A 57,671-nucleotide genomic window follows, 5' to 3' on the forward strand; every position below is an offset into this window, starting at 1 on the left:
ACGCCGGATAATGATGATAATCCGGGCAACCGTGCAACGTTACGGGTGCCTCTGGTGGTGCACTGGCCGAATACGCCGGCGCAGACCATCGATCGTCTGACCGATCAGCAGGATGTGATGACGACGTTGATGCAACGTCTGCTGCACGTGCGCACCAATCCGGCCAATTATTCACAGGGTGAAGATCTGTTTGCTGCTCAACGCAGTCACAACTGGGTCGCCAGTAGTGAAGAGGGCAAACTGGTGGTGACTACGCCAACCGTGACGCTGGTGCTGAATAACAACGGCAGTTATAGCGCCTACGATGCTCAGGGTAACAAACTGAAGGATCACAAACCGCAGCTGGCATTACTGCTACAGGTATTGACGGAAGAGAAGCGCTTTACCGCAAACTGATTAATTATGAGGCAGTTAAAACCTGCGCATATTGCAATCGTGAGCGGAACCAGTAGACTACTTCTCCACGTTCGGCACGTAGCGCAGCCTGGTAGCGCACGGTCATGGGGTGTCCGGGGTCGGAGGTTCAAATCCTCTCGTGCCGACCAAAATCCTATAAAAAAGCAGCCCTTAAGGTTGCTTTTTTGCTTTCTGAAGGCCGCTATCCTCTATCACGCTGCGCCAGCCATTCGTCACGCGTCAGTTCCCAGGTGCCCGCCGGTAACTCGCCCTCAACAAAAGTTTTGCGATAGGTATCCACTAACCGCATGCCAGTGCGTTCCGAGATGCGACGAGAAGCCAGATTATCCATCGCCTTGGGCACACGCAGACGCGTCTGATCGAGATGGATAAACCAGAATTCGGTGACTGCTGCGCAGGCTTCACTCATCAATCCCTGCTTCTGCCATTCGGGCACCAACCAGAATCCCCGGTTATCTTCCGGCCCCAGACGCAGTGAGATTAAACCAATCAGACTGTTGGGATCAGATCGATGGCGAAGGCTCCAGTGCCACGCCTGCCCTGCTTTCATTGCAGGCAGCGCCATACCCTCAATATATTGACGGGCGCCATCAGCGGGATAAGGCCAGGGCACAGAACCGATCAGATGCCGCACGATTTCCCAGCGCGGGAAAACCTGCTGTACCTGAATCGCATCTTCGCTTCGCAGCGGTTGCAGCAGTAAACGGGGCGTTTCCAGACGCGGTATTTCCATAACAACCTCCTTGGTTAACCCATTCAGTATTATCGTAAAACGGCCTGAGTGGGAAATCTTCTCGGAAATAATCAGTCAGTTACCGAAAGCAATCAAAGCGGAGCGGGATCACATTTTTCGTCAAATATGACAGCATTTCATCTGATTGAAACAAAACTGTCATACAGTTTAATTACTCTTATCCTTCCTGTTTTTCGATGGACACTTATTATGGTCATCAAAGCTAAAAACCTGCAGGACGCGGAAGAACTCCTGCATTCAGGTATCAGTAAAGTTGAACTGGCTTACGATATCGGCAGCGACGATTTTTTCCGCCTGGCTTCGCGGTGGTGTGACCGCGGTGCGCGTATAACCAAAGGCAACGAGCACTTTGTGGTACAGATCAAAGGCATGTCAATTCCGCCTAATCACTAAACGTGGGTGAGCCGTTTTGGCTTGCTCTTTTCACGGCTGACGGGTAAAAATAGCGTTTTAACCGTCAGCCGTGATGCTTAATGTTTGCTTCTGAAATTCCCCTGGCACTGACCCCCTCTCCGTTTATTACCGCTGCGGCTATGACAAGCTCTCCGCTCCCTATTGCGTGGTGTGAATTTAATCAGCAGGCATGGCACAGCGATCTGCATCAACACTGGCAGCTCCCGCTACCACTGGCGTTACACAATGCCGTCACCAAGCGTAAAGCTGAGCATTTAGCCAGTCGCTGGCTGGCGCAGCAGATGCTGGCGCGCTTCGCGATGCCTGACTTTATCCTGCATAATGCGCCCGATCGCTCGCCTGTATGGCCGGTGGGGATTCAGGCCTCACTTTCGCATTCGCAGCAAATGGCCGTCATCGCGGCAACGCAGGCGCCCCTATGTATAGGCGTTGATGTCGAGCAATTGATGGCAGAACAGACCGCAGAGGAAACGGCGGAGATGCTGATGAGCCGTGCAGAGCGTCAACGGTTAACCGCCGCTGCACTGCCGTTTGCAGCGGCGGCTACTTTGCTGTTTTCACTGAAAGAGAGTGTCTATAAAGCGTTGTGGCCACAGTTGCATCAGCCGATGGATTTTCTGCACGCGGAGTTGCTGGAGTGGGATTTGACGCAAGGCCGCGCCACGCTCACGTTGACGCAGGACTTTTCACGCGAGTTTAACGCCGGTACTCGCCTGCAGGCGCACTTCTGGCGACGCGGCGACCGCGTTATCACGCTGATCGCTCATCCCCTGAATAACCCATAAAAAAACCGGCTCAGAATCAATCTAAGCCGGTGACAACACAAGACGACAGAAGTGTTCCAGGGAGACAGAGACGAGGAATCTCTGTTGAAACTCACCTTACTCGCCTGGCAACACCTTGCCCAATAAGGCTTTTTGCTAAGCTTTCCCGGCAGATGTTAATGGCCGGTGTCGGTGCGCTTCACCGCATCCAGCGTAGCCATCTCACGTTCGTTACCGGTGAGTTCACTCAGCTGGCCTTCGCGCATCTCCAGCAAGCGGTCGGCGTGAATGAAGTAGTGATCATCATGGCTAATAGCAAACACGGTTTTGCCCGACGCCTGCAGCCAGGGCAGCAGTTCGCGGTAGAAGATGCGGCGGAAATGCGGGTCCTGATCGGCAGCCCACTCATCCAGCAGCAAGATGTCGCGTTCCTCTGCCGCTGCCAGCAGCAACGCCAGTCGCTTGCTTTGCCCTTTAGAGAGCTGCAGATTCAGCACCTTATTGCCTTGCAGCTTCAGTTTATCCTGCATCTTCAGGCGTTCCAGCCACTGCTGCACCAGCCCAGGATTCGCTGGCTGACCGCCGTGACCGATCAGGCGATCAAACAAATGCACATCGGTAAACACCGCTGAGAAGTGTTTGCGGTAAGCATCGAGGTTATGCCAGTCAACCACTTTGCCATCCAGCAGCAAACTGCCCGATTGAGGCTGATAAAGCCCGGTCAGCAACATCGCCAGCGTTGACTTGCCACTGCCGTTGCCCCCAATCAGGAACACTAACTCACCGCGACGCAGCGTCAGATTAATCGGGCCAACCTGGAAACCGTGATCGCCATAATGGAAGCAGACATCGCGCAGTTCCAATGTTTGCCAGTTACTCACCTGTGGCAGCACTTTGAACTGTGCATCGTAAGGCGCGAGATCGAAGGTGTTGATTTTACGGAAGGCGACCTGCGCACTGAGCAAGGTCGGCAAGGCACCCACCGCCGCCAGTAACGGCGTGCGCAGGAACAGCAGCGTCAGTGAATAGGTGGCGGCCACCGCCGTGTTCGCCCAACCCAGACCGTTAGCCATAAAGAACACAATGCCAATCGCGCCCAGCATCATGATATTTGACCAGTTAACCGCGCTGAGATGGAAGGTATCGGCACGAACGATATGATGACGATAGCTTGTGGCGTTTTCCTGATAGACGTTGTCGTAAATCAGTTGAGCGCGCTCGCGGTTAAGCTGTAGCTCTTTGCGTCCTTCAATAATGGTCTGGAAATCACGATAGAGATCGTCTTCGATTTCACGCAGCTTCGCCATGTGTTGATAAACGCGTGACACCAGCAGCCAGCCGCCGACCAGCGTGATCACTAACCACAGCGAGGTGATCAGCAGCATTTTAGGTGACAGCCACGCCAGATAGAGCGCGGAACCCAGGGTAATAATGATGCCCTGAATCAGTTCCGGCAGGCGGACAAAGGCGATGGTGATGGCACGCACATCACTGGTGAGTCCCGCCAGCAGTTGCGCGTTACCTATCTGCTCAATGCGTTCGACGCGAGTATCGAGGATACGTTTGATGAATTCGCCGCGCAGGCGCCAGACAAAGTGATGACCAAGCTGAGTCAACGCCAGTTGCGATCCCAGCGTCACGGCCATCAGCAGAAACAGCTGCCCCAGAAAACTCGGCAGCACAGAAATCGAGGTATTTACCGCGACGATCAGCTCGTTATTGATATAGGCGATTAAGCCGATGCCGAGCGCGGCGCTTAACAGCGTAAGCAGAATGACGCCAATAAAAGGCCAGCGATACTGGCGATAAACCACATGCAGCAATGCCATTAACAGATTCCGGAGGTCAACCAAGCAGCCTGCAGTTTAATGGCGCTCCGGATGATAGCAAGATTAATTCTCATTCACCGCGCCGTTAGTGGGCGCGGCGGAAAGTGAGATTAAAGCGAAAGGCGCCCGCTGCCGGGTGAATACCGGGTTTGAGCGGCAGAATGCCGTGATAACGCAGGCGTGAGGGGCCGCCCCACACCACGATATCACCGTGCTCCAGCAGCACCCGCTGCGTGGCATCACCGCGCTCAAAACCACCAAACTGGAACACCGCTGGCAGGCCTAATGACACCGAAACAATCGGCTGACGCAGATCCTTCTCGTCTTTATCCTGATGCAGCGTGAGTTTGGCACCGGGTTCGTAGCGGTTGATTAAGCAGGCATCCGGGTTAAAGCCGGGGAATCCCGCTTCCTGCGCAGTTTGTTGCGCCAGCGTGCGAAACAGCGCAGGCATCGGCGGCCATTTGTGCCCACTGGCATTATCCTGCTCCGTGTATTGGTAGCCGCGCGAGTCCGTCGACCAGCCTAAATCGCCACAGTTGGTCATCGCCACCGACATGCGATGCCCGCCCGGCGTGATGCGGTGAGCAAAGGGATTTTGCCCGGCAATCTCCTGTATCGCCGCCAGCAATGCGTCCGCTTTATCGCGCGCGCGGCGCCGTAAAATCACCGCGCCTTCCGCTAACGGTTCCTGCCAGGGTGCTTCTTCACTAAACAGATCCAACATCTGCGCCTCCTGCCGTTATTTGCTTTCCTGATCGATCAGGAAGGATTTGAACTGGGGTGACATCCAGTGCGTAAAGCCGTCACCCTGCTTGCTGATCAGATAAACCGCCAAATGTTCCTTGATTGCCAACGCTTGTGCCCGTTCGCTGCCCAGCACCATCAACCCGGTATCCCAGCCATCGGCTTCCAGCGCGGTAGTCGCAATCACGGTGGCCGACACCAGTTTATGTTCGATGGGGCGTCCGGTCGCGGGATCGATCACGTGCGAAATGCGTTTGCCGTCCAGTTCATAATAGTTGCGATAGCTGCCTGAGGTGCTGATTCCGTGCCCCTGTAAGTCAACGCGCGCTTCGACGGCGTTTTCACGATCGGTGGGTTTCTGGATCGCCACACGCCAGGGTTGATTGCTGGCATTCTGCCCACGGGTTAGTACTGCGCCCCCCACCGACACCAGATAGTCGGTAATGCCCTGCTGCTCCATCAATCGTGCCAGATGATCGGTGGCATATCCCTCCCCCATGGTCGAAAGATCGACATCCAGCGCGGGCAGATCTTTCTGCAACCACTGCCCCTCCACGCTCTGGATCACATGCAAATGTTGTAAGCCGGTTTGCACTTTCGCTGCGTCAATCTGCGCCTGGCTCGGGGTGTGCGCAGGCTGTTTCGTGGGCCCGAACCCCCACAAATTGACCAGCGGGCCGACGGTGATATCCATCGCACCCTCGGTTTTATGACCGATGCGCAGGGCTTCAACCACGATATCCGCCATATCCGCGCTCACCGGCTGCGGCTGATCACCCTGATACTGGTTGAAGCGCGACAAAACTGAATCCTGCTTCCAGGTGGAGAGTTCATGATCATCACGATCAAGCTGCTGCTGAATAGCCTGCTGCAAAGCGGCCTGCCGTTGGGGCTCGACGCCCGCCAGGCTGACGCGCCACTGGGTGCCCATGGTTTTCCCTTCCAGCACCAGTGCGCTACGGGAGGCCTGCTGGTCGCAGCCGAACAACGCGCTGGTCATAACACCAATTAGCAGAATATTCTTAATACTCATCACTTCCTCATCTGTAACTCATTAATTCATCCTGTTTCAAAGCATAAACCGCTTGTAAAACAGGCTAAAGCTGCTTGATGTTCATACCTGACTTGCACAGGATTGAGCGTTCAAGCCCCCCAACCGCACAGGAGCGACAGATGATTTTTATGATTCTCGCTGTATCCGCCGTTCTGTTCATCTTCGGGACTTTCCGCTGCTGGCAACACTATCGCCATCGCCTGATTCAGCATTACCCCTCGCGCAAACGTTAAATTTTTGCACCATGGATTAATGATATGCACCGCTTCAGCGCTGCCGGAGTGTAGCAAATCAGATTGAGGCCGCGTGGCGCTGAGAGCGGTGACCTGGCATGAATTCTGCACCGTTGAGACTGAGTTGAACATCAGCGAGGTGCAAAATGAATAAGACAAAAACCCAACAAACCTGGCAACACTGGTTGCGCTTCTCCGCGTTTACGCTGGCAGGCGTCGCAATGGAAGGCAGCACACCCACGCCCCATACGTCGGTAGTGCCCGCGCCAAAAGCCAAAAAATGGCGCACTGTATCGTAATCTCATTTCTCCGCTCGCCCAGGCCCGGATAGTCATCCGGGCGTCTTCCTGCCTTACAGTGAAACAGAGACTCTTCTGCCGCTATCGGTCAGCCGTTAAAAAAGAAAATCCCTGAGAAGTTGCCAGCATAAAGGCAGTTTGAGGCTGCACAGATGATGTTGCTGGTCGACGGTGCCATTGTGCGAATACAGAGGAGGAAACAGGCAAAGGAGATCGTGGAGGTATGACTAAGTGCGTTAATGCAACAGATGCAGTAGCGGCGACCCGAAGCCCGCCGAGGGCGCACCATGGCGCGCCCTACCAAGCTGCAACTTAGAACTGGTAAACCAGGCCCAGTGCCACAATGTCGTCGGTGTTGATACCGGCCGCATTGGTGAAGTTGTTGTCGTCCAGCATGTTGATCTGGTAATCAACATAGGTCGACATATTTTTGTTGAAGTAGTAAGTCGCACCCACATCAACATATTTTTTCAGGTTCTGATCGCCGTAGTTCTGCACGTTGCCGCGAGAAGAAACGAACGCAAGGGATGGGCGCAGACCGAAGTCGAACTGGTACTGTGCCACCAATTCCCAGTTATCCGCAGTATCCGCGTAACCGTAAGAAGTTGCGCTGCTGGAACCGAAACGCGTTGCGTTGTACGAACGGGTGTACATCGCGGCCAGATACACGTTGTTGGCGTCATATTTCAGGCCACCGGTGTAAGCAGAAGCTTTATCACCACGACCCAGGATAGCGCCGGTGTTCTGGTTATTAGTACGGTCAGACTGGAACATCGCTGCACCGATACCGAAACCGGATCCGATGTCATAAGTGGTGCTCAGGCCGTAACCATCACCGTTCTCACCCAGCACATCACGGCCGCTAGAGGATTCAGTTGGGTTGTCATTTTTGCCCTGATACTGGACTGCAAAGTTCCAGCCATCCACCAGGCCAAAGAAGTTGGTGTTGCGGTAGGTCGCCATGCCGTTACCGCGCTGGAACATGTAGTTGTCCGCGCCGTAGGTATCGCCACCGAACTCTGGCAATACGTCAGTCCAGCCCGAAACATCATAGATCACGCCATAGTTACGACCGTAGTCGAATGAACCGGCATCACCGAATTTCAGCCCCGCAAAACCGACACGCGTAAAGCTGTTGGCGGTGCCTTCGTTTTCAGAGGTGTTAAGGGCAGCCTGGTATTCCCACTGGCCGTAACCGGTCAGTTGGTCTGTGACCTGAGTTTCACCTTTGAAACCGAAACGCAGGTAAGACTGATCACCGTCTGAACCTGAGTTGTCGGAGAAATAGTGCAGACCATCGACTTTACCGTAGAGGTCTAATTTGTTGCCATCTTTGTTGTAAATTTCAGCTGCGCTTGCTGAACCTGCAACCAGCAATGCAGGGATCATCAGGGAGAGAACGCGACGTTTCATTTTATTACCCTCTTTAATGTGCCTTTATTTATGCCACTGCAAACTGAACGATTAAAAATTCAGCCGGCAAGCCATTGTTATTTTATACGGGGCAATAATCTATCACGAAAATGATACTAAATTTCCAAAAGTGTTTCATTGTATTTAATAGTTATTTCCAAATGTAAATATCGTGGAACTAATAATCAGCACGGATCAACAAAGAATACAGCACATATTGGTAATCGATTATTTATACATTTAATAACAACAACTTAAATTGACACACCCTGCCGCACTGAATGATAAAACTAAAGTCACTTCAGCGCATACAATTACTCCCGCTATCATCATTTATTTCATTATTCCCTTCATTCACCCCGAATGAGTTGTTTTACCCTAATTCCCGCCGGACATGTTTGTCCGGCATTTTTTTTGCCAAAATCACTCATCCCCGCGTAATTTTAAGTAAAGTTAGTTGATTGAGTTAAATTAACACAATCTCTCGGGCGCATTATTAGCTATTTTTCGCACTTTTTGTTCAATCGATAGCCATCATTCTGCAATGTTAATTTCTGTGCGTAATGAAGAATACTGGAATATGCTCTGGCTCAGACTCTCTCCTATTAGCCTACATGAGTCTCCTCTTATTCAATTGGTTAAGGCAAAGTGCAGCGCTGATTTATTACCGATGATGATTTTATATTCGTCCTTTTCCATCATGAAATTTCAATTCGCGACCGATTGATCGCGGCAGGAAGGCCGTGAAAGTGCCAGGAAAGTTCTGGAAAAGCGTCACGCCACGCCAAAACTCGGTAATATGCCTGTTTCTGGCGCTCATCTTTTCTGAACTCATCGGTTCTGAACTGCGGTGAGACGTCAGCTTTAATGCTAAACTTCGTCGCTTTGACGGCTATTGAAAAAGACTTTTATGACAGCACTGGACGCCGCACAGCACAATCATTTGCATCAGCGTGTCAACATGGGTACACGCATCGTCTTTCTGATCGCCGGACTTTGCATGTCGGCATGGGCGCCACTGGTTCCCTTTGCCAGCCAGCGTCTGGCACTGAGCGGCGCATCGTTAGGTGGGCTGCTGCTGTGCCTTGGTGTGGGATCGCTCGCAGCGATGCCGATTACCGGTGCGCTGATTGCCCGCGTGGGCGGCCGTCGGGTGATGTTATGTTCCACGTTAGTGGTGCTGACGATCCTGCCACTGCTCACTCTGCTAAATGTGATGTGGTTGATGGCTGCGGCACTGATGATCTTCGGTGCCGGGTTAGGCATGCTGGATGTCGCCATGAATGTGCAGGCCGTTGAAGTGGAGAAAGCAGCACGCAAGCCGATGATGTCGGGTTTCCATGGTTTCTTCAGCCTGGGCGGGATTATTGGTGCCGGTAGCGTCAGTTTATTGCTGGCCAGTGGTCTCTCGCCCCTGCATGCTGTCGCGGTGGTAATGGTGTTAATCGTGGTGCTGCTGGTGATCAGCCTGCCAACGTTAATGACTGAACGGTTGCATCAGCCCGATCAACCCTGGCTGGTGATCCCACGCGGTTGGGTCGCTTTCCTGGGGTTACTGTGCTTCATTCTGTTTTTGGCAGAAGGCGCGGTGCTTGACTGGAGCGCACTGCTGTTACTGCAAAACACAGAGATGGACGTAGCACATGCGGGATTGGGCTATGCCATCTTCTCCGTGGCGATGACAATTGGCCGTCTCACCGGCGATAAAGTCATTCAACGTTTTGGTCGCTATCCCGTCATGGTCACGGGTGCGTTAGCCGCTGCAGCGGGTATGACGCTGGCGGTGTTACTGCCGTGGCCACAGGTTGCACTGCTGGCTTTCCTGCTGGTGGGATTCGGCTTAGCCAACACCGTGCCAATGCTGTTTAATGCGGCCGGGAATCAACACGATATGCCGTCGAATCTGGCGATTTCTGCCATGACAACATTAGGCTATGCAGGTATTCTTTCAGGTCCGGCTCTAATCGGATTTATTTCCCAGTGGCTCAGTTTGAGTGGCGCATTTTTATTGATCGCCCTGCTGCTGCTGGCCGTTGCCGCCAGTGCTCGCCTGGTGGCGCGCTAATCGCAGGATCCTGAGACACTATGCTGCCTTATAAATTTCCGCTGACCTCGGGTAACGTCACCCGTTTCTTCGTGGTGTTCAACCTGGTGCTGTTTCTGGCCCTGGGAGCTATGGTGCACAACAGTGTTAACGCCTGGCTTACTGAGAAGCGTTACGCGATGACCGATTTAGCGCGTGCCGTACAAAAACGCATCGACGCTTCGCGTTTCGCGACCTGGCAGATTTATGAAAATCTCGCCACCAGTGCGGCCGGATCTGCACCCAACACCAATCTTCTGGAAACCCGCCTGCGCCCGGATGTTTACTACCTGGAAAAGACGCGCCGTAAAACGGAGGCGCTGATCTTTGGCTCCCACGACAGCAGCACGCTGGATATGACGATGCGCATGTCCAACTACCTCGATACGCTGTGGGGCGCAGAGAATCCCACCTGGTCGATGTATTTCCTCAATGGCCAGGACAACAGCCTGATCATGATCTCGACGCTGCCATTAAAAGATATGGCAACGCGTTATAAAGAGAGCGCCATCAATACGCTGGTCGACAGCCGCCGTGCCGAGATGCTGCAACAGGCCAATGCGCTGGACGAACGTGAAAGCTTCTCACCGCTGCGCCATTTCGCCTGGCAGAACGATCACTACTTTACCCTGCGCACCACCTTCAACCAGCCTGGTCACCTCGCCACGGTGGTCGCTTTTGATCTGCCGATCAACGATTTGATCCCGCACAGCATGCCGCTGGAAAATTTCCAGTTGATTCAGGATGCCACGCAATCTTCCAGCACCAGCAGCGACGATGCCACTAGCGAAACGACATCTGTTTCACTGGCGAATCCTAATCTCGTCATTGCGGCGTCACTGCCCAGCACTTCGTTACAGTTAGTATATCGCGTGCCGCTCACCAGCCTCGCTTTGGATACCCTGCATAATCTGATGTGGCCGCTGTTGATCAATCTGGTGCTGTTACTGCTCTCGATTGCCGGCATTACTTTATTGCGTCAGCAGTCATTGCGCCCGAACGAGAACCAAAGCGCCGAGTTAGATTCGCTGCGCATGCTGAATGAAGAGATTGTTGCGAGCCTGCCGGTGGGTTTGCTGGTGTATGACTTCGCTACCAATCGCACGCTGTTGAGCAACAAGATTGCTGAGCATCTGTTACCCCATCTGAACCTGCAGAAAATCATCAATATGTCCGATCAGCATCAGGGCGTGCTGCAGGCCACCATCAACAACGAGGTGTACGAGATCCGCCACGCCCGTAGCGTGCTGTCACCGCATACTCAGCTGTTTATGATGCGCGATCAGGACCGTGAATTGCTGGTGAATAAAAAACTGCAGAAGGCACAGCAGGTGTTGGATCGTAATCATCAGATGCGTCAGCAGCTGATGCAAAATCTCGGTCACGCCCTCAACCGTCCGCTGGAGAGTATGGTGGCGCAACTGGTGCAACTCAGCCAGCGTGATGAAGACGAAAGCGTGCTGGATTTGCTTGATGAAAGTCAGGGCCTGTCTCGTTTGGTCGATGACATTGTATTGCTGAACCGCCTGGAAGCACACGACTGGTCGCCGGATGCTAGCGTGTTCAATTTGCAGGAGTTGCTGGATGACATCGCGCTGGAGAGCCTACCGCTGATGCGCCGTAAAGGGTTGGCGCTGGTGGTCAACAACCATCTGGCCAACGACGAGATGCGCTTTGGCGATCGCCGTGCACTGCGCAAAGTCCTGACCACCCTGATGCACTATGCGCTCACCACCACGCAGTGGGGCAAAATTACGCTGGAGATTAAGGCCAGCGAGAACAAACCTAACTCAGTGCTGCTGCAACTGGTGGATACCGGCTCAGGCCTGAGTGTCGATGAGCTGGCCAATGTTGATTTCCCGTATCTGGGCGAAACCACCCAGGATCGTTACGGTCAGGCCTCTGGCATGGCATTTTTCCTCTGCAAGCAGCTGTGCAAGCAAATGGGTGGCCAGCTGGAGATCATCGCCAAACCCGATATCGGCACACGCTATAATATTCAACTGCCCCTCGCGCTGGAACTACAAGGCGAGCAGGAAGAGAAGCTGCTGGAAGGTGTAACCGCACTGGTCGATATCGCCGTCGAGGATGTGCACAAAATTGTTTGCCGCCAGTTAGAAAACTGGGGAGCGAATTGCCTGACCTCTGACGAACGTTTATCCGGTCAGGATCATGATGTGCTGATCACTGACGATCCCGCCCGCCTCAATGGCTGGGCTCTGCTATTAGCCGGTGACGAAATGGGTCACCACGCATTGAACGATCAGCAATACCGGGTCAATTTCAATCTCAGCAATGCGCTGCTTGACGCACTGCTGGCACTGATTGAAAAGCAAATGGCTCATGATTTGATGGAGGAAAGTAGTGAAGATGAGGCTGCCACGCCGCTGTTGAGCGGAGGCTATTTCCAGCTGTTTACCGAGACAGTACCGCCTGATGTGAAGAGACTGTATACTGAGGCAGCGGAGAAGGATTATCCCTCGCTTGCTCAGACTGCACATCGCCTGAAAGGCGTGTTCGCCATGCTAAATCTGGTTCCAGGTAAACAGCTTTGTGAAGAGTTAGAAAATCACATAAAACTATGTGAAGATTTAACCATTATAAATACCACCAGTGAAATTGACGCATACGTCAACCAACTGCTGCAGCAAGGTAACCCATAAGATGAATAACCTGAATGTAATTATTGCCGATGACCATCCGATTGTTCTGTTCGGTATCCGTAAGTCTCTGGAACAGATCGAATGGGTCAACGTTGTAGGTGAGTTTGAAGACTCAACAGCACTGATTAACAGCTTGTCCAAACTGGATGCTAACGTTCTGATTACCGATCTCTCTATGCCAGGCGAGAAATACGGTGATGGCATCACACTGATTAAGTACATCAAACGTCACTATCCGGATCTCTCAATTATCGTTTTGACCATGAACAATAACCCAGCGATCCTGAGCGCCGTATTGGATCTGGATATCGAAGGGATTGTACTGAAGCAAGGTGCACCGACCGATCTGCCAAAAGCGCTGGCAGCCCTGCAGAAAGGCAAAAAATATACGCCTGAAAGCGTGGCGAAACTGCTGGAGAAAATCAGTGCTGGCGGTTACGGAGACAAACGTCTGTCGCCGAAAGAGAGTGAAGTTCTGCGCCTGTTTGCCGAAGGTTTCCTGGTAACGGAAATCGCTAAAAAACTGAACCGCAGTATCAAAACCATCAGCAGCCAGAAGAAATCGGCGATGATGAAGCTCGGGGTGGAAAATGATATCGCCCTGCTGAATTACCTCTCTTCCGTGAGCGCGACTCAGGTTGAAAGAGATTAAGATGTAAAAAAGGCGCACTTCGGTGCGCCTGTTCTTCTGTACTACCCTTTCCTGCTTTTTCTTACCCGCTCGGCATAGATTGCCAACGTCGATTTCAACACATCAAGCGTAACAGGCTTGGATAGGCAATTATCCATCCCGGCATCCATACAGCGCTGCTTCTCTTCTGCCAACGCATTGGCCGTCACCCCAATCACCGGGAAGGCATGGCCCAACTGACGCAGGCGCTGCGTCAGGCGATAACCATCCATATTCGGCATATTGACGTCACTCAGCACAATATCAATGTGATTACGGCTTAGCACATTCAGCGCATCGACCCCATCCTGTGCAGTTTTGGTTTGATAGCCCAGTGTGCCGAGTTGCTCGGAGAGCAACATACGGTTAATCGGGTGATCATCAACAATCAGTACCATAATGTCATCGTAACGGTTGGCCTCTTGCGGTGCGGCCAACTGCAACGGCGTGCTGGTTTCGCTATCAATATTGAGGCGATAGATGCGGCCAAGTAATGAAGGCAGATCGTGCAGCATCGCACTGCTCTGCACCCACTGACCCGGCGCGGTTTCCTGCGGCATGTCGATGTGCTGACCGCAGATGTGAATCTGCGCGCGCACGGCCTGTGACACCGTATCCTGATGGTCGCTAATAATCACATCGTCGCTACCGGCATTACCCTGATAATGCGCGATCGCAATACCCTGTTGCTGCAACAGACGCAGCAGGAAGACCGCGAGATAATCATTTCTCATATCCAGCCAGATGGCTTTTTCCTGCAAACCATCCAGAAGCGGCGGCGCAGGCTGTTGTCCAGCGTAAATGGGGATACGGATGATAAACTGGCTACCCATGCCCGGCTCAGAGTCGACCTCAATATCACCGTCCATCATGTTGATCAGCTTTTCACAGATTGCCAGACCCAGCCCGGTGCCCTGGAAGTTGCGCTGCACGCCAGAGCCCACCTGGAAGAAGGGATCGAACAGACGCGTCACTTCTTTCGCTGGAATACCGACGCCGGTATCGCGCACGCGGAAGGCTAAATACCCATCTTTGACATAAGCATGCAGAATAATACAGCCGGTATGGGTGAACTTGATCGCGTTATTCAGCAGGTTAGAAATGACCTGCTGCAGACGCATTGGATCGCCATCCATCGTCAGCGGCACATCATTTTCGATCATCACATATAACGTTAGACGTTTACGCACCACCAGCGACAGATAGTTGCTGGCGATGTGATTGACCACCTCACGCGGCGAGAACGGGCGCGGCTCAATCTTCAGCTGCTCCGACTCAATTTTCGAGAAGTCGAGAATATCACTGATGATTTTAAGCAGCAGGCTCGATGAGTTGTTCATCGCCGTAACCAGCGATTCCACACCTTTTGGCAACGACTTGGTTTGCAGCAGGTCGAGGTTACCGATGATGCCGTACAGCGGGGTGCGCAGTTCGTGACTGACGGTGGCAAGGAACATGGATTTGGACTGGCTGGCCTGCTCTGCCGCATGCGCCATCTCCTGCAACGACTGCTCCATGCGCACACGCGCTGAAACGTCCACCAGCACGCAAATTGCGACGTTTTCATTGCGATAGCGTGAATGCACAAAGCTGATTTGCAGGTTGGTATTGGTACCGGTGAGCACATCGACAAAGTTGACCTGCTGGCCCCCGATGATCTCATTGAGGCGCTGACGATCTTCCTGCGTCAGCAGCGTCAGATAGTTGTGAGCCAGTTCGTTACTCAGAATATTGGTGCCGTCGCTGGTGCGCAAAATACAGATGCCGACCGGCGCCGAAGCGACAATTTTGCGGTTGAACTGCTCGTGCTCTTCCAGCCGATGTGCGTTATCTTCCGCTGGCAGGAACATACGGCGTTCGAATATCCATGCCAGCGTGAACAGGATCAATGCGCTGAAGATATTCAGCAACAGCGCGTTAATCAGCATCAGCTTGAGCTGATCCACCAGCACGTCAGTAGAGAGTGACCACACCACGTTAAGATTGGACGGCGGCAGCGGTTTCTTCAGGACTAACTGGCGATAGCTATCAAGATAACCAAACCAGGTGCTGTCATCCGGCAGATCGTCAAAAGAGTAGCCGGGGCCACCGCGACGCGAACTCAGCAACGGACGGTAGTTCTCATCAGTAATGGTGGCAACCAGCGGCAAACCGCCCGGCTGAATAAACTCATCAAGACGGATATTTTGTTCCACGCCCAGCAACGCCTGTAGCTTGTTGGCCACATACACCGGCATCACCATGTAGAAATTACCGACACCAGGCTGGCTGCTCGGCGTAATCCAGTACATCGGATTACGCCGCTCTTCTTCATTGCCGCTGCGATAGTGCAGCACCCGCTCGCGCAGGGCTTTCAGGCTGCGTTCACGATCGACTGAATTGTTGTTACCAATGGCGAAATCGGCCAGACACTGATTTTCACCCCCAATAAAGAACACACGGTTGAGTTCGTAAGCGGAGGTGAAGTTACTTTTCCAGTAGTTGATGAAGTAACCCAGCGAATCGAGCGAGTTACGCCAGGTGTTACTCATTGAAGTGCAATCACCATCAGAAAACAGCGGCGTGAACTGTGGCAAGGTACTTTTACCAGCAGGCAGGCCATTCAGCACGTCCAAACCGTTGCTACTGTTACTTAAGCGGTTTTCGGTGATGTATTTCAGTTCACGCATGACGTCGGCCGAGTGGCGTACATACCATTCCGCCTGGCCATAATTGGTGTCAAATTCCTGGCGAACCGCGTTCTCTTTTTCGTGCAGTACGTTGATGATGAAGAAGGTGGTCAGCAACGCACCCAACGTCCAAAGCAGCAGCGCCAGCGCACGGAACAGATAGCGCGAGATGCGAAGCGTAGTGCGAAAGGAGACGAGATATTTCAAAAGAGACTCACTGGCGGTAAGGGGTTGTCAGGAAGTTGAAAAACCCTCATACACTAGCTTTATCGGCCCGAAAAAGCCAGTTGGTGCGCGACTTTGGGAGTAAAACTCAGATAAAAAAACGGCAGGTCGGTTGCCCTGACCTGCCGCTGTTGTTCACCGCTGCGGATTACTCTTCTTCATCCGCTTCAGGTGCATCGTCGTCGTTGTCCACTTCCGGCGCGATATCGTCTTCGCCTTCCGCGACGCTGCCGTCGATGGCGTCGAGTTCTTCTTCTTCCACCGGCTCAGCAACACGTTGCAGACCCACAACGTTTTCGTCTTCCGCGGTACGAATCAGAATCACGCCCTGGGTGTTACGGCCGACCACACTGACTTCCGATACGCGTGTACGCACCAGCGTACCGGCATCGGTAATCATCATGATCTGATCGCCATCCACCACCTGCACCGCACCGATGACCGGTCCGTTACGTTCGGTGACTTTAATCGAGATCACACCCTGGGTTGCACGCGACTTGGTTGGGTATTCGCTATTCGCTGTACGTTTACCGTAACCATTTTGCGTCACAGTGAGGATGGCACCCTCTTCACGTGGCACGATCAGTGAAACCACTTTATCGCTTTCAGCCAGCTTGATACCACGAACACCAGAGGCCGAACGGCCCATGGCGCGAACCGCAGTCTCAGAGAAGCGCACCACTTTACCCGCAGCAGAGAACAGCATGGCCTCATCGCTACCGTTGGTCAGTGCAACACCGATCAATTCATCATCTTCACGCAGGTTAATGGCGATAATACCGGCGCTACGTGGACGGCTGAATTCCTGCAGGGCAGTTTTCTTCACGGTACCGTCAGCGGTCGCCATAAAGATATTGAAGCCTTCGGTGTATTCACGCACCGGCAGAATAGCGGTGATACGTTCGTTGGCTTCCAGCGGCAGCAGATTAACAATTGGGCGACCACGTGCGCCACGGCTCGCTTCTGGCAGCTGGTAAACTTTCATCCAGTAGAGACGGCCACGGCTGGAGAAGCACAGAATGGTATCATGGGTGTTGGCTACCAGCAGACGATCAATAAAGTCTTCTTCTTTAATACGTGCTGCGGATTTGCCTTTGCCACCACGACGCTGCGCTTCATAGTCAGTCAGCGGCTGATATTTGACATAACCCTGATGCGACAGCGTGACCACCACATCTTCCTGATTAATCAGATCTTCAATGTTGATGTCGGCGCTGTTGGCGGTAATTTCAGTACGACGTTCATCACCAAACTGGTCACGCATTGCCACCAGCTCTTCGCGGATGACTTCCATCAGACGCTCGGCGCTCTGCAGGATGTGGATCAGTTCTGCGATCTGGTCCAGCAGCTCTTTGTATTCGTCGAGCAGCTTTTCGTGCTCAAGGCCGGTCAGTTTCTGCAGACGCAGATCCAGAATTGCCTGAGCTTGCTGTTCAGTCAGGTAGTACTGACCGTCACGAATACCGAACTGCGCTTCCAGCCATTCTGGACGTGCTGCGTCATCGCCCGCACGCTCCAGCATGGTGGCTACGTTGCCCAGATTCCATGGCTGTGCCAACAGGCCCGCTTTCGCTTCAGCTGGCGTTGGTGCGCGACGAATCAGTTCGATAATCGGATCGATGTTGGCCAGCGCAATGGCCAGACCTTCAAGGATGTGTGCACGGTCACGCGCTTTGCGCAGTTCGAAAATGGTACGGCGCGTCACCACTTCACGGCGGTGGCGCACGAAGGCTTCAATGATGCCTTTCAGCGTCATGATCTTCGGCTGGCCCTGATGGAGTGCCACCATGTTGATGCCGAAGGAGACTTGCAGTTGCGTCAGGGAATAGAGGTTGTTGAGCACCACTTCACCGACCGCATCGCGTTTGATCTCAATAACGATACGCATACCGTCTTTATCGGATTCATCACGCAGGCCGCTAATGCCTTCCACACGCTTCTCTTTCACCAGCTCGGCAATTTTCTCGATCAGGCGCGCTTTGTTTACCTGATACGGGATTTCATTGACGATGATGGTTTCGCGGCCGGTTTTTGCGTCGGTTTCAATCTCACCGCGTGCGCGGATATAAATCTTACCGCGACCGGTGCGATAGGCTTCTTCGATACCACGACGACCGTTGATGAACGCCGCAGTCGGGAAGTCAGGACCGGTGATGTGTTCCATCAGGCCTTCAACAGTGATGTCTTCGTCTTCGATAAAGGCGAGGCAGCCGTTGATCACTTCCGTCAGGTTATGCGGTGGAATGTTGGTCGCCATACCTACGGCGATACCGGACGAGCCGTTCACCAGCAGGTTAGGAATTTTGGTCGGCAGCACTTCAGGAATCTGCTCGGTGCCATCATAGTTCGGCACAAAATCGACGGTCTCTTTTTCGAGGTCCGCCAGCAGTTCAGAAGAGATCTTCGCCATACGCACTTCGGTATAACGCATCGCTGCGGCGGAGTCGCCATCAACGGAACCGAAGTTACCCTGACCATCTACCAGCATGTAGCGCAGGGAGAACGGCTGGGCCATACGAACGATACTTTCGTATACCGCGGAATCACCGTGTGGGTGATATTTACCGATCACGTCACCGACCACACGGGCCGATTTCTTATAAGCTTTGTTCCAGTCGTTACCCAGTTCGCTCATGGCAAAAAGCACACGGCGGTGCACCGGCTTCAAGCCATCACGCACATCGGGTAAAGCTCGGCCAACGATGACCGACATGGCGTAATCGAGGTAGGAGTTTTTTAACTCTTCTTCGATATTGACCGGTGTAATTTCTCTCGCAAGGTCGCTCATGGAGCCGCTATCCCTCTACATAATGCCGGTTTTTAATGGTGCGAAAGTATATCACAGTGGTTGCCCTCGGTGAACGTAAAGCAGGGTTTAATGCCGCTTTTCCTTGCAGGTGAGAGATGCGCTAGCAAGAGTTAAGCGTTTATACTGAGGGAATATTTTGTCAGGAGTCGTGATTCAATGAGTGAACAACCGCAGGAAAGCCGCCAAAACGTCGACCACGCTGAGATTGCCAAGTTTGAAGCGGTCGCATCGCGCTGGTGGGATTTAAAGGGTGAGTTTAAGCCGTTACACCGCATTAATCCACTGCGTCTTGGCTGGATTGCCCAACACAGCAATGGTTTGTTTGGTAAGAAGGTGCTGGATGTCGGCTGCGGTGGCGGTATTTTAGCGGAGAGCATGGCGCGTGAAGGAGCCAACGTGACCGGGCTGGATATGGGTGCGGAGCCGCTGGAAGTAGCACGGTTGCATGCGCTGGAGAGCGGTGTGAGCGTGAACTATGTGCAGCAGACCGTGGAAGACCATGCGATTAGCCATGCGGGGGCCTATGACGTGGTGACTTGCATGGAGATGCTGGAGCACGTACCGGATCCGCGTTCTGTGGTGCTGGCATGTGCGCAGTTGGTAAAGCCGGGCGGCGAAGTGTTCTTCTCGACCATTAACCGTAATCCCAAGGCGTGGTTGCTGGCGGTGTTTGGTGCCGAATATGTGATGCGCATGGTGCCGCGCGGTACACATGACGTGAAGAAGTTTATCCGTCCGGCGGAGTTGCTGAATTGGGTTGATGAGACGCCATTGCGTGAGAGAGGCATGATTGGCCTGCACTACAATCCGCTGACCAATCAGTTCCGTCTGGGGCGTGGTGTGGATGTGAATTATATGGTGCATACGCATCGTCAGGATTGAGTGTTAGCGTGGTTGCTGGTTGCTGTGGGAACCGTGCGTCGGCCAGTAAAGCCCCGCCCGATCGCAAAGGAAACACGCATCCATGCAGATCGGCCGCCGCATCCCTGCGGCGGACGCTTTGCTCTTCGGGCGGGGCTTTACTGGCCCTGAACGTTGATCATGGCTTTGAGTCGCGCTGCGTTGTGGATTGAGCTTCATTAAGTTGCCCTCGCAGCCGCTGCCATTAACATGATGCAGCAGCGCGTTTTTCTTCCTATCTACCCGCTTTAGGTACTTTCAATCATGCTGCTACCCGATTGTGCGGAGATGTCCATGCCGCCATCACTGCGGAAATATCCCCTTAAACGCGGTTTTCTTTCTTGGTTCGCTCATTAACGCTTCCAACGCCTCAACGCACGCCAGGTAGTGTGCCGTTTTCTTGTGCGCCAGCACGGCGGCCTCATCGGTGTAAGCTTCATAAATAAAGAAGCGCGTCGGCACATGGCTGTCCTGCAACACATCAAAACGCAGATTGCCGGGTTCCTCCAGCGCACCTAAATGATTGAGCTTAAAAACCCGCAAAAACTCGTCGATACAGTCGGGTTTGACGTTGATCTCGACCAGCGTGACTTCCATCGGCTTGTCCTTTTTATCGCGATTGGCAAAGTGGCAATCCTGGTAAAGCTTGTTTAATAAAACTCTCGCAGCGATCACAGTTCAAACTTTCAGCGGTGGGCTAAGCCGTTCATCTGGAGGTGAAAACCCTCGCGCACAGCTATCTTTGCAGTAACACCCGTTGGGCCGTCGGCGTGGAGCACTTTTCCGTTTCAACAGGAGTTTTGCGATGTCACACGCCCCGCATTTGATGGCGCTCGACGCCGGTACTGGCAGTATTCGCGCCGTGATTTTCAATCTTCAGGGTGAACAGGTCGCCGTGGCGCAAGCTGAATGGCGGCACCTCGCCCTGCCCGACGTGCCGGGATCGATGGAGTTTGATCTGAGCCACAACTGGCAACTCGCCTGTCAGTGTATTCAGCAGGTGCTGCAACAGTCGCAGTTGCCAGCCAGCGCGATTCGCAGCGTGGCCTGCTGCTCGATGCGCGAAGGGATCGTGCTCTATAACAAAGCTGGCGAAGCAATTTGGGCCTGTGCCAACGTGGATGCCCGCGCCAGCCGCGAAGTGAGTGAGCTGAAAGAGATTCATCACGGCGAGTTTGAGCGTGAAATCTATCAGTGCTCAGGGCAAACCCTGGCACTTGGGGCAATGCCACGCCTGTTATGGCTGGCGCATCATCGACCCGATATTTATCGTCAGGCGGCAACGCTGTCGATGATCAGCGACTGGCTGGCAAAATGCCTGAGTGGCGAACTGGCAGTGGATCCCTCCAACGCGGGCACCACCGGCCTGCTGGATTTACGCACCCGAAACTGGCGGCCTGATTTGCTGGAGATGGCGGGTTTGCGCGGCGATATATTGTCACCCGTGGCCGAAACCGGTACGCAACTGGGAACCGTGACAGCCGAAGCCGCTCGTCAGTGTGGGCTGGTGCAAGGCACAGTGGTTGGCATGGGCGGCGGTGATGTGCAGTTGGGGACACTGGGGTTAAGTGTCGTGAATGCGGGGGAAACTGCTGTGCTCGGCGGCACTTTCTGGCAGCAGGTGGTGAATCTGCCGCAGCCGCAGATTGATCCTCAAATGAACATTCGCGTGAATCCGCATGTGATCCCCGGTATGGCGCAGGCGGAAGCGATCAGTTTCTTTACCGGCCTCACGATGCGCTGGTTCCGTGATGCCTTTTGCAGCGAAGAGAAACTGCTGGCGGAGCGGCTGGGTGTGGATTGCTACAGCCTGCTGGAAGAGATGGCGGCACGCGTCCCCGCCGGTTCGTGGGGCGTGATGCCGGTGTTCTCAGATGCAATGCACTTCAACAAGTGGTATCACGCTGCGCCTTCCTTTATTAATCTTTCCATCGACCCCGAACGCTGCAATAAACAGACGCTCTTCCGTGCGCTGGAAGAGAATGCCGCGATTGTTTCGGCCTGCAATCTGGATCTGGTGGCCGCCTTTTCCGGTGTCCAAACCTCACAGATAGTGTTTGCCGGAGGCGGTGCGAAGGGCAAATTGTGGAGCCAGATTTTGAGCGATGTCACGGGGCTGACGGTCAAAGTGCCGCAGGTGAAAGAAGCCACCGCCCTGGGCTGCGCGATTGCGGCTGGCGTCGCCGCTGGGGTTTATCGCAGTTTGCAGGAAACCGGGCAAGCATTAGTACGCTGGGAGCGCGAATTTCACCCCAACGCAGAACACCACCAACTCTATCAACAGCAAAAAGCCAACTGGCAGAAAGTCTATGCCGACCAACTCACCCTGGTGGACAGTGGGTTAACCACCTCGATGTGGAAAGCGCCAGGTTTGTAACTCACTGCTATCCAGATCAATTTCCTTTTAGACGCATGCCACGCATTTTTGTAGGCTGGATTGGTCACAAAAAATTCATAAGCAATTTTAGATAAGTTCGCTACTGGCGGCCTTGTCAGGGCTTTTTTGACTTCAGAAATTTCCGTGATGAGAACCTTTGAGCAATAAACACGCGCTCGATCAAAAAGTGAAAAAAAAGTCGCTGGCAGTTGACACCATTGGCAGGCCTTATGGAATGGGGATCCAGGAATTTCGCTACCCCCCTGGACGGATTTTTTCGCGAAAATCAACTCTTGTGATGATCAGAATGCTGACTAGAATACTCACCATATTGTTGTTCAAACTTCCCGCACCCCCTATATATAGTGTTTATCCACAGGCTTACTCACAACGAGCGGCTTGTGCATAGGCCTTGTGAATAGATGGGGGATAACTCACTCTTTCATGGACAGGTAAACACGCGACATGAACCAAAGTCTGCTCGTTACTAAACGCGATGGCCGCCAGGAGCGCATTGATCTCGATAAGATTCACCGGGTACTGGATTGGGCCGCTGAAGGGCTGAATAACGTCTCCGTGTCTCAGGTTGAGTTGCGCTCCCACATTCAGTTCTACGATGGAATTCGTACTTCTGATATCCATGAGACCATCATCAAGGCCGCTGCAGACCTGATCTCCCGTGATGCGCCGGATTACCAGTACCTGGCTGCTCGCCTCGCCATCTTCCACCTACGTAAAAAAGCGTACGGCCAGTTTGAGCCGCCGAAGCTGTACGATCAGGTCGTGAAAATGGTTGAGATGGGCAAATACGACCGTCACCTGCTGGAAGATTACAGCGTAGAAGAGTTCGAGCAGATGGACGGCTTCATCGACCACTGGCGCGACATGAACTTCTCTTACGCTGCGGTGAAGCAGCTGGAAGGTAAATACCTGGCGCAGAACCGTGTGAGCGGTGAAATCTACGAGAGTGCCCAGTTCCTGTATATTCTGGTTGCTGCATGCCTGTTCTCCGGTTATCCGCGTGAGACGCGTATGGATTACGTGCGTCGCTTCTATGATGCCGTGTCCACCTTCAAGATCTCACTGCCGACGCCAATCATGTCTGGCGTGCGTACCCCAACGCGTCAGTTCAGCTCTTGCGTCTTGATCGAATGCGGTGACAGCCTTGATTCCATCAATGCCACCTCCAGCGCTATCGTAAAATACGTGTCGCAGCGTGCGGGTATCGGTATCAACGCTGGTCGCATTCGTGCGCTGGGTAGCCCAATCCGTGGCGGCGAAGCCTTCCATACCGGTTGCATCCCGTTCTATAAACATTTCCAGACGGCAGTGAAGTCGTGCTCACAAGGCGGCGTACGTGGCGGTGCAGCCACCCTGTTCTACCCAATGTGGCATCTGGAAGTGGAAAGCCTGCTGGTGCTGAAAAACAACCGTGGCGTTGAAGGCAACCGCGTACGTCACATGGACTACGGCGTACAGATCAACAAGCTGATGTATACCCGTCTGTTGAAAGGTGAAGAGATCACCCTGTTCAGCCCGTCTGACGTGCCAGGTCTGTACGATGCGTTCTTCGCCGATCAGGACGAGTTTGAGCGTCTGTACACCAAATACGAGAAAGACGACAGCATCCGCAAACAGCGCGTGAAAGCAGTTGAACTGTTCTCACTGATGATGCAGGAACGTGCTTCTACTGGCCGTATCTACATCCAGAACGTCGATCACTGCAACACCCACAGCCCGTTTGATCCGGCTATCGCGCCCGTCCGCCAGTCTAACCTGTGCCTGGAAATCGCGCTGCCGACCAAACCGCTGAACGACGTCAATGATGAAAGCGGCGAAATTGCCCTGTGTACGCTGTCTGCGTTTAACCTTGGTGCGATTGACAGTCTCGACGATTTGGAAGAGCTGGCGACCCTCGCGGTACGTGCGCTGGATGCCCTGCTGGATTATCAGGATTACCCCATCCCGGCGGCAAAACGCGGCGCAATGGGTCGTCGTACTCTGGGTATTGGCGTGATCAACTACGCTTATTATCTGGCGAAAAACGGCGTGCGTTATTCTGATGGCAGCGCCAACAACCTGACGCATAAAACCTTTGAAGCGATCCAGTACTACCTGCTGAAAGCCTCGAACGAGCTGGCAAAAGAGCAAGGTGCCTGTACGTGGTTCAAAGAGACCACCTACTCACAGGGCATTCTGCCGATCGACACCTATAAAAAGGATCTCGACGCCGTTTGCAGCGAGCCGTTGCACCTGGATTGGGAAGGTCTGCGTGAGTCGATCGTTACGCACGGTCTGCGTAACTCCACGCTCTCTGCCCTGATGCCGTCTGAAACCTCTTCGCAGATTTCAAACGCCACCAACGGTATTGAGCCACCGCGTGGTCACATCAGCATCAAAGCATCCAAAGACGGTATTTTGCGTCAGGTGGTGCCAGAGTATGAGCGTCTGAAAGATCAGTACGAACTGCTGTGGGAAATGCCCTCTAACGACGGTTACTTACAGTTGGTTGGTGTGATGCAGAAATTTATCGATCAGGCGATTTCGTCGAACACCAACTATGATCCAAGCCGTTTTGCCAATGGCAAAGTGCCGATGAAACAGCTGCTGAAAGATCTGCTGACCGCGTATAAATTTGGCGTGAAAACCCTGTACTACCAAAACACCCGTGATGGTGCGGAAGATGCGCAGGACGACCTGGCTCCTTCCATTCAGGATGACGGCTGCGAAAGCGGCGCTTGTAAGATTTAATTAGTCAGACGCCCTATCTTGTCAGGGCCGGCAATGGTCGGCCCTCATCACTTTTGGACTTAGCCATGGCTTACACCACATTTTCGCAGAACAAAAACGACCAGCTGTTAGAACCGATGTTCTTCGGCCAGTCAGTGAACGTTGCCCGTTTCGACCAGCAGAAATATGACATTTTTGAAAAGCTGATCGAAAAACAGCTCTCCTTCTTCTGGCGTCCGGAAGAAGTGGATGTCTCACGCGATCGTATCGATTATCAGGCGCTGCCAGATCACGAAAAACACATCTTTATCAGCAACCTGAAATACCAGACGCTGCTGGATTCCATTCAGGGTCGCAGCCCTAACGTGGCCCTGCTGCCGTTGATTTCGATTCCAGAACTCGAAACCTGGATCGAAACCTGGGCGTTCTCTGAGACCATCCACTCGCGCTCTTACACCCATATCATCCGTAACATCGTCAACGATCCTTCACTGGTGTTTGACGACATCGTCACTAACGAGCAGATTCTGGCGCGTGCACAGGACATCTCGAAGTATTACGACGATCTGATCGAGATGACCAGCTACTGGCATCTGCTGGGAGAAGGCACGCACGAAGTGGCGGGTAAAACCGTGACCGTGAATCTGCGTGCGCTGAAAAAGCAGCTGTATATCTGCCTGATGAGCGTTAACGCACTGGAAGCGATTCGCTTTTACGTCAGCTTCGCCTGTTCATTCGCCTTCGCCGAGCGCGAGCTGATGGAAGGTAACGCCAAAATCATCAAACTGATTGCGCGCGATGAAGCTCTGCACCTGACCGGCACTCAGCACATGCTGAACCTGCTGCGCACCGGTGAAGATGATCCTGAAATGAAAGAGATCGCCGCCGAGTGCCGTGATGAGTGTTTCGACCTGTTCAAGAAAGCCGCCGAGCAAGAGAAAGAGTGGGCAGATTATCTGTTCAGCGGTGGCTCGATGATCGGTCTGAATAAAGACATTCTGTGCCAGTACATTGAGTACATCACCAACATTCGCATGCAAGCGGTTGGCCTCGATCTGCCGTTCCAGACGCGTTCTAACCCGATTCCATGGATCAACTCCTGGTTGGTATCAGATAACGTGCAGGTGGCACCGCAGGAAGTGGAAGTCAGTTCTTACCTGGTGGGTCAGATTGATGCCGAAGTCGGCGAAGACGACTTCAACGACTTCCAGCTGTAAGCATGAGTCGTTCTGTTGTTATTCTGCGCAGTTCCGGCTCCCGGCTGGAGTGCGCAGAAGATCATCCCAATCTGTTGACGGCACTGGAAGCGCACAATGTTTGCGTAGAGTTTCAGTGCCGTGAAGGCTACTGCGGTTCATGCCGCATGCGCTTGCTAAAAGGCGAAGTGGCTTACGCGGAAACCCCATTGGCGTTTATTCAGAAGGGTGAGATTTTGCCCTGCTGCTGCCGCGCCAAAGGGGAGATTGAGATCGAGATTTAAACACCGGGTCGCCATCAATGGCGCCCCGGTGAAATTCATGGCAAAGCCTGCCCACATTCCTACTGTTTCACAGCTTCCAGCACATCAATCCAGCCATGCCCGTTACTGACTTCACTGCCGTGCAGCCAGCGACGCAGCATGTTCATCGCCATCATCGCCACGACTTTCTGCCGGGTTTCAACATTGTGACGCCCATGGGTGAACTTCACGCGCTGGCCCCAGCTGGCTTCCGGCGTATGCAGCGCAATCGCCACTTCGCCCTCTTCCAGATTGCCCACCGACAGCGCCAATACCGTGCCGTGATGTGCGGCCAGATCGCGCGTGCGCTCGACCTGGGATTCCAGCGGTTCATCATGAGGAGGCAGAATCTCTGCTGCGCTGAGCGGCACGTCTGCTGATGCCAGCTGCCAGTTGAGGAATCCCGCCGTATATTGCTCGCTTAGCGCCAGCCGGAAACCACGCTGTTGCAACTCACGCGCTAACAAAGCAGGCAAACCTTCAGTGCCTTCGAAGATAGTGCATTCCGCCAGCAGCAGCTTAACCTGCTGCCACGCCTGTTCCATCGCCACGCGCTGGCTGGCCGGTCCGGTGAGTTTGATTTCAATGATTGGCATTGATGAGCGATAGCCCATTACCACACCTTCCGGCAACGGTAACGGCTCCAGTTCGGCAGCAATGTCACTCTCGCCGCGACCAAAGGTAGTCAGACGCAAACACAGCGGCGGCTCAGGTAAATCAAAACGCGCTTTCAAACGCGGAATGATCTCCTGCTCGACCATCACTTTAAATTCGGACGGCACGCCCGGCGTGAAGAATATCCAGCAGCGATTGAGCTGAAGTGCAAAGCCACACGCGGTCCCCACCGGATTATCAATCAGCTCGGCATTCGCCGGAATTTCCGCCTGCTTGCGGTTGCTCGGCGCCATGATGCGTCCACGGCTGGCAAACCAGGCTTCCATTTTTTCCAGCCATTCTTGCTGGATCACTAATTCGGTACCACACGCGGTAGCTGCCGCCAGCGCGCTAAGATCGTCGCTGGTTGGCCCAAGGCCGCCGTTCACAATCAGCACATCGGCAATCTGGCTGCGACTCTGCAGCGCCTCTACCAGTGAGGACATCGCGTCACCCACGGTACTGCGGCTGGTCATTGGCAAACCGTGCTGGAACAGCACATCCGCGAGCCATGCGGCGTTGGTATCGACAATCTGGCCATGCAACACTTCATCGCCCGTAGAGAGCATTTCAACACGTATCACGTTACTTTCTCCTTATCCCTGTCGCTTTACTGTAGAAAGCGCGCACGCGAAACACAATCGCCGTTGATGCGAAACAAGGATTCGAGACAAATGAGAGGGATAACGCGGTAAAAAAGAGGAATCGGGCGTAACTGGCGTTACGCCCCGACAATTTAGCGGCGGGCCAACAGTAAACCGACAAACAGGCCAGCGGCGGCGCCAATGCCGATCCCCTGCCACGGTTTTTCATGCACATAATCGTCGGCACGGTAGGCCGCTTTTTTGGCACGGTAATAATAGCTGTCAGAAGCCTGGCTAACGCGATTCTTCACGTCTTCCAGCGCTTGTTCCGCTTTAAGTTTCAATTCGATGTACTTTTGATCGGCCGGATCACCCGACGATTTCAGTACTTCTTCCAAAGTTTCTGTCAGTAGCGCCAGGTCGTCATCAAGGCGAGTTTCAAATTGATCTGAAGATGACACGTTATACTTCCTCCATGCTCGTCACTTATCGTCGTTTAACTATAGTCATAAATTCGGTATTTGCTGCGCGCAAGGGATTCGGATTACGCTGGTTTTTGCTCGACTCAATGCAAAGTTGCGTAATCCGCGCTGTTGCAGCGTGAAATCTGCTTCGCTTATTTGATTAATCTGATAAATTTTTGTCAGACTGAATTTTTTAATTTCGCGACTGTCGTATCCCCTTGTAGCCAGACGCAATGCGTCTTACGACAGTCACAACACACCAGAGCAGCTAAGGATTAGATTTCCGGCATGAATCGTAGAAAATTTATGAAAGCGTCCATGGCCCTCTCTGCCGCAAGCGGCATGACCGGGCTCTCCTCGCTGTTTGCGCAGTCCGCCTGGGCCGATGATGGCATCGCCGACGGCACCGCAGTGCGCTTCGATTTCGACTCACTGAAAAAGAAAGCATCCGCGCTGGCGAAACAGCCCTGGGGCGGCGCACCCGGCCCGCTTCCTGACACCCTGGCCAATCTGACACCGCAGGCTTACAACGAAATTCAGTACGATGCCAACCATTCGCTGTGGAACAACATTCCCGATCGCGAGTTAGATGTGCAGTTCTTCCACGTGGGGATGGGCTTTAAACGTCGTATCCGTATGTTCTCCGTGGATGCCGATAGCCGTGAAGCGCGCGAAATCCACTTCCGCCCCGAACTGTTTAACTATCACAACGCTAATGTCGATACCCAGCAGCTGGTCGGCAAAACCGATTTGGGCTTCGCCGGTTTCCGCGCGTTTAAAAAACCAGAACTGGCGCGTCGCGATATCGTCTCGTTCCTCGGCGCGAGCTACTTCCGTGCGGTTGATGAAACTTTCCAGTACGGCTTGTCAGCGCGCGGTGTGGCAGTCAACACCTTTAGCAACGGCCACGAGGAGTTCCCTGACTTTACCGCCTTCTGGTTTGAAACACCGAAAGCCGACGATACCACCTTTGTGGTTTATGCGCTGCTGGACGGCGCCAGCGTCACCGGTGCGTACAAGTTCACTATCCACTGCGAAGAGAAACGCGTGGTGATGGAGGTGGAAAACCACCTGTTTGCTCGTAACGACATTCGTCAGCTCGGCATCTCGCCGATGACCAGTATGTTTAGCTGCGGCACCAACGAGCGTCGCATGTGCAATACCTATCATCCACAAATCCATGACTCCGATCGTCTGGCAATGTGGACCGGAAAAGGGGAATGGATTGCACGTCCGCTGAACAACCCGCAACGCTTACAGTTCAATGCTTATGAAGATGAAAACCCACGTGGTTTTGGTCTGTTGCAGCTCAATCACGACTTCAAAGATTATCAGGATGTCATTGGCTGGTATGACAAACGCCCAAGCCTGTGGGTTGAGCCAATTGGCAAGTGGGGCAAAGGCGCCATCAACCTGATGGAGATCCCGACGACCGGTGAAACCCTGGATAACGTAGTGTGCTTCTGGCAGCCAACGGAACCGGTTAAAGCGGGCAGCGAATTTAACTTCCAGTACAAACTCTACTGGAGCCAACTGCCACCTGTGCGCAGCGGGCTGGCGCGCGTGGATGCGACACGTACCGGTATTGGTGGCTTCCCGGAAGGTTGGGCGCCGGGCGAACACTTCCCCGATCAGTGGTGCCGTCGCTTTGCGATTGATTTCGTCGGTGGCGATCTGAAAGCCGCAGCGCCGAAAGGTATTGAGCCGGTGATCACCGTCAATGCCGGTACCATCAAGCAGGTTGAGATTCTGTATGTTGAACCCCTCAACGGCTACCGCATCTTGTTTGACTGGTATCCGAACAGCGACTCCACCAAGCCGGTGGATATGCGCCTGTTCCTGCGCACCAAAGATGAGACCTTAAGTGAAACCTGGCTGTATCAGTATTTCCCACCGCCGCCGGATCAGCGTAAATACACCGATGACCGACAGATGACGCCGGGCTGATATCCCCTAAAAAGTTCGAATTTCAGGAAGGCGGCAAACACGAGAGCCCGATGAGCTGACTCAAGTCAGTGATTCGGGTGAGCCAGGCAGCCAACTCACCGGAAATTTGAAGTATGACGGGTATAAATGGCGAGGAGTATTCCTCGCCATTACGCTTTCTGCATACCGATGTGTGGAATGTTATCTTCCATGTAAACGTCCCCCACCGCTTTGAAGCCAAGACGACCGTAAAACCCTTCCAGATGGGCCTGCGCCGATAAATAAATAGTGCGTTGCGGCCAATGGGTATCGCAGCTCTCCAGCGCTTTCTCCATCAGTCGATAGCCCAACTTCAGGCCACGCGCTTCTTCGGACACGATCACGCGACCAATCATCACCGGGGCGCTGTCCAGTGAGGGCGTAAGCACACGAGCGTAGGCCAATAATTTGCCGTCAAGGAAGCCCATGATATGGCGATTCTCTGCTCGCAAATCCTGACCATCTACGTCTTGATAGGGGCAGTTCTGCTCCACAATGAATACGTGATTGCGCAGTGCCAGCACGGTATATAACTGCTGTGCACTCAGTTCACTGTGGTGGCAATCAAGCCATTGCATTTCCATGATGCTTCCTTGTCTGAGCGAAAAAAGTGATCTCCTGAGAGTATCACAGCGCGCGGGGATTGAGCAGCCATACAGGGTTGCCGCATTGCCTTGCCGTGATCGTATTCTCAGATTACAGGCAAAAAAAATCAGGCCCTGAGGCCTGATTCATGGGGTCAAAGCGCATTTACATCAGCGGCTGAGCCATCTGCACCAGCGAAATCAGTGGCTGAGGATAGACACCCAGCAGCAGCACCAGAATCGCCGAGATCAGCACCACCACACCACCGGCGGTGAACGCCCAGTTGGCTGGCGTGTCACGATCGCGCGTGTGCATTTCTGGTGGGCTGAGGTACAGACTCACCGTCACACGCAGATAGTAGTAAAGACCGATCGCACTGCCGGCAACGACTGCCGCGGTTAACCACCACAGATGCGCGTTCACACCGGAAGCAATGACGTAGAACTTACCAATGAAGCCCAGCGTCATCGGGATACCGGCCAGAGACAGCATCATGACGGTCATGACCGCTGACAAAATTGGACGATGCCAGAACAGACCACGATAAGAGTAAAGCGTATCCGCATCCGGGCCACGGTACGGGCTGGACATCAGGCTGACCACACCGAACGCGCCGAGGCTGCTGAACAGGTAACCCGCCAGGTACACACCCGCCGTTTCCAGTGACAGCTGATGGGTTTTCACCGCAATCAGCGACACCAGCAAATAGCCAAGATGCGCGATCGATGAGTAACCGAGCAGACGTTTGATGTTGCTCTGCGAAATCGCCATCAGGTTACCGAACAGAATCGACACAAAGGCGATAACACCGAGCACGGTGCGCACGGCTTCGCTGTCGGTCACTGGCGCGTACAGGAACAAGCGCATCACCACACCAAAGATGGCGATCTTGCTGGCGGTGGCCAGGAAGGTTGAAACCGGCGCAGGCGCACCCTGATAAACGTCTGGTGTCCACAGGTGGAACGGAACCAGTGACAGCTTAAAGCCGAGGCCGATAATCATCATGCCCAAACCGACCAGCAGCAGCGGCTGTTGGATCATGCTGTCATTCAGGCTTTTACCCAGTTGCACAAAGCTCAGGCTGCCAGAATCGGCATAAATCAACGCGATACCAAAGATCAGGAACGAAGACGCTGCAGCGGACAGGATCATGTACTTCAGTGCCGCTTCCAGCGAACGTTTCTGACGGAATGCGTAACCGATAAGACCAAACAGCGGCAGTGACAGCAGTTCAATACCAATGAACAGCGCCGCCAGATGATTGGCACTCGCCAGCACGATGCCACCGAGCGCCGCAATCAGCACCAGCAGATAGAACTCATCTTTGTTGTCCGGGAAACCGGCCAGCCACGGATAAGCAAAGGTGCAGGTTGCTAGGCTGGCCAGCAGCACCAGCGCGGTGTAGAACATTGAGTAACCGTCAACGCGCAGCAGCGGCGTGACATCCATGGCACCGACATGACCGACAAACCACAGTGAAAACAGCGCTACGTTCAGGCCAATGACCGTCAGCGTGGCATTAACAAAGTGGTTGCGTCGCCACGCAATGGACAGCATCACCACCACCACCGTCAATCCGACGATCAACAGCGGCAGTAACGCAATCAGATGTTGAGGAGTTATTGTCATGGCGAATTACGGCCTTGTAGTTGAAATTGAAGCGGTAAACCACTGCTGAATATTGCTCATCGCAGCGTGAGAGGTATCAAGGATCGGCTGTGGATAAACACCCAGCAGAACCAGCAGCACCACCAGCACGCCGATCGTCATGAATTCACGCGGTGACATGCCCGGCAGCGGAGCTTTCGATTTCGCTTCGCCGTAGTAAGCGCGCTGCATCATCACCAGCGAATACACCGAGGCAAACACCAGACCAAAGGTGGCAATCACGATAATCACCGGCACCACCTGGAAACTGCCGGTCAGAATCATAAATTCGCCGACAAAGTTACCGGTGCCTGGCATACCGAGGTTGGCCACCGCGAAGAACAGCGACAGGCCTGGAATCCATTTGATACGTCCCCACAAACCGCCCATCTGGCGCAGGTCACGGGTATGCAGACGCTCATAAAGCTGCCCACACAAGATGAACAGTGCTGCGGCGGACAGGCCGTGAGCAATCATCTGAATCACCGCGCCCTGGAACGCCAGCTGGCTGCCAGTGTAGATAGCAATCAGCACGAAGCCCATGTGCGAAACGGAGGTGTAAGCAATTAGACGTTTGATATCCGTCTGCGAGAACGCCATCCAGGCACCGTAGAAGATACCCAGAACACCGAGCCACATAGCAATCGGCGCAAACTCTGCGGAAGCATTCGGGAACAGTGGCAGGCTGAAACGCAGCAGACCATACGCCGCCGTTTTCAGCAAGATTCCTGCGAGGTCAACCGAACCCGCAGTTGGCGCCTGACTGTGCGCATCCGGCAACCAGCCGTGCAGGGGCACCACTGGCATTTTCACTGCGAAAGCGATAAAGAAGCCGAGCATTAGCAGATATTCAACGGTGTGCGACATTGGCGTTTTCAGCAGTTCTTCGTAGCTGAAGGTCCAGACGCCCGTGGCGTTGTAGTGCACGAACACCAGCGCCAGAATCGCAATCAACATCACCAGACCCGAAGCCTGGGTATAGATGAAGAATTTGGTCGCTGCCGAGATACGGGTTTTACCGTCAGAGGCTTTGTGACCCCAGAGCGCGATGAGGAAGTACATCGGCACCAGCATCATTTCCCAGAAGAAGAAGAACAGGAACATGTCGATGGAGAGGAACACGCCAATCACACCACCGAGGATCCACATCAGGTTGAGGTGGAAAAAGCCCTGATACTTCTCGATTTCATTCCAGGAACAGAGCACCGCCATCAACCCGAGCAGACCGGTCAGCACCACCATCAGCAGTGACAAACCGTCGATAGCCAGATGGAAGTTAATGCCGAAGCGCGGAATCCATGGCACCGAGAAAGTCGACTGCCACTGCGGCATTCCTGCAGCCTGGGTGAGTGAATAGCCTCCCTGCAGCCACAACTGCAGACCGAGTGCCAGCGTCAGCCCCATGGTGATCATGGCGATCCAACGCGGCACTTTTGCGCCGAGGCGCTCTGCTAACCAGCAAAGCAGACCCCCAACAAAAGGTATGATTATTAGCCAAGGTAATAGCACGGCATACTTCCCTTTTTTCAACCTGATTTCGAGCTATCTTGCTTGCCACGTTCATCACCGTCAGCGCTCGCCACCCTCACGTACAAAATACGCTTGGGTTGCTGCACACTGACGGCAACGAAACGGGCTACATCAATAACGCTTCGTCATTCAGGCAATTTTTCACATTCGCTTCTGGGATGAGAGAATCCTTGATTCTCTCGCCCCCGCTCATCAATCTTTAAATCACCAGCATCAGCGCCAGTACCACCACGGCACCGACACTCATGGAAGCCACATACCAGCGCACGTAACCGTTCTCGCTCACCACCAGGCCTTTATTACCAATGCGCGACAATAGCGCAGGCAGGTTCATCAGTGAGTTCAGCGGATCGCGCTTCAGCAGCCAGGCAATGCCCAAATAAGGTTTTACAAACACCTTGTCATACAGCCAGTCGAAGCCCCATGCCGCGAACCACCAGGTGCCGAAGAAACGGCCCGGCGCGCTATTGGCAACACTGGTGACCAGCTGGCGTTTGCCAAGCCATAGGGCAGCAGCAATCAGGATGCCGACAATCGCGACCACGCCTGAGGTGATTTCCAGCGCCACTTTTCCGCCCTCACCGAATTCATTCTGCGGCAGCACGCCCGCCAGCGGTGGCGTGATCATGGCGCCAACGAAGGTGGAGAGCACTAACAGCACAATCAGTGGCAGATGGTGAGTGATGCCTTTGCCCGCGTGCGCATGAATTTTCTCTTCGCCGTGGAACACGATGAAGATCATGCGGAAGGTGTAGATCGAGGTCAGGAATGCACCGACCAGACCCGCCACCATCAGATTGATGTGACCATTCGCCAGCGCACCAAACAGGATTTCGTCTTTACTGTAGAAACCTGCGGTAATCAGCGGCAGTGCCGCCAGCGCAGCGCCGCCGACCAGGAAGCAGGTGTACACCAGTGGGATGCTCTTACGCAGGCCGCCCATTTTGAAGATGTTCTGCTCGTGGTGGCAGGCCAGAATGACCGAACCAGAAGAAAGGAACAGCAGTGCTTTGAAGAAGGCGTGCGTCATCAAGTGGAAAATGGCCGCGTCCCATGCCTGCACGCCCAGCGCGAGGAACATGTAGCCGATTTGACTCATGGTAGAGTAAGCCAGCACGCGCTTGATGTCGGTTTGCACCAGCGCGGCAAAGCCTGCCAGCACCAACGTAATCGCCCCCACAATACCCACCAGATGCAGCACTTCCGGCGTCAGCAGGAACAAGCCATGGGTACGCGCAATCAGGTAAACACCCGCGGTTACCATGGTGGCGGCGTGGATCAGAGCTGATACCGGCGTAGGACCCGCCATCGCATCAGCCAGCCACGTTTGCAGTGGCAACTGTGCAGATTTACCGACCGCACCGCCCAATAACATCAGGGTTGCCCACTGCAGCATGTGGTTGTCAGCGGCGAAATGCGCCGGCGCCAGTTCCACCAGCTCGCGGAAGTTCAGCGTACCCAGTTCGTTATAGAGAATGAACAGTGCGAATGCGAGGAACACGTCACCGACGCGGGTGATGATGAACGCTTTCATCGCCGCCTTGCCGTTTTCTGGATTGCTGTAGTAGAAGCCAATCAGCAGATAAGAGCAGAGGCCCACGCCTTCCCAACCGAGATACATCAGCATCAGGTTGTCGGCCAGCACCAACACCACCATGCTCGCGATGAACAGGTTGGTGTAAGCGAAGAAGCGTGAATAGCCCTCTTCACCGCGCATGTACCAGGAAGCAAACATGTGGATGAAGAAGCCGACGCCGGTCACCACTGACAGCATGGTCAGAGACAAGCCGTCCAGTACCAGGTTCACTTTGATATCAAAGTGGCCGACCTGAATCCATGTCCACAACGCCTGAGTAAAAGGCTGTTGACCGTTACTGAAGAAATCCATACCAACGAAAACGGTGGTCAACGCCGCCAGACCGACCGATCCCATTCCCACCGCTGCCGACAGATTCTCCGACCAGCGACCACGGGAAAACGCCAATAGCAGGAAGCCAATCAGCGGAAATAATACGGTTAAATAGAGAAGATTCATCCGCGCATCTCGCTCACTGTGTCAATGTTCAGCGTCTGACGACGACGATAGAGCTGGAGCAGCAGGGCCAGGCCGATGCTGGCTTCCGCCGCCGCGAGGCTGATCGCCAGAATGTACATCACCTGGCCGTCAGCTTGTCCCCAGTAGCTGCCAGCTACCACCAACGCGAGCGCGGCGGCGTTGATCATGATCTCCAGACCAATCAGCATAAATAGCAAATTGCGGCGCAGTACCAGCGAGGTCAGGCCGAGAACAAACAGCACAGCAGCCAACATCAGGCCGTGTTGTAACGGGATCATGCGTGATCCTCCTTATTCGCATGTGCATCAGCATGGCGATTGCTCAGCACTTCGCCCTGACGCTCTTCACGTCCGATATGGAAGGCCACCACCAGACCGGCCAGCAGCAGCATTGACGCCAGCTCAACCGCCAGTACGTAAGGACCAAACAGACTGATACCCACCGCTTTGGCATCGATAACGTTGCCATCAATGCCCTGATCGTGCGCGGTGCTAATGGCGTAAATCATCACCACCAGCAGCAACAGGGAGACGATGCCAGGCCCAATCCACAGCGAAGGCTTCAGCCACTCGCGCTCCTGGTCCTGCTGGGTTTTGCCCAGGTTCAGCATCATCACCACGAACACGAAAAGCACCATAATGGCACCGGCGTAAACGATGATCTCCAGCGCACCGGCAAAGTAAGCGCCCATTGAGAAGAACACGCCCGCAATCGAAAGCAGCGAAACAATCAGGTACAGCAGCGCATGTACCGGATTGGTGTGAGTGATAACGCGCAATGTCGTTAGCACCGCCACCAGTCCGCAAAGATAAAACGCAAATTCCATACCTGGCTCCTTAAGGTAACAAGCTTTTGACGTCGATTGGCTTGGCTTCGTTTTCCGCTTCGCCCTTCTCTTTCCCGTCGATCGCCATACCCGCCATGCGATAGAAGTTGTACTCCGGATATTTACCCGGACCGGAAATCAGCAGGTCCTGCTTCTCGTACACCAGATCCTGACGCTTGAACTCACCCAACTCAAAATCGGGGGTCAGCTGAATCGCCGTGGTCGGGCAGGCTTCTTCGCACAGACCGCAGAAGATGCAGCGCGAGAAGTTGATGCGGAAGAACTCCGGATACCAGCGACCATCAACCGTTTCCGCTTTCTGCAGTGAGATACAACCCACTGGACAGGCTACCGCACACAGGTTACAGGCAACACAGCGCTCCTCGCCGTCCGGATCGCGCGTCAGCACGATACGGCCACGGTAGCGCGGCGGCAGGTAAACCGGTTCTTCTGGATACATCTGGGTTTCGCGCTTGGCGAAGGCATGCATGCCTATCATCCAGATACTGCGCACTGTCGTGCCGAAGCCAACGACAATATCTTTTAAAGTCATCTCAAAACCCCTTACTGCGCGCTGTACAGAATCACTGCGGCGGTCGCCAGCAGGTTCAATAACGTCAACGGCAGACACACTTTCCAGCCGAACGACAGCACCTGGTCATAACGTGGACGCGGCAGCGCAGCACGAATCAGGATAAACATCACCATAAAGAACGCCGTTTTCAGGGCGAACCAGATGAATGGCGGCAGGAATGGACCGTGCCAGCCACCGAAGAACAGCGTGACAATCAGCGCTGAAACGGTGGTGATGGCCACATATTCACCGACGAAGAACAGACCGAACTTCATACCGGCATATTCGATGTGGTAACCATCGGCCAGTTCTTGTTCCGCTTCTGGCTGGTCAAACGGATGGCGGTGACAAACCGCGACACCCGCGATACAGAAGGTCACGAAGCCGAAGAACTGCGGAATGATGTTCCACAAGTGCGTCTGGCTCTCGACGATGGCGTTCATGTTGAATGAACCGGCTTGCGCCACCACACCCATCAGCGACAGGCCCAGGAACACTTCGTAGCTCAGCGTCTGCGCGGAAGCACGCATTGCACCCAGCAGTGAGTATTTGTTATTACTCGACCAACCGGCGAACAGCACGGCGTAAACCGCCAGACCGGCCATCATCAGGAAGAACAGCAGACCGATATTCAGATCTGTCACCATCCAGGTCGGTGAAACCGGCACGATGGCAAACGCCAGCAGCAGCGATACAAAGGCAATAACCGGTGCCAGAGTAAAGATGAAGCGGTCGGTAAACGGCGGAACCCAGTCCTCTTTGAAGAACATTTTGATCATGTCAGCGGCGAGCTGCAGTGAGCCGCCCCAGCCAACACGGTTCGGTCCATAACGGTTCTGCCATAAGCCGAGCAGACGACGCTCGGCGAAACTCATAAAGGCACCACAACCCACCACCACCAGCAGAATCACAATGGTTTTCAGGATCTGGATGAGGATGTCGATAGCGTCCGGTGTCAGCCAGCTCATTGTGCAGCCTCCTGCAGTTTGTCAACTTGCGCACCTGAGAGGAACGGCGGCACACCTGGCATACCCAGCGGCAGACCCACCTGCCCTGCTTGCAGGGAAGTGGAGAAGCGTACTGGCAGACGCAGCGTTTCACCGGCACAAACCAGTTCAACCGCAGAGCCGTTATTGACGCCCAGTTTCTCCGCATCAGCCGGGTTAATCACCAGCGTAGCTGGCGACATACGCTTCTGGAAGGTCGGTGAACGCTGAGTCATCTCTTCACTACCAAACAGCTGATAGTAAGGTGCAACGCGATATTGGCTGCCTTCAACAAAGCTTTCTGGCACGGCGGTGAACCACGGCAGTGATCCTTCGCTCGCTTCAAACAGACGCACACCCGGATCGCCATGACGCAGTTTGCCACCGACTTCAGCCTGGAACTTGTTCCATGCTTGCGGGGAGTTCCAGCCTGGAGCCCAGGCGAATGGAATCTGCGAACGTGGTGCGCCTGGTTGGTTGTTACCTTCCATTGAGAAGGCAAACATGGTGTCTTTGTCTTGCGGCTGACGCGGTTCGTGCACGCTAATATTGGCACGCATCGCGGTACGGCCACTGTTACGGTGCGGTGAACGCGCCAGTTTCTGACCGCGAATACGGAAGCTTGCATCCGGCGCCGCGTCTTTAATACCTTTCAACTGTGGCAATGCTGCAACGGTGGCATCGATCACGTGATCAAGCAGCGTCCAGTCAATCTGACGGCTTTCAACAGTGCTGTGCAGCGAGTGCAGCCAGCGCCAGCTCTCCAGCATCACAATGCTGTTGTCGTAATAAGACGGATCGTAAACCTGGAAGAAACGCTGTGCGCGGCCTTCCTGGTTGATCGAGGTGCCATCACTTTCTGCGAAGCTCGCCGTCGAGAGCACCAGACCGGCTTTCTCCAGCGTCGCAGTGCGTTGATGATCAACCACAATCACGTGTGCGGTGTTGTGCAAAGCCGCATCCACGGTGGCTTTCGGTGCATGGCGGTAAAGATCGTTTTCCAACACCACCAGCGCTTCCGCTTCGCCTTTATCCAGCTGTTCCAGCGCGCTATCCAGCGATTGCCCCCCCATCAGGCCGAGACCAAAGCTGTTAGCTGCACCGGCAAGGAAAGTGATACCGACATCGGCACCGCGACCTTTCAGTGCTTTTGCCACGTTGGCGGCCGCTTCAATCATCGCGGTGCTGCCAGAGTGAGTACCAGAAATAATCAGTGGTTTTTTGGCACCGGCTAACGCCTGTACCACCACATCCAGCTTGCCATTCAGCTTGCTGTCAAAGCCACTGACGGCTGGAGCGGCTTCATCGAGCGCATTGGCAATAGCGAAGCCGAGACGAGCCTGATCTTCCACCGGTGCGCGATAGCTCCACGCGGCGATATCATCAAGACGGGTTTCATCAACGTTGGTGACAAATAGCGGATGTTTGGCGTGCTGACCAATGTTCAGGATCGCCGCGATCTGCCAGTCAGCCACTTTCTGGGCTGCTGCCATTTCACGTGCTTTACCTTTCACCGCCTGACGCACAGAAAGTGCGACACGCGCACCGACCTGAGTCAGGTCTTCACCCAGCACCAGCACCGCATCGTAGCTTTCGATTTCGCGCAGTGATGGCGTGTAAATACCGCCTTCCTGCAGTACTTTCAGCATCAACTCAACGCGTGCCTGCTCAGCGGCAGGCATACCGGTGGAGAAGTTTTCCGCACCGACAAGTTCACGCAGCGCAAAGTTGCTTTCAATGCTGGCACGCGGTGATCCAATCCCAATCACACGCTTCGCCTGACGCAGTACGTCAGCCGCGGCATTCACCGCTTGTTCGGCATTCAGACTGACCCAATCGTTGCCGCGCTTCTGTACTGGATGACGTGGACGATCTTTGCGGTTCACATAGCCATAACCGAAACGACCACGGTCACACAGGAAGTAGTGGTTTACGGTACCGTTGTAACGGTTTTCGATACGACGCAGTTCACCATAACGCTCGCCTGGGCTGGTGTTACAACCCACGCTGCACTGCTGGCAGATGCTCGGTGCGAACTGCATATCCCATTTACGGTTGTAGCGTTCGGAGTGCGTTTTATCGGTGAATACGCCGGTCGGGCAGATCTCGACCAGGTTACCGGAGAACTCGCTCTCCAGCGTGCCATCTTCCGGGCGACCGAAGTAAACGTTGTCGTGGGCACCGTAAACGCCGAGATCTTTGCCGTCTGCGTAATCTTTGTAGTAACGCACGCAGCGATAGCAGGCGATACAGCGGTTCATTTCATGGGAGATGAACGGGCCGAGATCCTGATTCTGGTGCGTACGTTTGGTGAAGCGGTAACGACGGAAGCTGTGGCCCGTCATGACCGTCATATCTTGCAGATGGCAGTTACCGCCCTCTTCGCACACTGGACAGTCGTGCGGATGGTTGGTCATCAGCCATTCCACCACGCTTTCACGAAACTCTTTCGCTTCGCCATCGTCGATGGAAATAAAGGTGCCGTCCGACGCCGGTGTCATGCATGACATAACAAGACGACCACGGGTATCTTCGGCATTCTGGAATTGCTTCACCGCACACTGGCGGCAGGCTCCCACGCTTCCCAGCGCCGGATGCCAGCAAAAATAAGGAATATCAAGGCCCAGAGAGAGACACGCCTGCAACAGGTTGTCCGCTCCGTTCACATCATATTCTTTACCGTCTACATGGATTGTAGCCATAGTGAACATGCTTCCGTAAGGCTCGCCCTAAGACGAGCGTTAAACATCTAATTCTGTCCCCCGCGCCGTGTCGGCGCAGGGTGAATTCCGTGTACGGCGGCTGATTACCAGCGCGCTTTCAGCAGGTTGGGCTGAATACCACCGATCGATCGGGTATTGCCAAACACCTGCGGCGCAATGCCGGCTTCAAACTCTTCACGGAAATATTTAATCGCGCTCTGCAATGGCTCAACGGCACCCGGTGCGTGGGCACAGAAGGTTTTCCCTGGGCCGAGTTGGCGACAGAGTTGCAGCAGGGTTTCGATGTCACCCGGCTGGCCTTTTTTCTGCTCCAGCGCACGCAAGATCTTCACGCTCCATGGCAAGCCATCACGGCATGGCGTACACCAGCCACAGGACTCGCGCGCAAAGAATTCTTCCAGATTACGCACCAGCGAAACCATGCCAATTTCATGATCGACCGCCATCGCCAATGCCGTGCCTAAACGGCTGCCGGCTTTACCGATGCTGGCAAATTCCATTGGCAGATCAAGGTGTTGATCGGTCAGGAAATCCGTACCCGCACCGCCTGGCTGCCAGGCTTTAAATTTCAGGCCATCGCGCATGCCACCGGCATAATCTTCCAGAATCTCACGCGCGGTCGTGCCAAACGGCAGTTCCCACACGCCTGGATTTTTCACGCGGCCTGAGAAGCCCATCATTTTGGTACCGGTGTCTTCGCTGGTAGAGATGTTCTTGTACCAGTCAACGCCGTTGAGGAAGATGGCTGGGACGTTGGACAAGGTTTCCACGTTGTTGACGCAGGTTGGCTTGCCCCACACGCCCGCACTCGCCGGGAACGGTGGCTTAGAACGCGGGTTCGCACGACGACCTTCCAGTGAGTTGATCAGCGCGGTCTCTTCACCACAGATGTAACGTCCCGCGCCGGTGTGCACGATCAGTTCAAAATCGAAACCGGTACCGAGGATGTTTTTACCGAGGTATCCCGCTTCGGTGGCTTCGGCAATCGCACGGCGCAGATGCACGGCCGCTTCGATGTACTCGCCACGTAAGAAGATGTAGCCACGATAGGCTTTCAGGGCGAACGCACTGATCAGCATACCTTCCACCAACTGGTGCGGCATTTGCTCCATCAGCAGGCGGTCTTTATAGGTGCCCGGCTCCATTTCATCGGCGTTACACAGCAGGTAACGGATGTTCATGGATTCGTCTTTCGGCATCAGGCTCCACTTCAGGCCGGTATTAAAGCCTGCGCCACCGCGACCTTTTAGACCGGAGTCTTTCACTGCCGCAACGATTTCGTCCTGGCTCATGCCTTTCAGTGCTTTATCAGCGCCGACATAACCGTTTTTACTGCGATATTCATCAATCCACACCGGCTGCTTGTCGTCGCGCAGACGCCAGGTGAGTGGATGCGTTTCCGCAGTACGAATGATCTGTTTAATGGTCATTGATACTGCTCCAGCAGATTGGCGATACCTTCCGGGGTCAGATGAACATGGGTATCTTCATCCACCATCATGGTTGGGCCTTTGTCACAGTTGCCCAGGCAGCAGGTTGGCAGCAGGGTAAAGCGGCCATCGGCTGTGGTCTGGCCCGGCTTGATATTCAGATTCTGCTCAAGCGCAGCCTGAATGCCCTGGAAACCGGTGATGTGGCACACCACGCTGTCGCAATAACGAATGACGTGACGGCCAACCGGCGTGCGGTAGATCTGGCTGTAAAACGTCGCCACACCTTCTACGTCACTGGCTGGAATGCCCAACACTTCAGCAATGGCATTGATGGCGCCATCTGGCACCCATCCACGCTGCTTCTGCACGATCTTCAACGCTTCAATTGAGGCGGCGCGTGCATCCTCGTAATGGTGTTTTTCGTGCTCAATAGCGTGGTGCTCGGTCTCGCTCAGCACAAAGACCTCATCAGGGTCGATAGTGTGAATGGCAATTTTTTGATCGTGCATAATTAGCGGTCCACGTCTGACATAACAAAATCGATACTACCGAGGTATACGATCAAGTCGGATACCAGGCTGCCGCGGATCACCGATGGGATCTGCTGCAGGTGCGGGAAGCTTGGCGTACGCACACGGGTGCGGTAGCTCATGGTGCTGCCATCGCTGGTCAGGTAGTAGCTGTTGATCCCTTTAGTCGCTTCAATCATCTGGAAGGATTCGTTGGCCGGCATGACCGGGCCCCACGAAACTTGCAGGAAGTGCGTGATCAGGGTTTCGATGTGTTGCAGCGTGCGCTCTTTTGGTGGCGGCGTGGTCAGCGGGTGATCCGCTTTGAACGGGCCTTCCGGCATGTTTTTCAGGCACTGTTCCAGAATGCGCAGTGACTGCCACATCTCTTCCATTTTGAGCTGAACGCGGGTGTAAGCATCACTGATGCCAGCGCCAACCGGGATCTCAAAGTCGAAGTTTTCGTAGCCTGAATATGGACGCCATTTACGCACATCAAAGTCGAGGCCGGTGGCACGCAGGCCAGCACCGGTGGTACCCCACGCCAGCGCTTCATCCATGTTGTACGCCGCAACGCCTTGCGAACGGCCCATCAGCACGGTGTTACGCAGTGCGGCTTTGTCATACTCTTTCAGACGCTTCGGCATCCAGTCGAGGAACTCACGCAGCAGACGCTCCCACCCTTTCGGCAGATCGTGCGCCACGCCGCCGATGCGGAACCAGGCTGGGTGCATACGGAAACCGGTAATCGCTTCAACCACGTCATAAATTTTCTGACGGTCGGTGAAGGCGAAGAACACCGGCGTCATGGCGCCCACGTCCTGGATAAAGGTGGAGATGTACAGCAAGTGACTGTTGATACGGAACAGCTCTGACAGCATCACGCGGATCACGTTGACGCGATCCGGCACGGTGATGCCGGCTAATTTTTCCACCGCCAGCACGTAAGGCATCTCGTTCACGCAGCCGCCGAGATATTCGATACGGTCGGTGTACGGAATGTAGCTGTGCCAGGATTGGCGCTCGCCCATCTTCTCAGCACCACGATGGTGGTAGCCGACATCCGGCACGCAGTCGACGATCTCTTCGCCATCCAACTGCAGAATGATACGGAAGGCACCGTGCGCGGACGGGTGGTTAGGACCCAGGTTGAGGAACATGAAATCCTCATTGGTGGTGCTACGCTTCATGCCCCAGTCTTCAGGCTTGAAGGTCAGCGCCTCCATCTCCAGATCTTCTTTCTGTTTGGTCAGTTCGAACGGGTCGAACTCAGTGGCACGCGCCGGGTAATCTTTACGCAGCGGATGGCCTTCCCAGGTCTGAGGCATCATGATGCGCGTCAGGTGCGGGTGACCATTAAAGGTGATACCAAACATCTCCCAGGTCTCGCGCTCATACCAGTTGGCATTGGCGAAGATTTTGGTGATGGTCGGCACATTCAGATCGTTTTCAGACAGCGCCACCTTGAGCATGATGTCGCGGTTGCGTTCAATCGACAGCAGGTGATAGAAAACGGAAAAATCCGCGGCGGGTAGACCGGCGCGGTGGGTACGTAAACGCTCATCGAAACCGTGCAAGTCATACAGCATGACGTACGGCTTTGGCAGCTTACGCAGGAATTCGACAATTTCCAGTAACTGTTCACGTTTCACCCAGACGACCGGAATACCGGTGCGGGTGGCCTGAACGGTAAAGGCATCCGGCCCAAAACGGTTACGCAGCTCGCCGACCACTGGATCATCCAGATGGTCGCGGGTTTGCCATGCAGGCTGAGCGAGATCTTGCGTGGTTAAATCTGTCATACGTTACTCACCATTCCGGCCTGTAATCAGGCGCTAAAAGAAGGCGTCAGGATGGCGGCGCGCATTAAATTGTGATGTTCTGCTGCGGCCGTTGTGCCATCCGTGTACGGGAAGCTTAGACTTCGTCTGGCGTTCTCAGGTTAGTGACGGCAATACGCTCGCCGCGTTTTCTCTCACGCTCTGGCTGCATATTGGCGCGATAAACGCCCTGATCACCCACCACCCACGACAGTGGACGGCGCTCTTTACCAATCGACTCACGCAGCAGCAGCAGCGCTTGCATGTAAGCTTCAGGACGCGGTGGGCAGCCCGGAATGTACACGTCAACCGGCAGGAATTTATCCACGCCTTGCACCACAGAATAGATGTCGTACATGCCGCCCGAGTTTGCACAAGCACCCATGGAGATCACCCATTTCGGTTCCAGCATCTGGTCATACAAACGCTGAATAACCGGCGCCATTTTGGTAAACGGCGTACCGGCGATCACCATAAAGTCAGCCTGACGTGGGGAGGCGCGCATGACTTCCGCACCAAAACGCGCCACGTCATGCACCGCAGTGAATGACGTGGTCATTTCCACGTAGCAACAGGAAAGACCGAAATTGTACGGCCAGAGAGAGTTTTTACGACCCCAGTTCACCATGTCATGCAGGGCATGCTCGAGCTTGCCCATATAGACGCTGCGATGAACGTGCTGCTCCAGAGGATCGGTAACAATCTCCTGTTTCTGCAGCGGATAGCGATCGTTATCACCGCCGCCGTTCGGGTCTACGCGTGTCAGCGTGTAGTCCATCTTATTGCCTCGCTTTTACTGCTTATGAGGGTTGGTGTGGTTGTGACTGACCGGAATTGATTTGACCACTACGCGACGACGCGCAGGAGCCCAATCCAGTGCACCGATGCGCACCAGATAAACCAGGCCTGCCAATAGCACCAAAATGAAAATTGCGGCTTCGACAAAGCCGACCCATCCGCTCTCACGGATTGAAGTCGACCAGGCGTATAAATAGAGGGCTTCGACGTCGAAAATAACGAAGAACATCGCAACCAGATAGAATTTAGCGGAGAGGCGAATATGGGTATCACCGACGGATTCGATACCCGATTCAAACGGGGTGTCTTTATGGCGCGCCCGCGCACGACCACCTAACAACCAACCGCCGGTCAACATGAAGGCACACAGGCCAAATGCAATAACAATAAAAACAATAAACGCCCAGTGATGAGCGATCACTTCTGTGGTTGTCGACATACTCTTTGCTTACTCATCAAAAGTGGCGCTGGCATCCTGCACTGTTGCAGCAAACACACCACATGAATTCAAGGGAAGGATAAAAAACCTTGTAAACTATGCTGTCATTATCAAATAAGCAGCAATTTTATGGGGTTTTTTACTCCTTTCTATAACCTTTTGTCAACTTTGACAAAAGCATCCAAACATTAATTAACACCCGTAGCATATTATTAACAAATGAACCCCATCATACCAGCTAAATCGCTTCAGTTTGTGAGGTTAATTTCAGTGTAGCGGGTATTCACATGCATGGATCGTGCATTTAACAATCATATTTTGACAGGTCTTACAGGGATTTCCCCCCCCTTATAGGGGGTATTTTTTTGATCCAGAACACATAATGGTGTTTTTTGCTGTAAAAATCGGCGATCGGTACAGGCAAATGCCCAGGGAAAGATGGCACGGAATGATAAAGAAGTTCCACTTTGAGCAAAAATGGAACAATTTCCATTTTTCAGGAAGAGAAGAAAATTATTGGTGGTGAATCGCGTTAGAAAGCGTGAATTAAAATGCATAAAAAAAGCCTTAGCTGATGTTTATCAGTCTAAGGCTCATTTTGATAAGTTTTAACAATTAAACGGTATTCCAACGTGAAGGAATAACCCGCTATTGTTGACCTTACTCTTCGTCATCCAGCAGCAGGGTGCCATCTGGATTTGCCGTCAGATTGTAAGGATCGTTGGTGGACTGCATCGCGTTGAAGATCGCCAGCGCCAACTCGTTATCACTGTCTGGGTTACGGCACAGCAGGTACTGAGTATCGGGCAATACCGGCAGCCCTTCAGCCGCACCCATTACACGCAGCTCTGGGCTCATCATCTCAACCGGGCGTGCTGTGACACCCAGACCCGCTTTCACTGCCGCACGCACTGCTGCCAGCGTTGATGCAACATAGGAAATGCGCCATGGGATGCCCGCTTCATTCAGGTGATCGATAGCCATGTCACGGTACGGACTTGGCTCATCCAGCAGCACCAGTGGAATGGCTTCGCCGCGCTGGAAGATGTAATCCGCAGCACAGTACCAAAGCGTCGGAGAAGTACGCAGGACCTGATGGGTGAAATTACCAGGACTGGACGTGGTGACAACCAGATCAACCTCACCCTGATTCAGCATTTCCATCATGAACGGGTTGCGTTTGACGCGCACATCAATGGCCAGCTTCGGATAGACCGACGTTACGCGGTTAAGCAGGAACGGCAGAATGGTATCGGAAGTGTCATCGGAGGCGCCGATGGTCAGTACGCCCTGGATGTTGCTGTACATTAAAGAGGTGCACGCTTCGTCATTGAAACGAAGGATCTTTCTGGCGTAGCCTAGCAACTGGATGCCATGCTCCGTCAACAGTTTATTACGTCCATGTCTGGCAAACAGCTCTTTACCTACCAATTGTTCCAGACGTTGCATCTGCTGACTTACTGCGGATTGCGTTCTGCACACTGCTGCAGCCGCCGCCGCAAAAGTATTCAAGTCAGCAACAGCAACAAAAGTACGCAGCAGATCGAGGTCGAGATTCAGTATCGGACGATTTGCATTAGTCATGTTTTTTCTTCACTTATAAGATTTTTTAAAACTACTACCCTGGTGTATTACCCTACTTATCAAATAGATAAGAGGTAATGGTGCTTAATGACAGCCCTGTGTGGAGCTGTCATGGAAAAATCGTGTCAGGCGGATGCCGACGGATACGTCACTCTGTATTCAGAGGAGTGCCGTCAAATAAGACAGAACAACTTCGGGTACGAAGACGTATGTCGCACAGATGCTGGAAGCTGCGTAGTTGTCTAGTTTCCCGCGAAAACGGCCTGCGGGTCAAAAAGAGATAACATCATGTTATGCTGATGCGAAGCGATAAAGTGCATCAAATAATAAATTATACTTAATCATTTTTACGCTTTAAAGGGAAATGTTTTCGATCAAATCATCGCATTTTTTGACCAAATCCCTTTTCCGCCACATCCTGCCACAACAGCGCTCATTTTTTAACCCCCCAGGTTCTTAAACTGCTGCAGCCGCGTTAAAGTTACAGTGTAAATGCTATTTAACCTGCTGCTGTTATCAGAATAGGTCACTTCGCAGCGCTTCATGCTGCCACCTTAAACTGATTAAGAATGCGTGACATTTAATGGCACCAGCGATGGCTGCAACGGCACTGTTTAGTTCTTAGACATCCAACAAGATTTCTTTAACTATTTCATCAGGTCGCTAATGGTTTTTTTTGCAGGATGTAAATAAAAAATTTCTTAATGACCTTCATTACCCATGGATTAACGGCTTTACAGTGCCAGCACAAACCACCAGCATTTTATATTACAAAAAAATCAAACAATAGAGTTATTAACCAGATTAACCTTCGCAAACTGCGTTTTACGCCACCCAAGACAGGAATCATTGGCAAACGCGCCAAAACCTTAAGCCGCCCTTCTTTTGTGACAGTGAGAGGAGTAAATTGGGCAGGTTTGATTTTGGTGGCAGGTTAAAGGACTCTGCCCGTTAAGGCGGTAACGATGAATTTTCAAATTGATAAATCCGGCAAGCTGGAAAATGTCTGTTATGACATCCGTGGCCCGGTACTGAAAGAAGCTAAGCGTCTGGAAGAAGAAGGTAATAAAGTTCTCAAACTCAACATCGGCAACCCTGCCCCGTTTGGTTTTGAAGCCCCTGATGAAATTCTGGTTGATGTGATTCGCAACCTGCCGAGTTCGCAAGGCTATTGTGATTCAAAAGGGCTGTATTCGGCGCGTAAAGCGATTATGCAGCACTACCAGGCGCGTGATATGCGCGATGTTACCGTCGAAGATATCTACATTGGTAACGGTGTCTCTGAACTGATTGTGCAGGCGATGCAAGCATTGCTGAACAGTGGTGATGAGATGCTGGTACCTGCGCCAGATTATCCGTTATGGACGGCAGCCGTGTCGCTGTCGAGCGGTAAAGCTGTGCATTATCTGTGTGATGAGTCTGCGGGCTGGTTCCCGGATTTGGACGATATCCGCAGTAAGATCACCCCGCGCACGCGTGGCATCGTCATCATTAACCCGAACAACCCAACGGGTGCGGTGTACAGCAAAGAACTGCTGATGGAAGTGGTGGAGATTGCGCGTCAGCACAACCTGATCATTTTCGCTGACGAAATCTACGACAAGATTTTGTATGACGAGTCACAGCACCATTCGATTGCGGCACTGGCGCCGGATCTGCTGACCGTGACCTTTAATGGTCTGTCTAAAACCTACCGTGTTGCGGGATTCCGTCAGGGTTGGATGGTGTTAAACGGTCCGAAGAAACACGCTAAGGGCTATATCGAAGGGCTGGAGATGCTGGCGTCGATGCGTTTGTGCGCCAACGTGCCTGCTCAGCATGCGATTCAAACGGCGTTAGGTGGCTATCAAAGTATCAGCGAGTTTATTGCACCTGGTGGTCGTTTGTATGAACAGCGCCAACGTGCCTGGGAATTGATCAACGACATTCCGGGCGTCAGCTGCGTGAAACCGCAAGGCGCTTTGTACATGTTCCCGCGCATCGATCCCAAGAAATTCAACGTCTTTGATGATCAAAAAATGGTGCTGGATTTCCTGTTACAAGAGAAAGTGCTACTGGTTCAGGGTACCGCCTTTAACTGGCCATGGCCGGATCACGTGCGCATCGTCACCTTGCCACGTGTTGATGATCTGGAAATGGCGATCAATAAATTTGGTCGTTTCCTCCAAGGCTATCGTCAGTAGTCTGACACACTGACCCGCAATGCATGCATGCAGCAAGTGAATGAATCCAGGTTGCTTACCTGCGTGAGCGACTAGGGTAAGTGAACGCAGCTAACGTACATGCAACCCGAAGTATGAAGGGTATATACTGTTTTCATCTCGGGGAAGGCACTCCTTCCCCGCCGTGAGAACAGGAACCGTCTATGACCCGTAGCCACTTTTTTGCTCATCTCTCCCGTCTTAAACTGATTAATCGCTGGCCATTGATGCGCAACGTTCGCACCGAAAATGTCTCTGAACACAGTCTTCAGGTGGCGATGGTGGCGCATGCGTTGGCCATTATCAAAAACAAAAAATTTAACGGCAATCTCAATGCAGAGCGTATTGCGATGCTGGCGCTGTATCACGATGCCAGTGAAGTGCTGACCGGTGATTTACCCACGCCGGTGAAGTATTACAACGCGCAAATTGCTCATGAGTACAAAAAGATCGAAAAGATCGCTCAGCAGAAGTTGATCGAGATGTTGCCGCCGGAATTGCAGGATGCCTACCGTCCGTTGATTGACGAGCATTTGCATAGCGAGAGTGAACAAGCGGTGGTGAAGCAGGCTGACGCGCTGTGCGCCTACGTGAAATGTCTGGAAGAGCTGTCAGCAGGAAATAACGAGTTTTTGCTGGCTAAGGCACGTCTGGAGAAAACATTGTCACAGCGTCGTTCCCCCGAAATGGATTACTTTGTAGAGATATTCATTCCAAGCTTTAGCCTGTCGCTGGATGAAATTTCTCAGGATACCCCATTATAAAAAACGGGCCGCTATGGCCCGTTCTGTCAGACGTTGGCAGAAAGCGTAAACATGCCGTTTTCTGTAGGTGAAACCACCAGCGGTTCCAGTGTTTTCACCTGCCAGGTCACTTCATTCAGGCGCGGGGCATCCGTGGGGGCATTAACAGCAACCACTGCACTGCGCGCCTCCAGCCCGGCAATAATGCCGGCGGGCGCATCTTCAACCACAACGCATTCCGCTGCAGGCAGTCCCAGGCGTTCAGCACCCAGCAGATACGGCTCCGGGTTCGGTTTACCCAATTTGATGTTTTCTGCGGTAATGAACACCTCCGGCATCGGTAAACCCGCCGCTTTGTGACGCGCGTGAGCCACCGGGATAGATCCTGAAGTCACTATCGCCCAGGGAATCTGCAGTTCGTTGAGTGTGGCGAGCAATGCCTTTGCCCCCGGAATCGCTTGCACGCCCTGCGTATCTTCTGCTTCTAAACGCTCAAGCCACATAAACTCCGCCTGAATCGCCTCTTCAGACTGGCCTGCCATAAAATGGCGCAGTGAATTGATCGCTGGCTTACCGTGTATGAAGTTCAGGACTTCTTCCGCCGCAAGACCCTGGCGCTCGCCCCACAATGACCATGCGCGGATCACCGCAGGCAACGAATCCACCAATGTACCGTCCAAATCAAACAGAAAACCCCTGTACTCCACGCGTTGCTCCTTATTCAGGCATTAAGAATCTGCGCGATTTCGTTCGCGCTAAGATGATACTGACGCGGACAAGTGTGCCACACCGCCAGCATACGTTGGTATTTTTCCCACATCGGCGTCTGAGCATTGAAGCCGTGAGTTCCAGAATCAAAATGGGTGTAGCGTCCTTCGACGTTCACCATAAAGCGCACATAGCCGAGATAGCGCGCCTCGGTGGCCGCATCAAAGCCGAGAAACGCCAGACGGCGCTCTTCGATATTATTGGCTTCTTTCAGGTTCGACCAGGAGACATGCAGCGCATGGTGCATTTCCATAATATCGATGAGTTGGCGGCAGGTGGCTTCCGTTAGCTCGCCAAACTCTTTGTCGAGTTCGCGCAATTGCAGGCCGTAGCCCCGTTCGATGATGGTCTGGTAGCGGCGATAGCGCTCCGCATTTTCCGGCTCAAGCATCGCCATCATTTTGTATTGATTGGAGAGGATCAGTCGTTGTGCATGGGTCATTTCCACGGTTCGCTCCCGGGCCATCACGGCCGCTTAAGATTTAACAATGGATAAATGATTACACAAGGAAAGCGATGCGTGTTTGCCCGCATCACTTTTCTTTGATTTAAACCCGGTTACTGCACACATTCTCTGGCAGTAAAAGGGGATGATCGATCAAAGATCGTCGAGGAAGGTACGGTCGAGTTGTTTGAAGGCGCGCTTCAGCACATCGGCCAGCGCCTGATAAGTCGGTTTACCATCAACAGGGGCAATCGCTTGTCCCGCTTCTTCCAGTTTTGCGCGCACTTCGTGGAACCAGTGCAGCAACGTCGGCGGCAATGGCGTGATGGAGCGCTTACCCAGCCACCACAATCCCTGCATCGGCAGACTGCAGGCAAACAGTGCGGTGGCAATCGCCGGTCCCAACTGTCCGCCCATGGCGATTTGCCACGTCAGGGTGAATATCGCCAGCGGGGGCATAAAGCGGATGGCAAAACGCGTTGCCGTCACCACGCGGTTTTCCGGGAACATGGGGGCCAGTCGCTTATCGGCTGGCCAGGTCTTCATGTAACGCTGACCGTTCTGGAATAAACCAAACCAGCCGGGATTGCTTGTGTCATTCGCCATGATAGACCTCAACTAATTCTGCAACGATTAAAATATAATGATAACTACACAACTTTACGTGACATCCTTCAAAAGATTTTGTCTTTGCGGGTGACAGTGGGTATTCTGACGCCGTTTTAGCAACATTACCGGAAGCTTCAGCTCAATAAAAGAGCGGTTCAGAGCCATGTTTCGCTAAGCAGATTTCAAAAATCTGCGTAAAATTACCGAAATTTTTTTGCATGTCGGTCTCTTTTTGACTACCGCATGATGTTAATCATTAATCTACCAGCATTCATGGGCTACGCTGTTAGTCTGATTGCGTTATTTTTAGCCACTCTTTAATCAATAGGTACTTCCATGTCAACGAAGTTAGTACTGGTTCTGAACTGCGGCAGCTCTTCACTTAAGTTTGCCATCCTCAATCCAGCCACCGGTGACGAATATCTGTCAGGTCTGGCGGAGTGTTTCCATTTACCTGAAGCGCGTATCAAATGGAAACTGGAAGGCAGCAAACAAGAAGCGCCTCTCGGCGCAGGTGCAGCGCACAGTGAAGCGCTGAACTTTATTGTTAAAACTATTCTGGCACAAAAACCAGAGCTTTCGGCACAAATCGCTGCAATCGGCCATCGTATCGTTCACGGCGGCGAGCAGCTGACTCAATCGGTGATCATCGATGAATCGGTGATTCAGGGCATTAAAGATGCTTCCTCTTTTGCTCCGCTGCATAACCCGGCGCATCTGATCGGTATCGACGAAGCACTGAAGAACTTCCCTCATCTGTCAGATAAGAATGTGGCGGTTTTTGATACGGCATTCCATCAGACTATGCCGGAAGAGTCATATCTTTATGCTCTGCCGTACAAACTGTACAAAGAGCACGGCGTTCGTCGCTACGGCGCACACGGCACCAGCCACTACTATGTGACGCAGGAAGCCGCCAAAATGCTGAACAAGCCAGTTAATGAACTGAATATCATTACTTGCCACCTCGGCAACGGCGGTTCAGTCTCTGCTATCCGTAACGGCCAGTGCGTCGATACTTCTATGGGTCTGACACCGCTGGAAGGTCTGGTGATGGGCACCCGCAGTGGTGATATCGACCCGGCTATCGTGTTCTTCCTGCATGACACCCTCGGTATGAGCGTGGATGCGATCAATAAACTGCTGACCAAAGAGTCTGGTCTGCTGGGTCTGACCGAAGTCACCAGTGACTGCCGCTATGTTGAAGACAACTACGCGACCAAAGAAGATGCCAAGCGTGCGATGGACGTGTTCTGCCATCGTCTGGCGAAATACATCGGCAGCTACACCGCGCTGATGGAAGGTCGTCTGGATGCCGTGGTGTTCACCGGTGGTATCGGTGAGAACGCGGCGATGGTGCGTGAGCTGGCGCTGGCGAAACTGGGTCTTCTGGGCTTTGAAGTGGATCACGAGCGTAACCTCGCGGCCCGCTTCGGTAAGTCTGGCTTTATCAACAAAGAGGGCACCCGCCCGGCCGTGGTGATCCCAACCAACGAAGAGTTGGTTATCGCCCAGGACGCCGCGCGTCTGACCGCCTAAATACACTTCTCTCCGTCAGCTCAGGCTGACGGAGTTGTTTTGGCTAGTCTGCAACACCTGAGAGGTTTTTATAGTGTCACGTACAATCATGCTCATCCCTACCGGCACCAGCGTCGGCCTGACCAGCGTCAGCCTCGGCGTGATTCGTGCCATGGAGCGCAAAGGCGTTCGCCTGAGCGTGTTCAAGCCGATTGCCCAGCCACGTGCGGGCGGCGATGCGCCCGATCAGACCACCACCATCATTCGTAAGAACTCCGCGATCCCTGCCGCTGAACCGCTGCAGATGTCACGCGTTGAGTCACTGCTGGGTTCGAACCAGCAAGACGTGTTGATGGAAGAGATCATCGCTAACTACCACGCTAATGCGCAAGACGCGGAAGTGGTGTTGGTTGAAGGACTGGTGCCAACCCGCAAGCATCAGTTTGCCTCTTCACTGAACTATGAAATCGCAAAAACCCTGAATGCGGAAATCGTGTTTGTGACGGCGCTGGGCAATGATTCGCCTGCGCAATTGAAAGAGCGCATTGAATTAACGCAAAGCAGCTTTGGCGGCAGTAAGAACAAAAACATCACCGGCGTGATCATTAATAAACTGAATGCGCCAGTGGATGAGCAGGGTCGTACGCGCCCTGACCTGTCTGAAATTTTCGATGATTCGACGAAAGCAAATATTGCCAATATCGATCCTAAGCAGCTGTTTGCTAACAGCCCATTGCCGATTCTGGGCTGTGTACCCTGGAGTTTCGATCTGATCGCGACGCGTGCCATCGATATGTGCCGCCATCTGAATGCAGAGATCATTAACGAAGGTGAGATCCAGACCCGCCGCGTGAAATCGGTGACGTTCTGCGCACGTAGCATTCCGCATATGCTGGAGCACTTCCGTCCGGGTTCACTGCTGGTGACATCGGCCGATCGTCCAGACGTGCTGGTTGCAGCTTGTCTCGCCGCCATGAACGGTATTGAGATCGGTGCCGTGTTGCTGACCGGTGGTTATCAGATTGAAGCACCGATTGCGCGTCTGTGTGAACGTGCCTTCCAGACGGGCCTGCCGGTTTTTATGGTGAAAACCAATACCTGGCAGACCTCACTGAGCCTGCAGAGCTTTAATCTGGAAGTGCCTGCAGATGATACCCAGCGCATTGAGAAGGTGCAGGAGTATGTGGCCAGCTTTATCGATGCCGATTGGGTGGAATCACTCACTGCGACTTCCGAACGTAGCCGTCGTCTGTCTCCACCAGCCTTCCGTTATCAACTGACCGAGCTGGCACGTAAAGCAGGCAAACGCATTGTGCTGCCAGAAGGCGACGAGCCGCGTACCGTGAAAGCCGCTGCGATTTGTGCCGAGCGTGGCATTGCATCTTGTGTACTGTTGGGTAACCCGGATGAGATCCAGCGTGTCGCTGCCGCTCAGGGTGTGGTGCTGGGCCAGGGCATTGAGATTGTCGATCCAGAAGTGGTGCGCGAGAATTATGTGCCGCGTTTGGTTGAGTTGCGTAAGAGCAAAGGCATGACCGAAGTGGTCGCGCAGGAGCAGCTGGAAGATAACGTGATGCTCGGCACCATGATGCTGGAGCGCGGTGAAGTGGACGGTTTGGTGTCAGGTGCTGTTCATACCACCGCCAATACCATTCGTCCGCCGTTGCAGTTGATCAAGACCGCGCCAAACAGTTCACTGGTGTCTTCCGTGTTCTTTATGCTGCTGCCTGAGCAGGTGCTGGTGTACGGTGACTGCGCGATTAACCCGGATCCGAATCCAGAACAGCTGGCAGAGATCGCGATTCAGTCTGCGGATTCCGCCAAAGCCTTTGGTATCGATCCACGCGTGGCGATGATTTCTTACTCAACCGGTAACTCCGGTGCGGGTAGCGACGTTGAGAAGGTACGCGAAGCGACGCGTATCGCGCAGGAGAAACGTCCTGATCTGGTGATCGATGGTCCGTTGCAGTATGACGCTGCGATTATGGAAGATGTGGCGAAGTCGAAAGCACCAAACTCTGCCGTTGCAGGCCGTGCGACCGTGTTTATCTTCCCGGATCTGAACACCGGTAACACCACTTACAAAGCGGTTCAGCGTTCGGCCGACCTGATTTCCATCGGGCCGATGCTGCAGGGTATGCGCAAGCCAGTGAACGATCTGTCACGTGGCGCATTGGTGGATGACATTGTTTATACCATCGCACTGACCGCGATTCAGTCAAAGCAGGCGGAAGGTTAATTCCTTTTTCTTTCTGCTGAACGTAAGGAGCATGAGGGTTAAACCTTGTGCTCTTTTTTTTTGCTTTAAGATTGGTGGGTGGTGAAGGCTGGGTGTTGCTGTGGGCTGGGTGCAGTTGTCGCTGAATGCTCGGTGCAAACGACAGGGAAGGCCAGTCCGATCGCGAAGGATTAACGCATCCCTGCAGATCGGCCGCGCCGTCCATGGCGCGGACGCTTCGCTCTTCGCACTGGCCTGCCCTGTCTTTCAAACTTGATCATCGCTTTTGAGGTGCACACCTCAGCATTCTGACTGTTTGTCATGAAAGGCTATGTCGTACGTTTCTGTTAATACTCTTCTTCCCTGCCCTTCAAACTTCATCATCGCTTTTGTGGCGCACACCTTCGCATTCAGAGCGAATGTAACGTGGCGACTTTCACGCAGTGGTTCACTGGCAAAAAAACATCCTGACGATCACACTGATCTCAGGCTCCCGTGACTTGCGAGGTGAATGATGAGCAGCAGTGATGTGCACCGTCGTCGATTGAAGGCCACGCCGCGCGGTGTGGGTGTGATGTGTGATTTCTATGCGGTTAAGGCGGAAAACGCCACGGTTTCGGATCAGAATGGGCGTGAATACACTGACTTTGCGGCAGGCATTGCGGTGCTGAATACCGGGCATCGTCATCCGAAAGTGATGGCGGCCGTGCAGCAGCAGCTGGATAGCTTTACCCATACCGCGTTTCAGGTTATCCCTTACGAGAATTATATTCATCTCGCTGAGCGGCTTAACCAGCGCGTGCCCATTAGTGGCGAGGTGAAAACCACCTTCTTTTCCAGCGGTGCAGAAGCGGTAGAGAACGCGGTGAAGATTGCCCGCGCGGCGACCGGGCGTCCCGGCATTATTGCGTTCACAGGCGCATTCCACGGGCGCACCCATATGACGATGTCACTGACGGGCAAAGTCGTGCCTTACAAAACCGGCTTTGGGCCGTTTGCCGGTTCGGTATTTCACGCCCAGTATCCTAATGCGCTGCACAACGTGAGCGTGCATCAGGCATTAGAGAGTCTGGAAGCGATTTTCCGCAGTGATATCAGCCCACAGCAGGTGGCGGCGATCATTTTCGAACCCGTGCAGGGCGAAGGCGGTTTTTATATTGCGCCACCAGCGTTTGTATCTGCTTTACGTGCCTTATGCGATCGTCACGGCATTTTGTTAATCGCCGATGAGATTCAGAGCGGTTTTGCACGCACCGGCAAGCTGTTCGCCAGTGAGTATTACGATGTGCAGCCAGATTTGATCACCATGGCAAAAAGTCTGGCGGGCGGGTTTCCGTTATCGGCCGTATCCGGGCGTGCCGAAGTGATGGATGCCCCTGAGCCGGGTGGTTTAGGTGGCACTTATGCGGGCAGCCCGCCCGCGATAGCCGCCGCGCATGCCGTG

General features: G+C 53.6%; 48 protein-coding genes and 1 tRNA gene (2 of these 49 running past the window's edge). 21 read left to right on the forward strand and 28 right to left on the reverse strand.

The features are described from left to right. A protein-coding gene (gene yejM, locus JK231_RS06560; protein ID WP_097116597.1) for an LPS biosynthesis-modulating metalloenzyme YejM crosses the window boundary here: on the forward strand, nt 1-396 show its end. It extends 1,356 nt beyond the left edge of the window; 396 of the gene's 1,752 nt are visible here — the last part of the coding sequence; its start codon lies off the left edge, out of view; its stop codon occupies nt 394-396. A 72-nt stretch (nt 397-468) separates the two neighbouring features. Then, nucleotides 469-545 (forward strand) — tRNA-Pro (locus JK231_RS06565). 53 nt (nt 546-598) lie between these two features. Here JK231_RS06565 and JK231_RS06570 read toward each other — a convergent pair. After that, nucleotides 599-1,150 (reverse strand): GNAT family N-acetyltransferase, encoded by a 552-nt coding sequence (locus JK231_RS06570; protein ID WP_097116596.1) that lies wholly within the window; start codon nt 1,148-1,150, stop codon nt 599-601. Nucleotides 1,151-1,360: 210 nt separating this feature from the next. Here JK231_RS06570 and JK231_RS06575 point away from each other — a divergent pair, with 210 nt between their 5' ends. Both JK231_RS06575 and JK231_RS06580 read left to right on the forward strand, forming a co-directional pair. Next, complete coding sequence (locus tag JK231_RS06575; protein ID WP_034824993.1) at nt 1,361-1,564, forward strand: hypothetical protein; 204 nt, start codon at nt 1,361-1,363, stop codon at nt 1,562-1,564. 80 nt (nt 1,565-1,644) lie between these two features. After that, nucleotides 1,645-2,370, forward strand: coding sequence for a 4'-phosphopantetheinyl transferase superfamily protein (locus JK231_RS06580; RefSeq protein WP_211728242.1), 726 nt, complete (start codon nt 1,645-1,647; stop codon nt 2,368-2,370). A gap of 155 nt (nt 2,371-2,525) precedes the next feature. Here JK231_RS06580 and JK231_RS06585 read toward each other — a convergent pair whose 3' ends face one another. From JK231_RS06585 to apbE, 3 genes are all read right to left on the reverse strand, one after another. Beyond that, entirely contained in the window at nt 2,526-4,178 is a 1,653-nt protein-coding gene (locus JK231_RS06585; RefSeq protein WP_097116594.1) for a multidrug ABC transporter permease/ATP-binding protein, read from the reverse strand. 85 nt (nt 4,179-4,263) lie between these two features. Continuing rightward, a complete protein-coding gene (gene alkB / locus JK231_RS06590; RefSeq protein ID WP_211728243.1) occupies nt 4,264-4,905 on the reverse strand; it encodes a DNA oxidative demethylase AlkB in 642 nt (213 codons plus the stop codon). A 15-nt stretch (nt 4,906-4,920) separates the two neighbouring features. After that, nucleotides 4,921-5,958: an FAD:protein FMN transferase ApbE gene (gene apbE / locus JK231_RS06595; RefSeq protein WP_211728244.1), complete on the reverse strand. Its 1,038-nt coding sequence runs from the start codon at nt 5,956-5,958 to the stop codon at nt 4,921-4,923. Nucleotides 5,959-6,098: 140 nt separating this feature from the next. Here apbE and JK231_RS06600 point away from each other — a divergent pair, with 140 nt between their 5' ends. Next, on the forward strand, nt 6,099-6,212 hold the full coding sequence (locus JK231_RS06600) for a response regulator (protein ID WP_196250102.1): 114 nt from the start codon (nt 6,099-6,101) through the stop codon (nt 6,210-6,212). A 146-nt stretch (nt 6,213-6,358) separates the two neighbouring features. Beyond that, nucleotides 6,359-6,511, forward strand: a complete 153-nt coding sequence (locus JK231_RS06605) for a hypothetical protein (RefSeq protein WP_176505708.1) — start codon at nt 6,359-6,361, stop codon at nt 6,509-6,511. Between the two features lie 312 nt (nt 6,512-6,823). Here JK231_RS06605 and ompC read toward each other — a convergent pair whose 3' ends face one another. Continuing rightward, a complete protein-coding gene (ompC, locus tag JK231_RS06610) occupies nt 6,824-7,924 on the reverse strand; it encodes a porin OmpC (RefSeq protein ID WP_160833466.1) in 1,101 nt (366 codons plus the stop codon). 910 nt (nt 7,925-8,834) lie between these two features. Between ompC and JK231_RS06615 the strand changes: the two genes are divergently transcribed. Genes JK231_RS06615 through rcsB form a run of 3 tightly spaced genes read left to right on the forward strand, consistent with a single transcriptional unit; the run spans nt 8,835 to nt 13,322 of the window. Continuing rightward, the gene (locus JK231_RS06615) at nt 8,835-9,989 is read left to right on the forward strand and encodes an MFS transporter (protein ID WP_097116590.1); all 1,155 of its coding nucleotides are present in this window, start codon (nt 8,835-8,837) and stop codon (nt 9,987-9,989) included. 23 nt (nt 9,990-10,012) lie between these two features. Next, nucleotides 10,013-12,670 (forward strand): phosphotransferase RcsD, encoded by a 2,658-nt coding sequence (rcsD, locus tag JK231_RS06620; RefSeq protein ID WP_097117240.1) that lies wholly within the window; start codon nt 10,013-10,015, stop codon nt 12,668-12,670. Nucleotide 12,671: 1 nt separating this feature from the next. Further along, nucleotides 12,672-13,322 carry a response regulator transcription factor RcsB gene (rcsB, locus tag JK231_RS06625; protein WP_034825012.1) on the forward strand — a complete coding sequence of 217 codons (651 nt, stop codon included), beginning with the start codon at nt 12,672-12,674 and terminating at the stop codon, nt 13,320-13,322. A 41-nt stretch (nt 13,323-13,363) separates the two neighbouring features. Here the strand turns inward: rcsB and rcsC are convergent, their stop codons facing one another. Then, the gene (gene rcsC / locus JK231_RS06630; RefSeq protein ID WP_097116589.1) at nt 13,364-16,216 is read right to left on the reverse strand and encodes a two-component system sensor histidine kinase RcsC; all 2,853 of its coding nucleotides are present in this window, start codon (nt 16,214-16,216) and stop codon (nt 13,364-13,366) included. A 166-nt stretch (nt 16,217-16,382) separates the two neighbouring features. After that, nucleotides 16,383-19,022: a DNA topoisomerase (ATP-hydrolyzing) subunit A gene (gyrA, locus tag JK231_RS06635; RefSeq protein ID WP_097116588.1), complete on the reverse strand. Its 2,640-nt coding sequence runs from the start codon at nt 19,020-19,022 to the stop codon at nt 16,383-16,385. A 177-nt stretch (nt 19,023-19,199) separates the two neighbouring features. Between gyrA and ubiG the strand changes: the two genes are divergently transcribed. Next, nucleotides 19,200-19,925: a bifunctional 2-polyprenyl-6-hydroxyphenol methylase/3-demethylubiquinol 3-O-methyltransferase UbiG gene (gene ubiG / locus JK231_RS06640; RefSeq protein WP_211728245.1), complete on the forward strand. Its 726-nt coding sequence runs from the start codon at nt 19,200-19,202 to the stop codon at nt 19,923-19,925. A 321-nt stretch (nt 19,926-20,246) separates the two neighbouring features. Here ubiG and lsrG read toward each other — a convergent pair whose 3' ends face one another. Further along, on the reverse strand, nt 20,247-20,540 hold the full coding sequence (gene lsrG / locus JK231_RS06645) for a (4S)-4-hydroxy-5-phosphonooxypentane-2,3-dione isomerase (RefSeq protein ID WP_097116586.1): 294 nt from the start codon (nt 20,538-20,540) through the stop codon (nt 20,247-20,249). A gap of 208 nt (nt 20,541-20,748) precedes the next feature. Here lsrG and lsrK point away from each other — a divergent pair, with 208 nt between their 5' ends. The 4 genes from lsrK to yfaE all read left to right on the forward strand — a co-directional run bounded on the left by lsrK (nt 20,749) and on the right by yfaE (nt 26,530). After that, entirely contained in the window at nt 20,749-22,320 is a 1,572-nt protein-coding gene (lsrK, locus tag JK231_RS06650; RefSeq protein ID WP_211728246.1) for an autoinducer-2 kinase, read from the forward strand. Between the two features lie 465 nt (nt 22,321-22,785). After that, a complete protein-coding gene (nrdA, locus tag JK231_RS06655; RefSeq protein ID WP_097116584.1) occupies nt 22,786-25,071 on the forward strand; it encodes a class 1a ribonucleoside-diphosphate reductase subunit alpha in 2,286 nt (761 codons plus the stop codon). A 65-nt stretch (nt 25,072-25,136) separates the two neighbouring features. After that, a complete protein-coding gene (gene nrdB / locus JK231_RS06660; RefSeq protein ID WP_034825039.1) occupies nt 25,137-26,267 on the forward strand; it encodes a class Ia ribonucleoside-diphosphate reductase subunit beta in 1,131 nt (376 codons plus the stop codon). Between the two features lie 2 nt (nt 26,268-26,269). Continuing rightward, on the forward strand, nt 26,270-26,530 hold the full coding sequence (gene yfaE / locus JK231_RS06665) for a class I ribonucleotide reductase maintenance protein YfaE (protein WP_058961303.1): 261 nt from the start codon (nt 26,270-26,272) through the stop codon (nt 26,528-26,530). A gap of 59 nt (nt 26,531-26,589) precedes the next feature. On the opposite strand, the gene JK231_RS06670 is transcribed toward yfaE, so the two are convergent. Both JK231_RS06670 and elaB read right to left on the reverse strand, forming a co-directional pair. Next, the gene (locus JK231_RS06670; protein WP_097116583.1) at nt 26,590-27,786 is read right to left on the reverse strand and encodes a nicotinamide mononucleotide deamidase-related protein YfaY; all 1,197 of its coding nucleotides are present in this window, start codon (nt 27,784-27,786) and stop codon (nt 26,590-26,592) included. Between the two features lie 152 nt (nt 27,787-27,938). Beyond that, a complete protein-coding gene (gene elaB / locus JK231_RS06675; protein ID WP_034825045.1) occupies nt 27,939-28,247 on the reverse strand; it encodes a stress response protein ElaB in 309 nt (102 codons plus the stop codon). Nucleotides 28,248-28,538: 291 nt separating this feature from the next. Here elaB and JK231_RS06680 point away from each other — a divergent pair, with 291 nt between their 5' ends. After that, a complete protein-coding gene (locus JK231_RS06680; RefSeq protein WP_045813641.1) occupies nt 28,539-30,197 on the forward strand; it encodes a glucan biosynthesis protein in 1,659 nt (552 codons plus the stop codon). Nucleotides 30,198-30,346: 149 nt separating this feature from the next. Here JK231_RS06680 and JK231_RS06685 read toward each other — a convergent pair whose 3' ends face one another. From JK231_RS06685 to lrhA, 15 genes are all read right to left on the reverse strand, one after another. After that, entirely contained in the window at nt 30,347-30,799 is a 453-nt protein-coding gene (locus JK231_RS06685; RefSeq protein WP_097116582.1) for a GNAT family N-acetyltransferase, read from the reverse strand. Nucleotides 30,800-30,965: 166 nt separating this feature from the next. Continuing rightward, the gene (nuoN, locus tag JK231_RS06690; RefSeq protein ID WP_034825051.1) at nt 30,966-32,429 is read right to left on the reverse strand and encodes an NADH-quinone oxidoreductase subunit NuoN; all 1,464 of its coding nucleotides are present in this window, start codon (nt 32,427-32,429) and stop codon (nt 30,966-30,968) included. 6 nt (nt 32,430-32,435) lie between these two features. After that, entirely contained in the window at nt 32,436-33,956 is a 1,521-nt protein-coding gene (nuoM, locus tag JK231_RS06695; RefSeq protein WP_034825053.1) for an NADH-quinone oxidoreductase subunit M, read from the reverse strand. 220 nt (nt 33,957-34,176) lie between these two features. After that, nucleotides 34,177-36,012, reverse strand: a complete 1,836-nt coding sequence (gene nuoL, locus JK231_RS06700; RefSeq protein ID WP_058961299.1) for an NADH-quinone oxidoreductase subunit L — start codon at nt 36,010-36,012, stop codon at nt 34,177-34,179. Beyond that, a complete protein-coding gene (nuoK, locus tag JK231_RS06705) occupies nt 36,009-36,311 on the reverse strand; it encodes an NADH-quinone oxidoreductase subunit NuoK (RefSeq protein ID WP_034825057.1) in 303 nt (100 codons plus the stop codon). Before nuoK ends, nuoL begins: the two co-directional genes overlap by 4 nt. After that, nucleotides 36,308-36,859, reverse strand: coding sequence for an NADH-quinone oxidoreductase subunit J (gene nuoJ, locus JK231_RS06710; protein ID WP_211728247.1), 552 nt, complete (start codon nt 36,857-36,859; stop codon nt 36,308-36,310). The genes nuoK and nuoJ overlap by 4 nt, the downstream gene beginning before the upstream one ends. A gap of 10 nt (nt 36,860-36,869) precedes the next feature. Beyond that, the gene (gene nuoI, locus JK231_RS06715; RefSeq protein WP_034825061.1) at nt 36,870-37,412 is read right to left on the reverse strand and encodes an NADH-quinone oxidoreductase subunit NuoI; all 543 of its coding nucleotides are present in this window, start codon (nt 37,410-37,412) and stop codon (nt 36,870-36,872) included. A gap of 11 nt (nt 37,413-37,423) precedes the next feature. Continuing rightward, nucleotides 37,424-38,401, reverse strand: coding sequence for an NADH-quinone oxidoreductase subunit NuoH (gene nuoH, locus JK231_RS06720; protein ID WP_045813644.1), 978 nt, complete (start codon nt 38,399-38,401; stop codon nt 37,424-37,426). Further along, nucleotides 38,398-41,121 carry an NADH-quinone oxidoreductase subunit NuoG gene (gene nuoG, locus JK231_RS06725; RefSeq protein ID WP_160833460.1) on the reverse strand — a complete coding sequence of 908 codons (2,724 nt, stop codon included), beginning with the start codon at nt 41,119-41,121 and terminating at the stop codon, nt 38,398-38,400. The genes nuoH and nuoG overlap by 4 nt, the downstream gene beginning before the upstream one ends. A gap of 104 nt (nt 41,122-41,225) precedes the next feature. Beyond that, nucleotides 41,226-42,566 carry an NADH-quinone oxidoreductase subunit NuoF gene (gene nuoF / locus JK231_RS06730; protein ID WP_176505727.1) on the reverse strand — a complete coding sequence of 447 codons (1,341 nt, stop codon included), beginning with the start codon at nt 42,564-42,566 and terminating at the stop codon, nt 41,226-41,228. 2 nt (nt 42,567-42,568) lie between these two features. After that, nucleotides 42,569-43,084 (reverse strand): NADH-quinone oxidoreductase subunit NuoE, encoded by a 516-nt coding sequence (gene nuoE / locus JK231_RS06735; protein WP_058961298.1) that lies wholly within the window; start codon nt 43,082-43,084, stop codon nt 42,569-42,571. Nucleotides 43,085-43,086: 2 nt separating this feature from the next. Then, nucleotides 43,087-44,886, reverse strand: a complete 1,800-nt coding sequence (gene nuoC / locus JK231_RS06740; RefSeq protein WP_097116580.1) for an NADH-quinone oxidoreductase subunit C/D — start codon at nt 44,884-44,886, stop codon at nt 43,087-43,089. Between the two features lie 115 nt (nt 44,887-45,001). Next, nucleotides 45,002-45,682, reverse strand: a complete 681-nt coding sequence (locus JK231_RS06745) for an NADH-quinone oxidoreductase subunit B (RefSeq protein WP_007889318.1) — start codon at nt 45,680-45,682, stop codon at nt 45,002-45,004. A gap of 15 nt (nt 45,683-45,697) precedes the next feature. Next, a complete protein-coding gene (locus tag JK231_RS06750) occupies nt 45,698-46,141 on the reverse strand; it encodes an NADH-quinone oxidoreductase subunit A (protein WP_034825074.1) in 444 nt (147 codons plus the stop codon). A gap of 660 nt (nt 46,142-46,801) precedes the next feature. Further along, entirely contained in the window at nt 46,802-47,725 is a 924-nt protein-coding gene (lrhA, locus tag JK231_RS06755) for a transcriptional regulator LrhA (protein WP_034825076.1), read from the reverse strand. Between the two features lie 704 nt (nt 47,726-48,429). Between lrhA and JK231_RS06760 the strand changes: the two genes are divergently transcribed. The 3 genes from JK231_RS06760 (at nt 48,430) to yfbR (ending at nt 50,690) form a co-directional block, all read left to right on the forward strand. Then, nucleotides 48,430-48,663 carry a hypothetical protein gene (locus JK231_RS06760; protein ID WP_211728248.1) on the forward strand — a complete coding sequence of 78 codons (234 nt, stop codon included), beginning with the start codon at nt 48,430-48,432 and terminating at the stop codon, nt 48,661-48,663. A 27-nt stretch (nt 48,664-48,690) separates the two neighbouring features. Further along, on the forward strand, nt 48,691-49,908 hold the full coding sequence (locus JK231_RS06765) for a pyridoxal phosphate-dependent aminotransferase (RefSeq protein WP_211728249.1): 1,218 nt from the start codon (nt 48,691-48,693) through the stop codon (nt 49,906-49,908). A gap of 182 nt (nt 49,909-50,090) precedes the next feature. Further along, nucleotides 50,091-50,690 carry a 5'-deoxynucleotidase gene (gene yfbR, locus JK231_RS06770; RefSeq protein ID WP_034825080.1) on the forward strand — a complete coding sequence of 200 codons (600 nt, stop codon included), beginning with the start codon at nt 50,091-50,093 and terminating at the stop codon, nt 50,688-50,690. Between the two features lie 26 nt (nt 50,691-50,716). On the opposite strand, the gene JK231_RS06775 is transcribed toward yfbR, so the two are convergent. From JK231_RS06775 to yfbV, 3 genes are all read right to left on the reverse strand, one after another. Beyond that, the gene (locus JK231_RS06775; protein WP_058961295.1) at nt 50,717-51,376 is read right to left on the reverse strand and encodes a sugar phosphatase; all 660 of its coding nucleotides are present in this window, start codon (nt 51,374-51,376) and stop codon (nt 50,717-50,719) included. 14 nt (nt 51,377-51,390) lie between these two features. Continuing rightward, nucleotides 51,391-51,885 (reverse strand): YfbU family protein, encoded by a 495-nt coding sequence (locus JK231_RS06780; protein ID WP_097116578.1) that lies wholly within the window; start codon nt 51,883-51,885, stop codon nt 51,391-51,393. 150 nt (nt 51,886-52,035) lie between these two features. After that, complete coding sequence (gene yfbV / locus JK231_RS06785) at nt 52,036-52,488, reverse strand: terminus macrodomain insulation protein YfbV (protein ID WP_034825085.1); 453 nt, start codon at nt 52,486-52,488, stop codon at nt 52,036-52,038. 339 nt (nt 52,489-52,827) lie between these two features. On the opposite strand from yfbV, the gene ackA reads away from it, so the two are divergent. From ackA to JK231_RS06800, 3 genes are all read left to right on the forward strand, one after another. Then, entirely contained in the window at nt 52,828-54,030 is a 1,203-nt protein-coding gene (gene ackA, locus JK231_RS06790; RefSeq protein WP_097116577.1) for an acetate kinase, read from the forward strand. Nucleotides 54,031-54,103: 73 nt separating this feature from the next. Further along, entirely contained in the window at nt 54,104-56,248 is a 2,145-nt protein-coding gene (gene pta, locus JK231_RS06795; RefSeq protein WP_176505707.1) for a phosphate acetyltransferase, read from the forward strand. A 493-nt stretch (nt 56,249-56,741) separates the two neighbouring features. Further along, a protein-coding gene (locus tag JK231_RS06800; RefSeq protein ID WP_211728250.1) for a 4-aminobutyrate--2-oxoglutarate transaminase crosses the window boundary here: on the forward strand, nt 56,742-57,671 show its 5' portion. 330 nt of this gene lie beyond the right edge of the window; 930 of the gene's 1,260 nt are visible here — the first part of the coding sequence; the start codon lies at nt 56,742-56,744; its stop codon lies beyond the right edge, outside the window.

It is taken from the genome of Pantoea sp. JGM49, assembly GCF_018257655.1.
In the GTDB taxonomy this organism is placed as follows: Bacteria; Pseudomonadota; Gammaproteobacteria; order Enterobacterales; family Enterobacteriaceae; genus Pantoea; species Pantoea communis.

What these genes read in the sequence shown, in the direction of transcription:
- nuoG (WP_160833460.1), bottom strand. Translation starts at nt 41,121, where the DNA reads ATGGCTACAATCCATGTAGACGGTAAAGAATATGATGTGAACGGAGCG.
- yfbV (WP_034825085.1), bottom strand. Translation starts at nt 52,488, where the DNA reads ATGGCGAATGACACAAGCAATCCCGGCTGGTTTGGTTTATTCCAGAAC.
- ompC (WP_160833466.1), bottom strand. Translation starts at nt 7,924, where the DNA reads ATGAAACGTCGCGTTCTCTCCCTGATGATCCCTGCATTGCTGGTTGCA.
- JK231_RS06750 (WP_034825074.1), bottom strand. Translation starts at nt 46,141, where the DNA reads ATGTCGACAACCACAGAAGTGATCGCTCATCACTGGGCGTTTATTGTT.
- ackA (WP_097116577.1), top strand. Translation starts at nt 52,828, where the DNA reads ATGTCAACGAAGTTAGTACTGGTTCTGAACTGCGGCAGCTCTTCACTT.
- JK231_RS06765 (WP_211728249.1), top strand. Translation starts at nt 48,691, where the DNA reads ATGAATTTTCAAATTGATAAATCCGGCAAGCTGGAAAATGTCTGTTAT.
- JK231_RS06760 (WP_211728248.1), top strand. Translation starts at nt 48,430, where the DNA reads ATGACCTTCATTACCCATGGATTAACGGCTTTACAGTGCCAGCACAAA.
- nuoL (WP_058961299.1), bottom strand. Translation starts at nt 36,012, where the DNA reads ATGAATCTTCTCTATTTAACCGTATTATTTCCGCTGATTGGCTTCCTG.
- nuoE (WP_058961298.1), bottom strand. Translation starts at nt 43,084, where the DNA reads ATGCACGATCAAAAAATTGCCATTCACACTATCGACCCTGATGAGGTC.
- yfaE (WP_058961303.1), top strand. Translation starts at nt 26,270, where the DNA reads ATGAGTCGTTCTGTTGTTATTCTGCGCAGTTCCGGCTCCCGGCTGGAG.
- JK231_RS06745 (WP_007889318.1), bottom strand. Translation starts at nt 45,682, where the DNA reads ATGGACTACACGCTGACACGCGTAGACCCGAACGGCGGCGGTGATAAC.
- JK231_RS06680 (WP_045813641.1), top strand. Translation starts at nt 28,539, where the DNA reads ATGAATCGTAGAAAATTTATGAAAGCGTCCATGGCCCTCTCTGCCGCA.
- alkB (WP_211728243.1), bottom strand. Translation starts at nt 4,905, where the DNA reads ATGTTGGATCTGTTTAGTGAAGAAGCACCCTGGCAGGAACCGTTAGCG.
- JK231_RS06615 (WP_097116590.1), top strand. Translation starts at nt 8,835, where the DNA reads ATGACAGCACTGGACGCCGCACAGCACAATCATTTGCATCAGCGTGTC.
- nrdA (WP_097116584.1), top strand. Translation starts at nt 22,786, where the DNA reads ATGAACCAAAGTCTGCTCGTTACTAAACGCGATGGCCGCCAGGAGCGC.
- JK231_RS06580 (WP_211728242.1), top strand. Translation starts at nt 1,645, where the DNA reads ATGTTTGCTTCTGAAATTCCCCTGGCACTGACCCCCTCTCCGTTTATT.
- apbE (WP_211728244.1), bottom strand. Translation starts at nt 5,958, where the DNA reads ATGAGTATTAAGAATATTCTGCTAATTGGTGTTATGACCAGCGCGTTG.
- nrdB (WP_034825039.1), top strand. Translation starts at nt 25,137, where the DNA reads ATGGCTTACACCACATTTTCGCAGAACAAAAACGACCAGCTGTTAGAA.
- ubiG (WP_211728245.1), top strand. Translation starts at nt 19,200, where the DNA reads ATGAGTGAACAACCGCAGGAAAGCCGCCAAAACGTCGACCACGCTGAG.
- nuoI (WP_034825061.1), bottom strand. Translation starts at nt 37,412, where the DNA reads ATGACTTTAAAAGATATTGTCGTTGGCTTCGGCACGACAGTGCGCAGT.
- nuoN (WP_034825051.1), bottom strand. Translation starts at nt 32,429, where the DNA reads ATGACAATAACTCCTCAACATCTGATTGCGTTACTGCCGCTGTTGATC.
- nuoH (WP_045813644.1), bottom strand. Translation starts at nt 38,401, where the DNA reads ATGAGCTGGCTGACACCGGACGCTATCGACATCCTCATCCAGATCCTG.
- rcsB (WP_034825012.1), top strand. Translation starts at nt 12,672, where the DNA reads ATGAATAACCTGAATGTAATTATTGCCGATGACCATCCGATTGTTCTG.
- yfbR (WP_034825080.1), top strand. Translation starts at nt 50,091, where the DNA reads ATGACCCGTAGCCACTTTTTTGCTCATCTCTCCCGTCTTAAACTGATT.
- JK231_RS06570 (WP_097116596.1), bottom strand. Translation starts at nt 1,150, where the DNA reads ATGGAAATACCGCGTCTGGAAACGCCCCGTTTACTGCTGCAACCGCTG.
- nuoC (WP_097116580.1), bottom strand. Translation starts at nt 44,886, where the DNA reads ATGACAGATTTAACCACGCAAGATCTCGCTCAGCCTGCATGGCAAACC.
- JK231_RS06585 (WP_097116594.1), bottom strand. Translation starts at nt 4,178, where the DNA reads ATGGCATTGCTGCATGTGGTTTATCGCCAGTATCGCTGGCCTTTTATT.
- lsrK (WP_211728246.1), top strand. Translation starts at nt 20,749, where the DNA reads ATGTCACACGCCCCGCATTTGATGGCGCTCGACGCCGGTACTGGCAGT.
- JK231_RS06685 (WP_097116582.1), bottom strand. Translation starts at nt 30,799, where the DNA reads ATGGAAATGCAATGGCTTGATTGCCACCACAGTGAACTGAGTGCACAG.
- nuoJ (WP_211728247.1), bottom strand. Translation starts at nt 36,859, where the DNA reads ATGGAATTTGCGTTTTATCTTTGCGGACTGGTGGCGGTGCTAACGACA.
- lrhA (WP_034825076.1), bottom strand. Translation starts at nt 47,725, where the DNA reads ATGACTAATGCAAATCGTCCGATACTGAATCTCGACCTCGATCTGCTG.
- gyrA (WP_097116588.1), bottom strand. Translation starts at nt 19,022, where the DNA reads ATGAGCGACCTTGCGAGAGAAATTACACCGGTCAATATCGAAGAAGAG.
- JK231_RS06575 (WP_034824993.1), top strand. Translation starts at nt 1,361, where the DNA reads ATGGTCATCAAAGCTAAAAACCTGCAGGACGCGGAAGAACTCCTGCAT.
- lsrG (WP_097116586.1), bottom strand. Translation starts at nt 20,540, where the DNA reads ATGGAAGTCACGCTGGTCGAGATCAACGTCAAACCCGACTGTATCGAC.
- JK231_RS06605 (WP_176505708.1), top strand. Translation starts at nt 6,359, where the DNA reads ATGAATAAGACAAAAACCCAACAAACCTGGCAACACTGGTTGCGCTTC.
- JK231_RS06600 (WP_196250102.1), top strand. Translation starts at nt 6,099, where the DNA reads ATGATTTTTATGATTCTCGCTGTATCCGCCGTTCTGTTCATCTTCGGG.
- nuoK (WP_034825057.1), bottom strand. Translation starts at nt 36,311, where the DNA reads ATGATCCCGTTACAACACGGCCTGATGTTGGCTGCTGTGCTGTTTGTT.